Genomic DNA, 57,671 nt, shown 5'->3' on the forward strand with positions numbered 1-57,671 from the left:
GCCGTCCCGCTAACCCATGGTTTGCCATCGACACGCCCCACCTGTGCCCACCACGCAAGGCCCCACCATGATCGTCGTCGATCACGCCACCGCAGACTGGTTTTTGCTGCGCGAGGACAACCGCTACTGGCTGGACATCAACTGCACGATCTCGGCCACAGGCGTTTCGCTCCTGCTGCCGTTGAACGCAACCGAGCAGGCCGACGTGCTGGCAGACAGACATGCCGCCTGCGCACGACTTGCCGCGCAGGTGCAAAGGCAGCCGTACGCCTTTGTCGCGCGCGATGTAAGCGCCAGTCATGGTGCGCAGGTCAGCGCCGCCGTGCAAGCGTGGCGCGCGGCAGACACCCGCACCGCTGGTACATGAGCGCGCATCGCGCCGGGCAAACTGGTCGCGTTGTTCATTGAGTGTCGCTGCAATGCGCCGCACCCTGCAGCAGTGACTGTGCGCAATACGATGCACTAAGCTTGCAGGCGCATTCCCCGCATAAGGATGTTTCCGTTGAATATGCGCTACGCCCCGATCGATTTCAGCGACAAGCTCGCCTTGCTGTCGCAGCACTGGTCCCCGCGTGTCGTTGCGGAAATGAACGACTACCAGTTCAAGCTGGTCAAGCTGCAAGGTGCGTTCGTGTGGCATCGGCATGCGGACACGGACGAGGTGTTCATCGTGCTGGACGGCCACATGACCATCGAATTTCGCGATGGCGTGGTGGCGCTGTCGGCCGGGCAGATGCACGTGGTGCCCAAGGGGGTCGAACACCGGCCAGTGGCGGAGCACGAGTGCAGCGTGCTGCTGGTCGAGCCACGCGGCGTGGTCAATACCGGCGATGCGGGTGGCGCCTACACCGCAGACAACGACATCTGGATCTGATCGCTGCGCTCGGCACGACAGGTCCGACGGTCGGTGCCGTAGGAATCGACCATTGCGGCGCCGCCGCTCCGCGCTTCCCTCATACGACGGGCGAGCCGACTGCATCGTACGGGTGAGGCGAGTGCGGCGCATTGGGTGCAGCTCATCCATCGCACGCTGCAGTTGCTCGCACATGGCGCCTGGCCGTGGTCGCACGCGATGACGCGCTGCAGCGTAATTCTGCCGATTTCATACGCTGACGCTGCAGCGCTGCAATGACGCAGCGCAATAGCGCATCACACGACATTGCGCTAGCACTTGCGCGGGTATACACGTTCGCATCGGACCACGCTGCCAGGAGACCACGATGAACGCGCTTCCCTCTGCCAAGCCACTCAACACCGACCCGCAGTCCATCTTCAAGCCGCGCTACGACAACTTCATCGGCGGCAAGTGGGTGGCGCCGGCCGGCGGTCAGTATTTCGACAACACCACGCCGATCAGTGGCAAGGTGTTCACTTCGATTGCGCGCTCCAACGCACAGGACATTGAAGCCGCACTGGATGCCGCGCATGCGGCCAAGGACGCGTGGGGCAAGACCTCGACCACCGAGCGTTCCAACGTATTGCTCAAGATCGCCGACCGCATCGAACAGAACCTTGAGCTGCTCGCCTATGCCGAAACCTGGGACAACGGCAAACCGGTACGCGAAACGCTCAATGCCGATGTGCCGCTATGCGTGGATCACTTCCGCTATTTCGCCGGTGCCATTCGTGCACAGGAGGGCGGCATCTCCGAGATCGACAGCGACACCATTGCCTATCATTTCCACGAACCGCTCGGTGTGGTGGGGCAGATCATTCCGTGGAATTTCCCGCTGTTGATGGCGTGCTGGAAACTGGCGCCGGCACTGGCGGCCGGTAACTGCGTGGTGATGAAGCCGGCCGAGCAGACGCCGGCCTCGATCCTGGTGTTGATGGAGGTCATCGGCGACCTGCTGCCGCCCGGCGTGCTCAACGTGGTCAACGGCTTCGGCCTGGAAGCGGGCAAGCCGCTGGCCAGCAATCCGCGCATCGCCAAGATCGCCTTCACCGGCGAAACCACCACCGGCCGGCTGATCATGCAGTACGCCAGCCAGAACCTGATTCCGGTGACGCTGGAGCTGGGTGGCAAATCGCCCAACATCTTCTTTGCCGATGTCATGGCCGAAGACGACGACTTTCTCGACAAGGCGGTGGAGGGCTTTGTGCTGTTCGCCTTCAATCAGGGCGAAGTGTGTACCTGCCCCTCGCGCGCGCTGATCCAGGACTCGATCTACGACAGGTTCATGGAAAAGGCGCTCAAGCGCGTAGCGGCGATCAAGCAGGGCAATCCACTCGATCCCAACACCATGGTCGGTGCGCAGGCATCGAGCGAGCAGCTGGAAAAGATCCTGTCGTACATCGACATCGGCAGGCAGGAGGGCGCGCAAGTGTTGATCGGCGGCGAGCGCAACACGCTCGATGGCGAGCTGGCCGAAGGCTTCTACGTCAAGCCGACCATCTTCAAGGGCCACAACAAGATGCGCGTGTTCCAGGAAGAGATCTTTGGCCCGGTGGTGTCGGTGACCACCTTCAAGGACGAGGCCGAAGCGCTGGCGATCGCCAACGACACGCTCTACGGATTGGGTGCCGGCGTGTGGAGCCGCGATGCGTCGCGGTTGTACCGGATGGGCCGCGCGATCCAGGCTGGGCGGGTATGGACCAACTGCTATCACGCCTATCCCGCGCACGCCGCCTTCGGCGGTTACAAGCAGTCGGGTATCGGCCGCGAGAATCACAAGATGATGCTCGACCATTATCAGCAGACCAAGAACCTGCTGGTGAGCTATTCGCCGAAGGCGCTGGGGTTCTTCTGAGCCGATGGCGTGCCGCCTGTTCGGGCGGCACGCCAGCAGCAGCGCAGGCACCGCGCGTCCGCGTCGAGGCTGCCATCTGCACTCTATAGGCGACGGCACTGCCGGTGCACGCTGCGGCTCGGATCACCCGGACGCAGCCCCTGCACGCGGTCCGCCTTTAGGTCGCAGCTGCTAGTCGTGTGTCCCGGTGGGTCAATTGCGCAGACGGCAACGCGCCGCAGGCAGCAGACCCCGCCGCCTGCGGGGCGTTGCCAGCAGCGACGATCAGCTACATCGCCATCGCGCGGTTGGTTTCGCGCGCAGGCTCCTGCTCGATGCCGGCCGGCAGATCCTGCCGCAGTTTCTGCGTGGATTGCTCAAGGGTCTGTTGCACCGCCTGGTCGCGGTCGACGTAGGCGCGGCGGTGCGCCGGGTCGTCCAGCCTGCCTTCCACCGCAAACAGACCATTGCCCGCCTTGTTGGGGGTGACGTGGTCGATGCGGGTCAGCCCACTGATGCTGGCGTCGTGGGTGAGGGTGCCGGCGGCCTGCTCCAGTTCCTTGCGGTCCTTGAACCCGCCTGCGGGACCGAGCTTTTCCAGCGCGCCCACTGCCTGTTGGTACATCGCATGCTGCGGATGCGCCGGATCGGACACCAGCGGTTGGCGTGCTGGCGCCTCAGGCTGTTGCCGGGCCGCGGCAGGGTCGGACTGGCGCGGCTGGGCGCCGGCCAGCGCCTTGAAGGTGTCCCGGCCGGCGATGCCGTCATCGCTCAGCTGGTGATCGCGCTGGAATGCCTGCACGGCCTGCCGGGTACGATCGCCAAATTTGCCGTCGGTGCCCAATGCCTGGCCCTGGGCATCGGTATAGCCCAGCGCATTGAGGCGTTCCTGCAGGGCTTTGACCTCAGGTCCATGTTCGTCCTTGCGCAGCACACCGTCGGCCAGTGGAGCGGCGCTCACCGCCGCGGTGCCAACCGGCGCCGCGACTGTGCGGCCATTGCCCGAAATGTCGGTCACCTGGGCGGTGCCGGTGAGATTGGGCTGGGCATGTTGCGGACGCTGATCGGTGGTGATCGCGCCGCTGCTGATGTCGCGGATGTAGCGGTCGGCCTGCGGCAGATAGCCGGTGTTGATGTCCACATGCACATGCTTGCCGAACGCACTGGGATTGCCGTTGTTGAAGCCGCCCTGGATGCCCACCGACTGCCCGTACTCGATGCGTGCACCGGTTTCCAGCTGGGTATTGCGCAGGTCCAGATGCCGGTACTGGGCGATCATTTCACGGCTCGGGTCGGAAGCAGGCTTGTCGTAGATCTGCACGATGCCGTCGCTGGCATCCACGCGCCCGATATAACCGCTGGCGATGGCCGGTACCGGCACACTACTGACCCCACCGGCCTGCAGCACGAAATCCTTGGACACGTAATGGTCGCCATCGCGCGACACCGTTGCCGCACCCCTGTAATTGCCGAGCAATTCCTCGCGTTCGCCATTGACGGTGCCGTACACGCGCCCGCGCTCGTTGCCGCGCGTGGGGTGATGGCGCTCGATGTCCTCGTAGTCGTGGATATGCTGGACGCCGCGTCCGACCGATTCGACGATGGTGTATCTGGGCATGTGCAATTTCCTTATTGATAGCGAGACAACCGATGCTGACCTGGCCAGGCCGCGGGCAGCCTGGCGGACGGCCGATCAGCGCAGATGCTGGGTCAACTGCCAGCATTGCTGCGTGTAGTCGAACACATAGGCCTCCGGTGCCCCGACGGTCTTGATGACCTCTTCGTCGGGGGAGAACTCGGCCCTGATGAACTCTGCGCGCATGCGCTCGCCGTCGGGCTTGAGCTCCAGCTTGACCCGGGACAGTTGCTCGGGTTGCTTGGCCGGCTCGTCGTAGGACCAGCGCGAATCGATCAGGACCAGCCGGAACGGCGCGCTCGGGCGCTCCGCCGGCTTGGACGGGTCGCCCAGGTCGCGTTCTGCGACGTGCGGGGCGCTGTAGGCCGCGCGTAACGCCGGATCGGCGACGATCGCTTCCAAGAACGCAGAGAAGCCGTCTTCGGTCCTCTCGCAGGCCGCCTGGGGCAACGCGGGGCGCTCCGCTGCCGGGGCGGCCGAGGTGGTTGGTGCCGGGGTGGCGGTTGCCGGGGCGGCCGAAGTCGGCGCAGCGGGATCGGCGGCGGCAGCCGGCTCCGGCATCTGGCAGCCTTGCAGGAGCAGGGCCAGCAGGGCGGCGGTGAGCAGGCGTTGCTTCATGGTGTGGTTCCCTCCGTATGAGCGTTGAGGCGCGCAGCGACCAGCAACATGCGACGCGCAGGCGTCGGGTGGATGCGGGTGGCGCACACGCGCGCAGTGTACGAGTGGCATGTGAGGGCGGCGACGACTGGCCGTATCCGTGTGGCCGCTGCCGTTCTGCCAGTGCCGCTTTGTACGCGCTGCCGCAGGTAGCGGCCTCACGCGGACACTGCGTGTGAGCCCGGCACGGGCAGTCGCTGGTCGTGGGCGGGCCGGCCGCGTGAGCTGCCCGCGTGCCGGGTGACCCCAGGCGGTGCGCAGCGGCTGCAGGACACCCGGGAAGGTGGCTACGACTGCTGCGGCCGACGCACCCCACAGCCACATCAACGTCAGTCGCCTGCATGCGCGCCGGCATGGCCGAGAGGCGTATCGTGCGCGAGATGGCCGCCTGACGCGGCCGCTGGAGGCGGACGATGCACGGCACGATCACCCAGAACAGTTTGCCATTGCAGGTCTTGGCAACACCGGCGGCATTGCAGCTGATCGACACCCTGCGCGCGCGGCATGGCGATCTGCTGTTCCATCAATCCGGTGGTTGCTGCGATGGCTCGTCGCCGATGTGCTTTGCGGTCGGCGACTTCATCGTCGGCGATCGCGACGTGCTGCTGGGCGAGATCGGCGGTGCACCGTTCTATATCAGCGCGCCGCAATTCGACTACTGGAAGCACACCCAGCTGATCATCGATGTGGTGCCGGGCCGTGGTGGCATGTTTTCGCTGGAAAATGGCGAAGGCGTGCGTTTCCTGGTGCGGTCGCGGCTGTTCGAGGATGATGAGTTCGCACGGTTGCAGCAAGCCGGCCGTGCGTAAGCCAGGCGCATCGAGATCAGCAGCACTTGCCAGTCGGCAAGCTGACGCCCTTCGGTTCGCCCTTCAACAACACGCTTCCAACAAGACAGCGCGCGGCACACGCACTCACTCATCCGTCGCCGTGGATGGCGCGGTGCCCGGTGTCTTGGCAGGGGCGTCGTCATCGGCCGGGATCAGGCGGCCTGGTGTATCGCCGGCACCACGGTCTTCGTAGTGCTCGGCGTCGCGCTTGCCGTGCTGTTCGCCGGGCTGGGCAGGCTGTTCGCGTAAGGGGTCGCGGGACATGGCGCCGCTCCTGGTATCTGGGTAGGGCCATCAGTTCAGCGCGTGCGGGGTGAAGGGCACGCAAATCGCAAAACCTATGCGGATTTCTCACAGCTGGATCACGGCAGCGGCGCTACTGATGTGGGCCCTCACCGCCGTACCGTGGAGCAGACCATGCGCCCCCAGGACCGCCGTCCCGACCGTCGCCTGTTCAGTGCGCAGGCGGACCCTGCAGCGGCCAAGCGGACTCATCGCAAGTGGCCACCAATCGATGCAGTGGGCGTAGCGCAGGACTTCCAGTGCTATAGCCTGGCCGACTACCAGCGCCGCCGCCGACGGGGCGGGCCGACCTGGCGCGATCTCTCGCCGGCCTACGCGTTCGCCCGGCTGACCCACGCCGCAGACTGGCCGCGCGGTAACGATGCGCACTGCGAGCAGGCGCTGGCCGCGCAGTGGGAAAGCATGCGCGGTGACTCGCGTCTGGATTGGCCGCACGCCCGCACGATTGTCGAGGACGCGTGGCTGGCGCTGGACCATATCCCCGACGCGGCCATCCACGGAGCGGCGCACTGATGGCCCGACCGATCTGGACCGGTACGCTGTCGTTCGGCCTGCTCAACGTGCCGGTAGCGTTGATGTCCGGCGAACGCAAGGTGGACCTGCATTTCCGCATGCTCGATTCGCGCGACAAGAAGCCGATCCGTTTCGAGCGCGTCAACGCCGACACCGGCGATGAAGTGCCGTGGAAGGAAATCGTCAAGGCGTTCGAGTACGACAAGGGCAGCTACGTCATTGTCGAAGAGCAGGACATCCGCTCGGCCTCGCCGGAAAGCCACGAGACGGTGGAAGTGGAAACCTTTGTCGATGCGGCCGAGATCGACCCGCGCTATTTCGAGAAGCCCTACATCCTGGTGCCGGGCAAGAAGGCCGAAAAAGGCTATGTGCTGCTGCGCGAGACGCTGCGCGACACCGGCAAGGTGGGGATTGCCAAGGTGGTCATCCGCACCCGCGAGTACCTGGCTGCGGTGATGCCGCAAGGCGATGCCCTGATCCTGCTGCTGTTGCGCTACCAGCAGGAAGTGGTGGACCCGCAGGACTTCAAGTTGCCGGCCGGCGCAGTGGGCGAGTACCGCATCACGCCCAAGGAACAGGAGATGGCCAGGCAGCTGATCGAGTCGATGTCCGGCACCTGGCAGCCGGAGGACTACCACGACGAATTCCGCGGCAAACTCGAGCAGATCCTGCGCAAGCGCATCCAGGCCAAGGGCGGCACCACCAAGGTGGATATCGAGCCGCCGCAGCACGAAGACGCCAGCACCAACGTGGTCGATTTCATGTCGCTGCTGCAGAAGAGCCTGCAGGCCAAGACGCGCACCCCGGCCAAGAAGAGCAGCGCGCCGGCGGCGGGGTCGGCCAAAAAGACCGCCAAGACCGCTACCAAGAAAGCGGCAAAAAAGGCCACCAAGAAGACCATCAAGAAGACCGTAGCCAAGACCGCCAAGACGACGGCCAGCAAGGCGGCGCCACGCCGCAAGGCCGGATAGGCCCCGCCCATGTCATTGCGCGACTACAACGCCAAGCGCCGCTTCGACCAGACCCCGGAGCCGGCCGGCGACACGCCTGCGCGTGCCAGCAAGCAGCCGATCTTCGTCGTGCAATTGCACCACGCCAGCTCGCGCCATTACGACTTCCGTCTGGAGGTCGATGGTGTGCTCAAGAGTTGGGCCGTGCCGAAGGGCCCTTCGTTGCGCGTTGGCGAAAAGCGGCTGGCGGTTCAGGTGGAGGATCACCCGCTGTCGTATGCCAGCTTCGAGGGCGATATTCCGCAGGGCCACTACGGCGCCGGGCATGTCGATGTGTTCGACCACGGACAGTGGCACTGCGAAGGCGATGCGTTGGCGGCGCTGGACGCGGGCAAGCTGGAATTCGAACTGCAGGGCACGCTGCTGCGCGGCGGTTTTGCCTTGGTACGCACACAGATGCGCGGCGGCAAACCGCAATGGCTGCTGTTCAAGCGCACCGATGCGTACGCGGCCGATCTGGATGCCGATGCGCTGGTGGCCCAGCAGGCCGCAGGCGCACCGGCTGCGGCGCCTGCAACCCGTGCCAAGGCCAGCCGGGCACGGCGTGCGCCCGCGGCAAAGGCGAGCGCCAAGACGACGGCGGCAGGCAAACGCGCACGTCCAGCGCGTGCGGACTCCAGGCAATGGCGGACCCGCGCCCTGGCGCTTGACAGTGCGCGCGATGCGCCAAGCCCAACCGAGCTTCGCGCGCAACTGACCTTGCTGCGCGAGCAGGCACCGGATGGCGAGCGCTGGTTGCACGAGATCAAGTGGGACGGCTATCGCCTGCTGGCCGACATGGTCGATGGCCAGGTGCAACTGCGCTCGCGTAACGACCAGGCCTGGACACAGCGTTTTCCGGACGTGGTGCGCGCAGTGCAGGCCTTGCCGGTGCGTGATGTGCGCCTGGATGGCGAGCTGGTGGTGCTGGACGCCAAGGGACGCACCGATTTCTCGGCGCTGCAACGTGCGCTCGATGGCAGCGCCGTGCAGCCGCTGCGCTACATCGTGTTCGACCTGCTGGGCGTGGCCGGGGTGGATCTGCGCGATACCCCGTTGCTGCAACGCAAGCAATTGCTGCACGAGTTGCTGGGCGATGAGCCAGGTACGCTGGCGTTTAGCGACCATGTGATCGGCCACGGCCCGGAGGTGTTCGCGGCCAGCGCCGGCACCGGCTGGGAAGGCATCGTCAGCAAGCTCGCCGATGCGCCTTATCGCGCAGGACGCAGCGCCGATTGGGTCAAGACCAAGCACGCAGACAGCGACGAGTTCGTGGTGGTGGGCTACACCGACCCCAAGGGCGCACGCAGCGGCTTCGGCGCCTTGTTGATGGCGCAGCGCGAGGGCAACACGCTGCGCTATGTCGGGCGTGTAGGTACCGGCTTCGACGATGCCTTGCTCGGCAAGATCACCGCGCTGCTGCAGGCGCTGCACAGCGACACCGCCACGCTGGAATTGCCGACGCACCTCCCGGGGCGGCCACGCGATGTGCATTGGGTCCGGCCGGTGCTGATCGCCGAGGTCGCTTTCCGCGGCTGGGCGAAGGAAGGCCTGCTGCGGCAGGCCGCGTTCAAGCGTCTGCGCGAGGACAAGCCCATGAGCGAGTTGGGCGGCGACCGCGCCGCGCCGGGCAAGGCGCGTGCTACGGGCAAACGTGGTGCGGCAACGGCCGCTGCGCCAGCGCGCAAGACGGCGACCAGGAAAACATCCAGAACGACAGTCGACGCCTCCACCAGCACCACCAGCAAACGCGCGCGTTCGACGGCATCGAAGACGAGCGCGACCCCGACATCAAAAAAGGCGGCAGCGTCCAGGTCCAGCGTATCGAAATCCACGGTGTTCACGTCGACAGCGTCCAAATCCACGTCCACGTCCACAGACGGTATCACCATCACCCATCCCGAACGTGTGGTGTTTCCCGCCCTGGGCATCAGCAAGGGCGATGTGGCCGAGTACTACCGGGCAGTGGCGCCGCTGGTGCTGGCAGAGATCGCGCGCCGCCCCTTGTCGCTGCTGCGCTGCCCCGACGGCGCCGGTGGCGACTGCTTCTTCCAGAAGCACGAAGGCCGCCACCTCGGCACGCACATCAAGGCGATTCCGCTGCAGCAGAAGAGTGGCACCGAGGATTACATCTACGTCGAAGATGCCGCCGGCCTGCTCGAGCTGGTGCAGATGAACGCGTTGGAGCTGCATCCGTGGGGATCGCGCACCGACGATGCGGAGCATCCGGACCGCCTGGTGTTCGACCTGGATCCCGGCGACGGGGTGTCCTGGGCCGACGTGGTGGCTGCCGCGCGCGACATCCGCGCCAAGCTGCGCAGTGCAGGCCTGGAGAGCGCGGTGCGCTTGTCCGGTGGCAAAGGCCTGCATGTCGTCGTGCCGATCGTGCCCGATGCGGGCTGGGAGCAGGCGCGCGATTTCTGCGAGGCATTTGCGCAGGCGCTGGCCACGCAAGCGCCGGAGCGCTACGTGGCCACCATGAGCAAGGCCAAGCGCCACGGCGTGATCTTCGTCGACTGGCTACGCAACGGCCGCGGCAACACCAGCGTGTGTTCGTGGTCGCTGCGCGCGCGCGAAAAAGCCACCGTCGCGGTGCCCTTGCGCTGGGAAGAACTCGGCAAGATCAGCGGGCCGGATGCGTTCCCGATCGACAAGGCCATCCACCGTGCCAGGCGCCAGCGCGTTGACCCGTGGGCGGAGGTGTTGGCGGTGAAGCAACGGTTGCCCAGGGCGTGATCCACACCGCCTGGAAGCGGCAGCGCAGGCCGTGCTAGCCTGCGGACACGTGGATTGCGATGAAGGGATTCTGCAATGTCAGTGATGCGCGCTTGCGTCTTCGTGCTCACCTGGTTGTGCGTGCTGCCAGCCTTTGCAGCAGACAAGCTCGACCCTGTACTGGCCGGCATTCAAGGCAGCGATGACGAGGCGCAGCAGGTGCGGGCATCGGTCCGCGCCGCGCCCCTGCTACGTGGGCAGTTAGTGCAACTTGTCGATGCCGGGCAACTCAGGCGCATCCGTGTCGTGGCCGACACCGCGCAGCCAGTCATCAAGAACCGTCCTTTTGCCGCGGCGGTTCTGGACAAGGAGATGATCCTCACCAGCGGGCTGCTCCGGCAACTGCGTGAGACCCCGCGCCCACATGCGCTGCGCAGTGGCGACCTGGCCGCAGACAACCTGGTGTTCGTGCTTGCCCACCTGGCAGTGCACGCGGCGGTCGCCGAACGGCACGCACAGTTCGAGCGGACGCTGGCGGACAAGATGGCCGCCGGTATCGGCGATGCAAAGGCCAGGGGAACCGAATTCGACGCAACAGCGATGGCGCAGGAGGCGCTGAACCACAACATGGCGATCGAGGCCAATGCCTATATCGCCGGGTGGAACGCGGTGGTCGATGCGGCCCAGCACCAGGCATCGCCAGGCGGCGCCCCGCTGCCGGAAGCGCAGCGCGCCGTGCTGCTGGGTCCACTGCTGCTGAGTTTCCGCTACAACCAGGTCCTGGAACGGGCAATGGATGGCGCCCAGGATCAGCGCGTGGTGCTCGGCGCAGATGGAATCGTTGCCGATACGCGCAACGTCTTCGCCATTGCCCAGGCGCTGATGGCCGGCAAGATGCTGGAGATTGAATAGCGCAGGCGCACCTGGTGCGCCTCATCTCCGAGTGCGGTAACGCCGCAGGGTGGACCGCTGCGCGTTGTGCCACTGCAGACAGGACGTTCCAGCCAGTCCGGTCGGGCCAGCAGTGCAGCCTGCTGGCGGGCGCATTTGCCTGCCATGGCGACAGGCGCAAACCGGCTGCAGCGGTACCTGCAGGCCGCATGCAACCCGCGCACCCTGCCGATGCATGGCGATTGCGCCCATCGGCACGCAGGCGCGGCCAACGGCGTCCAGGCCTGCACGGCGTCTACGCCGAGACCGCGGCCTCGCGCGTCACCCGGCTCAACGCATCGCTGCCGATCTCGGCAATCGAGTGGGTGCCGGTCAGCGTCATCGCCACGCGCATTTCCTTTTCGATCAAGCCCAGCAGGTTTTCCACGCCAGCCTGCCCGCCTGCCGCCAGCGCGTAGACGAAGGCGCGGCCCAGCAACACCGCATCGGCACCGAGCGCCAGCATGCGCACCACGTCCAACCCGCTGCGGATGCCCGAGTCGGCCAGGATCTTCAGCTGCCCCTTCACCGCATCGGCAATGGCCGGCAACGCGCGTGCGCTGGACAGCACGCCATCGAGCTGGCGCCCGCCGTGGTTGGACACCACGATGCCGTCGGCGCCGAAGCGCACCGCATCGCGCGCGTCGTCCGGGTCGAGGATGCCCTTGATCACCATCGGCCCGGTCCAGAACTCGCGGATCCATTCCAGGTCCTTCCAGGCGATGGACGGGTCGAAGTTGGCGCCCAGCCAGCCGATGTAGTCCTGCAGGCCGGTGGGGCTGCCGCGATAGGCCGAGATGTTGCCCAGATCGTGCGGTTTGCCGAGCAGGCCCACGTCCCACGCCCAGCGCGGATGCGTCACCGCCTGCAGCATGCGCCGCAGCGATGCATTGGGCCCGCTCATGCCCGAGTGCGCATCGCGGTAACGCGCGCCCGGCGTGGGCATGTCCACGGTGAACACCAGCGTGGTGACGCCGGCCGCCTTGGCGCGCTCCAGCGCGTTGCGCATGAAACCGCGGTCCTTGAGCACGTACAGCTGGAACCACATCGGCCGGCCGATGGCCGGCGCCACTTCCTCGATCGGGCACACCGACACCGTGGACAACGTAAACGGGATTCCGCGCGCGGCCGCGGCGCGCGCCGCCTGCACTTCGCCACGGCGCGCATACATGCCGGTCAGCCCCACCGGCGCCAGGGCCACCGGCATCGCCAGGGTTTCGCCGAACAGCTCGGTGCTCAGGCTCAGGTCGGACATGTTGCGCAACACCCGCTGGCGCAGCGCGATATCGGCCAGATCCGAGACATTGCGCCGCAGCGTGTGCTCGGCGTAGGCGCCTCCGTCGATGTAATGGAACAGGAAGGGGGGCAGCCGCGCCTGGGCGGCGGCGCGGTAATCGGAAGCGGCAGAGATGATCATCGAAGACGGACGACAGCTGCGGGGTAGCCGCTGAGTGTAAGACCATCGGTGTGGCGCGGGGACGGCTGCGCGATCGGCACGGTGCACAAGCCGAGCGCGCGGCGTTTCGTCGGGCCTACGGGCGGTTTGGTCGCATCGCGCTGGCGTCCGAATCGATGGATTGCAAGACTGCGTGCGCTGCTGCGGCGGCGTTGCCGCTTGCCGCGCCCATGCCGGGCATCTGCAGCAAGCACATCACGGACGGAGGGCGCCATGCGTACAGGCACAGCAGCGGGATGGACGGTACGGGTCGGGCTGACGATCGGTCTGCTTTGCAGTGGTCAGGCGATGGCGAGCGGGCCAGGCCAGCCGCCTGCGCCGGATGCCATCACGCGCACACTCCAGCAACGCATGGACGCCGCCGGCATCGTCGGCCTGGGCGCGGCGATCATCCGCGACCGCAAGGTGGTCTGGACCGGCGGTGTCGGTTTTGCCGACCGCGCACGCGGCACGCCGTTCACGCCCGACACCGTCATGAACATCGGCTCGATCAGCAAGACCGTGACCGGCGTGGCGCTGATGCAGGCGGTGCAGGACGGCAAGCTGGCGCTGGATGCGGACATCAACACCTATCTACCGTTCGCGGTGCGTAACCCGCAGTTTCCGGACGTGCCGATCACCTTGCGGCAACTGGCCACGCATACGTCCAGCCTGACCGACCGCTGGGAGGTCTACCGCGACACCTATCGCTGGCAAGGCATGCCAGTCGCGCCGCTGGGCGAGTTCCTGCGCGGCTATCTGGCGCCCGGCGGGCGCGACTACCGGGCGCAAAACTATCTGCAGCTCAAACCCGGCACGCATCGCGAATACTCCAACATCGGCGCCGGCCTGGTGGGCTACATCGTTGCGCGTGCGGTGGGCCAGTCGCTGGAGCGCTACACGCACACGCGCATCTTCGCGCCGCTGGGCATGCAGCACACCGCCTGGCATGCCGCCGATCTGCCGGCCGCCGCACAGGCCACGCTGTATGTGAACCAGTTCGGCGTGAGCGTACCGATCCCGCCGTACGAGCTGATCACCTATCCCGATGGCGGCGTGCGCACCAGCGTCAACGACCTCTCCAGGCTGTTCATCGCCCTGCTCGATGGCGGCCAGTACCAGGGCGTGCGCATCCTGGACGCCACCACCACCGCGCAGATGCTGCGTTTCCAGTACACCGCCGCCAACAAGCCCGACAACATCGCCTTGAACGAGAAGAACTCCGGCATCTTCTGGTCCACCAAGTACAACGTCACCCGCATCGGCCACGGCGGCTCGGACCCGGGCGTGCACACCGAGATGCTGTCGGACCTGGCGCACGACAATGCGGTGGTGCTGATCAGCAACACCTCGCTCGATAGCAGCGATGCCAAGGTCAATGCGCAGCTGTTCGACGATCTATGGAGCTACGCGCTGCAGCTCAGGCAACAGGCCACGACTGGCACCGACCCCATGCCGGCCGTGCACTCGCCACCGGTCCGCTGACCCGGCGGCCAGCAAAACCTAGCGAGCAGTCGTCAGCTGGGCGCGCACGGCGCGCAAGAATCGGCGTGTGCGAGAGGCAGCTGCCGCACCGGGCACCGGCCGCGTCCGCCTGGCGTTGCGTACCGCCGTTTTGACGGCCGCTGTTATGCAGCCGCCACAAAATGCCCATGGAATCCCAGCGGAATCGCATAAGGCAGCCATGCCTGTGCAATCGGCCCGGCATCGATGTGCTGTGCGTCCAGCACCATCAACCCGGTGCGTGCGCGCTGGGTGTCGAGCACCGTGCCCACCAGCCAGCCCTGGTCCGGGCGCGTGCTGCCGGGCCTGGCGACGAACACATGTTCCTCGGCCAGCACATGCGGGCCGTAGCGATGCACCTGGCGGCTGTCGCGTTCCAGGTCGTAGCCGGCCACGGCATTGAGAAACGGCGACTGATTCGGGCCATCGATGCACGGCGCGTACAGGCGCGCGCCCTGCGTGCGCGGGCTGCGGTGGTCGAACAGCGGCAATTCCAGGTTGTCCACCGGATGCACCTGCCAGTGCGCGCGGCCATTGGCCAGGTCCAGATGCAGGCTGCGTAATTGCACAGGTGCCGGCGCGGCCTGCGGGTCGCCGCGCATGGCTGCACGCATCGGCGAGCGGGCTTCTTCCGGATCGGTGTGCACGATGGCGCGCATCACGATGCGGTCCTGCTGCGCATAGGCATCGGCAAAGTGATAGGCCACCGCAAAGTCGGCCTCGAACCAGCGCGGCTGGTCCAGCGCATCCTTGGGCACCACCGCAATCCGGCATGGGGCATCCGGGGTGAAGCGCAGTTGCTCGAAGAACGCACCGTCGCCGTCCAGACGCCGATACGGTGCCATCACCAGGATCAGATGGCGGTCGGTCATCGCAAAGCTGTGCAGGTAGGCAGGCGCGTCGGTGTGCAGCAACTGCACGTTGCGCAACGTGGCGTCGGCGCCCAGGTGCCAGAGCACCACGCCGGTGGAGCCGACCACGCTGATCGAGCCGACGTTCCACACGCTGCCGTCGTGGTCGGTCAACGGGTGCGCGGAAAACGGCATTGCGGCCAGATCCTCGCGCCAGGTGACCGGGCCGAGGGTGTCCAGCGCATCGGGGTCCAGTTCGATCGCAGAACCGGCCTCCCACAGCGCGAACAGGCGGCCATTGAGCATCGTCACCGAGGTGTTGGCGGTGTTGGTATCGTCGTTGTTGCGGCCGGGCTGCATGTCCGGCACGGAGGTGCCGGCAGCGCGATAGAGAAAGCGCCCGGCCTGCTGCTCCCGGGTGAACTTGTGGGTGGCCACCATGCGCCCAAGGTGCCGCACCTGGCCGCCGCCCAGCCGCCAGCGGTGCACCATGCCGTCGCCATCGAACCAGTGTTCGTAGCGGAACCCGGCACGCTCGGTCCAGGCCGGGCCATTGCGATACAGGCTGCCTACCAAGCCTTCGGGCAATGCGCCGTGCAGCGTTGCGGTGGCCGGCCCCAGGGTGGGGCTGACCACGCTACGCCAGCCCAGCAGCCACGGCGTGCGCTGCAACTGGGCCTGGAATGCGGCAGCTTCCGCGGCGCGTGCAGGCAGGCTGCGCATGCCAAAGCCGCCCAGCGCAGCACTGCCGGTGGCGGCCAGTAACGATTGCAGGAAGCGGCGGCGGTGCATGCATGGCTCCTTTCGCGCGTGGGCCTCAGCGCATCTGCACGCTGATGCGTTTGCCGGCAGCGGGTAGATCGAAAACGATCTCGTCGAAGTCGGGTTTGCGCATGCCGGTGGGGTTGTTGCTGAAGCCGTAGCCTTCCACCGGCATGCCGATCAGGTTGGTGTCCAGCTTGCCGTTGCTGTTCTCGTCGTGATTGATCATCACCGCGTAGCGTCCGGGGGCAAGATTCTTGAACTGGATGTGCGGCGTAGCGCTGGTGATCGGCACCGTTTGCGCCTGCACCGGCGGCTGTGCGCTGTTGAACTGCGCGGCCGAGGCGATCACCGCAACGCGCAGCTTGCCTTGCTGCGAGCGCAGGCCGCTGGCGCCCACGTCCAGATCGGCGGCGTTGGCGGCAGCGCTGCCAAGCAGTCCGGCGAGGGCGACAGCGGCATAAGTGCGGGCAAGCATGCAACTCTCCTTGCAACGATGGGGATGCGGTGCGTGGAGCTCGATGGTACGCAGCACACCAGCCTGGCTGCGGTGGCGGCCGTCGCACATCGACCGATGCACACCGACGACAGACAGTGCGGCACTGCTCGCACGTGCATGCAGCGCATGCCGAACCGGTGTGCGAGCGCGCGAAGCGCTGCTGCGTGCCATCCGCGACTGCCAACCTCACCACACCAGCGGCAGCAGGCGCCGGCTCTGCGCGGCATAGGCCGGGTAGGCCACCGGAAAGGCACGCTGCAGTGCGGCCTCTTCGATCCGAATGCGGTGCAGGAAGACCAACGTCACCGGCACCACGATCGCCGCCACCGACAACGCGTTACCCATGCCCAGCGCCAGCCCGTAGAAGGCCATCAGCGCACCGGTATAGGACGGGTGACGCAGCCAGCGGTATGGGCCGCTGCGCACCAGTTGCTGGTCTGGCTGGATGGTCACATCCACCGTGAACCAGCGTGCCAGCACCTGGATGGCCCACACGCGCAGCGCCAGCCCACTGACGATCAGGGCGCAGCCGGCCCACTGCAGCGGTGCGTACCAGCCCTGCGGCCAGCGCGCCAGCCCGCTATAGGCCAGCGCCACCGCAACGGCCAGCGCCACAGACAGCACCCGCCACAGCTGCTGCAGCGTGCCCTGATCGTGCGCGCCGCCATCGCTGGCGCGGCGACGGCGGCTGAGCAGCACTTCATGGCCACCCCAGATCAGATTGAGTGCGAGAAACAGACTGGAAGCAGACATGGCGTGACTCCGGGGCGATGGATGGCTGGGTGATGCCAGTGTGCGCAGGCGTTGCGCCCCGCACAGGGGCCGCAGGTCATCGACCCCACCTGCCGGAAGTCACTTTCTGCGTGCGCACCATTGCCGAGCGGCCACGCGGCGGTCAGCATCGCCATATGACATGCCTCCTGCGCGACATCACCAAACCGCTGAACCTGGCCGGCGTGCTCACCATCGCCGGGGTCATGTTGTCGTTCGGCCCGGAGCTCGCGCCGTACGGGCAATGGCGCTGGCCCACGGTGATCGCCTTCACCCTGCTGTTCCTGCTGCGCTACCTGCTGCCGCCACGGCCGCTGCCGCAGCATGGCGCCCTGTTGCTGCAGGCAGTGCTGGCGGTGGCCCTGGTCTGGCTGGAGCCGCGCACGGGCACTTCGCCGGTGCTGCTGGTGCTGGTGGTCGCGCAGGCGGCGATGCGCTGGCAACCGCCGCAGGTGCTGGCGCTGATGCTGGCGCTCAATGCGGCCATGTATGCGGTCTTCGTGCAGGCGCACGTCCCGCGCCCATTGCTGGTGGTGGTCATCTACACCAGCTTCCAGGCCTTTGCCGCGCTGACCGCCAACTACGCGCGCAGTGCCGAGCGCGCGCGCGATGCGCTGGCCTACGTCAACGCCGATCTGCTGGCCACCCGCGCGCTGCTCGCCGACAGCGCGCGCGACGCCGAACGCCTGCGCCTGGCGCGCGAGCTGCACGATGTGGCCGGGCACAAGCTCACCGCCATGCGCATCAATCTGCGCCTGCTCAGCGCCGACCCCGCGTTGGCGCAGCGCGACGACATTGCGGTGCTGGAGCAGCTGTCTGCCGAATTGCTGGCCGACATCCGCAACGTGGTGCAGTCCATGCGCGACGATCGGGGCCTGGACCTGCAGACCGCGTTGCGCGCGCTGGCCGCACCGTTCCCGCGTCCGGCCCTGCGCCTGCGCATCGACCCGGACGTGCGCATCACCGATGCCCGCGTGGCCGACATGTTGCTGCGGCTGGTACAGGAGGCGCTGACCAATGCCGTGCGGCATGCCGATGCCGACGAAGTGGCGGTGCATCTGCAATGCGAGAATGCGCAGCTGCGGGTGGACATCGAAGACGACGGCCGCCGCGCCGAGCGCATCCGCGAAGGCAACGGCATCACCGGCATGCGTGAGCGCCTGGCGGCCCTGCACGGCCAACTCGACCTTGGCCTCACCCCCACGGGCGGCATGCATCTGACTGCGAGAGTTCCGGTATGAGTCCACTCGCGCCGGGCGCATCCGCGAAGGCAATGGCATCGCCGGCATGCGTGAGCGTCTGGCGGCCTTGCACGGCCAACTCGACCTTGGCCTTACCCCCACGGGCGGCATGCATCTGACTGCGAGGGTTCCGGTATGAGTTCACTTCGAATCGCCCTGGCCGACGACCAGATCCTGGTCCGCGCCGGCTTGCGCGCCTTGCTGCAGCAACAAGGCGTGGAGGTGGTCTGCGAGGCCGACGACGGCCAGGCATTGCTGGATGCGCTGAGCACCACCTCGGTGGATGTGGTGCTCAGCGATATCCGCATGCCAGGCGTCGACGGCATCCAGGCGCTTGAACAACTGCGCGCCCGCGGCGACCGCACCCCGGTACTGCTGCTGACCACCTTCGACGACAGCGACCTGCTGCTGCGCGCCACCGAAGCCGGCGCACAGGGCTTCCTGCTCAAGGATGCCGCCCCCGAAGACCTGCGCGATGCCATCGCCCGCGTCGCCGCCGGCGACACCCTGCTGCAACCGGTCAGCACCGACCCGGTACGCGCGCGTTACCAGTTCCGCGACCAGCAGGCTCCGAGCGAGACCTTCAGCGAACGCGAGGTGGCGATCCTGCGCCTGCTGGCCGGCGGCTATTCCAACAAGGAAATCGCCCGCACCCTGTTCCTGGCCGACGGCACGGTGAAGAACTACGTCTCCACCATCCTGGAGAAGCTCGGCACCCGCGACCGCACCAGGGCGGTGTTGAAGGCGATCACGCTGCGGGTGATTTGAGGGCGGGGATTGGGGAGTCGGGATTGGTAAGAGCGCATCCCGGGGCCGGCGTGAGGGTGGGATTGGGATTGGGATTGGGATTGGTACAGGCGCTACCGCGCGGCGTTTGGTTGGGATTGGGAGATCAAGAGTTGGCAGTGGGGGGCAAGCGCTTTCGGCAGCGGCAGGCGACAGAGGACAAGCAGTAGCCGATGCAACCAGGAGCTCAAAGCCCCTCTCCCGCCTGCGGGGGCTGGGGTGAGGGTACGGGCGAAGCCAGACGCTGAACCCGACAACACGGGGCTTCGCCCATCCCTCCTGGGCAGCTTCGTGCGAATGGTCGACGAGATAAGGGGAACCCTAAAGCCCCTCTCCCGCCTGCGGGAGAGGGGTTGGGGTGAGGGTACGGTGCGAAGCCAGGCGCGCTGGCGGGTCAACCAGGCTTCGCTCAAGACGCCTGCTCCATCTTGCTGTTTCAAAAGCAATTTCCAGCATCCGTCAGCCTCCGGCAGCAACCGTAAGATTGCCGTCAGGTCCCGCAGCGGGCCACCCGCGAAGGTGTCCCGGCGGCCACTGGCGCCGCCCGGAAACGCGCCGCGCTCCGGTCTGCTGCGGAGCTCGTCATGCGCTTCTTCCAACATCTTGGCTTGCTGTTGATGGTGTCCGTTGCAGTCGCGTGGTCGTCCCCGACGCAGGCCGAGTTGCCAGGTCCATGGATCCAGGCAGCACTTCCGGCGTGAATTGCGAGTTGAGCCAACCGCGTTATGCGCCGTCGCTGCAGCACCCGCGAGCCTGTCGGGGCAGGCTGCATGCCGCCGGCAGCGCGGGAGCGAATGTCGCGCACGAGGAGTTGGCCGACGTCTGGTCGAGCAACCTGTCCTTGCGAGGGGCTCGGCTGTGCGAGGACCGCCACTGGCGGCCCTCGCGATGCGGCGGCTGTCGGTATCCGTGTGACGGTGGTGACCGCCGGCGGGGACGACCTGAGCTCTAGGGAGTGATCTGCGGATCGTTGCCCACCTCTGGGTCGCAGCTGAAGGTTTCCCCACGCTGCAGGTCCTCGACGACCACCATGAAGAAGATCAGTGTCGAGCGATCGTTGGCATTGCGAAACGAGACCCAGCGGCCGTCGGGGTCGTACTCGATGTTGCTGATCTGATTCTGCGAGTCGGAACTGATCAGCTTGCGAATCCTGAAATTGAAGCCTACCGCCTCGTCGAACCGGTAACGCATGGTGACGTTGCGATGGTGGCCCGGCACCAGCACCATCCCTGGCTGGTAGTGATAGTGGTACTTCCCGTGGCCGGTATTGCCGCCGATCTCCACATAGGCCACCGACATTGCGCAATCAATGTTCGTACCGGGATGGCACGCGATCTTGTTTTCCTGTTCCGTCATGACGAGGTCTGTTCCTTGAGGAGCGGGGCGTAAAAGGAAACGAACCCCGGGTGACGGTAGCCCGCCTGATACAACCACCCGAGTTGTTGCATGACTGCCGCCTGCCGGCCCAGGAGGATCTGCGCCCGGACCCATGGATCGAGCAGGGCCTTGTTGTGGCTGGCACCGGCGTCGGCACCGAGTACCGCCACCGCGCGCTCCCAGCATGCGCGCGCTGCCGCTGTCTTGCCGGCTGCGGCGTGTTGTTCGCCTTGCCATACCAGTGCGTGGGCAAGGGTGGTCGGTCCTAGAGGATCTTGCGGCCGGTCGCGCTGCAGGGCCTCCAGCCGGGCGACGCTGGCCTGTAATGCCGCCGCACGGGCAGCCGCTGCATTCGGCTGCAGATACGCCAGCCGCAGAGCGATCACCGCGTCCAGCCATTGCCATTCCGGCAACGGCTGACGCTGCTGCAGCAAGGGTGCCAGGCGTTGCCGGGCCTGTTGCAGTGCGCGTTGCCCCTGCGCGGGCCGTCCGTCCAGTGCGGTCGCCCAGCCGATCTGCGCGTAGGCATGGGCCAGGTCGCGCTGCCATTGCAGGTTATCCGGCTGCAGGGCCACCAACGGTTGCAGGATTGCCACGGTCGCCTGTGCATCGGTCTGCGCTTGCGCGTTTTGACCGCGTGCCAGCGCCAGGTTGGATGCCAGCAGCAACGAAGTGGCCAGCCGACGTCGCCATGTGTCTGCATCGGGCGTGGCCGCCACCAGCGTACGCAGCATGGCGATCTGTTCGCGGTACCCGGCTTCGGCCGGCGCCAGCAGACCTTGCGTCTCCTGTGCCGAGCTGCGCCAGGACAGGCCATTGATCAACTCATATCGCACATTGGTGTTCTCGGGCGCGGCGGCAAGCACGCGCTGTTTGAGCGCAATCGAGCGGGTGAACAAGGGGATGGCGCTGGCTGAATCGCCCACGTTTTGCGCGAGCGAACCGAGATTGGTGAGCGCGTAGGACAGTTCCAACTGCCAACGTGGGTCGTGCGGTGCGGTGCGTTGCAAGTCCTCGGCAATGGCCAGATAGCGCGACCAGTGCTCACGCGCCAACGCTGGTTGCTTGCGTTGATACTCCAGATACCCACGCCAATACGCGGCCTGCCCGGTCTCTGCCCGTGCCTCCAGCAAGGACGGCGCATGGTGCACCGCTTGCTCGGCGATAGTGGCGGCGCGCAGGAATGCCGCTTGTGCCTGATCGAGCTTGCCTTGGTTCATCAGTACCTCGCCGGTCGTGCGCAAGGCACGCGCATGGTTGACCAGCTCGTCCGGCTGCATGCCGGCGCTAGGCAAATCCTCCAGATACCGCAGTGAGCGGCTGCCCACGCTGTCGAGCAGCTTGAGGTTGCCAACGGTGCGCAACTGCTCGGCCAGATCGCCCAGCATGTAGCCCACCAGTTGCTGCGCCTGGTCGCGGCGTTCTTCTGCCACCTGCTGGGCCTGTCGCGCCTGCCAACCGAGCAGGAGCGATGCGCTGGCCAGCACCACCAGCAAGGTGGCGGCTGTCGCATACAGGCCGCGGCGGCGTCGCTGCGAGCGCTCGCAGGCGCGCAGGAATGCCACGTCCACCGCATCCAGGTCCTGCGGCATGCGCCGCGCGGCTTCGCGCGCTTCGCTCAACGGGCGCCCGCTGTTGAGCAGGTGATCGCTACGCCGGCCCTCGCTTGCCCAACGCTGCGCGGCCAGCTGCAGGCGCTTGCGTGCCTGCAGCAGCCGGCGATTTTCGTGGATCCACTCGGCCGCGCGGGGCCATTGCCGCAACAAGGCTTCGTGCGCCACCGCAAACCCCGGCTCGCCGGCCACCAGCTCGCTGACGAATAGCCGCGCATGCACGAAGGCAGCGACCAGCGCGTGCGCCGCACCGTCGGCCGGCAATGCCGACCAGGGCGCACGGCGTGCGGTCACCGCCGCGCTGTCGGGGTGGATCACGCTCAGCTGTGTCAGCACCTCGCCCAGTGCCGCTTGCGCAGCGGCCGGCAATGCACGAAAGGTCGCTTCGGCGTGATGCGCCAGCGCGCCCTCCAGCCCACCCAGTGCGCGATAGGCCGCAAAGGTCAGCAGGCCATCGTCGCTGCGCTGCGCGTGCAGCGCATGCAATAGATGCTGCAACAACGGCAACGCATCGGGCTGGCGCGCGGTGGCATCGCGCAGTACATCGTCCAGGCGGCTGGCGCTGTCGTGTTCTTCTTCGAAGCGCAGCCCGGCCATGGCCGCCGGCACGCGAATGATCTGGCCGATCTCGCCATCGCGCGGTGGCAGCAGATCCACGTGCCCGTCGCCGCGTTTGAGCTCGACGATGTCCGGCAACGCATCGATCAGGCGCGGATAAAAGTCGCTGCGGGTCAGCAGCAGCACCGCCACATGTGCGCTGCTGCACAGCGCCTGCAATGTGGCGGCCAGCGCGCTGCGGTCGGCATCGGTGATGCCGGGCGTGGCCACCATGGCTTCGGCATGGTCGATCACCAGCAGCAGATGCCGCTGGGCCTGTGCGCTATCGCGTGCGGGTGCGCCTTGCCGCATCGCCTCGCCGATGGCGGCATGCAGCGGGGCAGGGTGCTGCAACCACTCGGCAAGCCGGGCCAGTTGCGCGGGCGAGAACACCGCACGCCCGGCGACTGACCACTCGCCAAGTGCGCGCGCGAGCGTGTCGTGCACGTCGCCGCCGCGGCATTGCGCCAGGTTGCAGTACGTCACCGCCACCGCTTCCAGCCCATCCAGCCCGCCGGTGTGCGACAGCAACGGCACCACGCCGGCCCGCAGCAACGAGGTCTTGCCGCAGCCGCTGGCCCCGCTCACCAGCACCAGCCCGCGCTGGCTGTGCAGCTGCGCGCGCAACGCGGCCACCACCTGCGCAATCGCATGGCTGCGGCCGAAAAACACCTCTGCGTGCGCCGGATCGAAGGCCTGCAGACCCACATACGGGCTGCCCTGCGCCCACGATTGGGTGCCGATCACCGCGCCGCGATAGTCCTGCGGAAACACCACCTTGGGCAGCAGCCGATAGCCGCGTTTGCGGATGGTTTCGATGTAGCGCGGCTGGCGGCTGTCGTCGCCCAGCTTGCGGCGCAGCTGGGCGATGGTCTTGTGCACCGGGTTGTCGCCGTAAAAGCTGCCGTGCCACACCTCGATCAGCAATTGCTCGGCGCTGATCACTTCGCCGGCGCGCTCGGCCAGTGCGATCAGCACTTCCATCATGCGCGGTTCCAGCGCGATGGTCTGGCCGTCGTCGATCAGCGTCAGCCGCTCCGGTTCGACCAGCAACGGACCCAGGCGGAACCGCGGAACGGAGCTCAGCTGCGTGACGCGCTCGCTACGAAGGGACATCGGTCGAATACCGGTCGTACAACTGGAAGGGGCCTGGACAATCGTCAACAGACACGGCACGGCAGGCCCGGAAAATAGCACAGCCGTTGCGGTCGCAATCGCCCGATCTCGCGCTTTCGCCGCGGCGGCGCCTGTGCGCAGGCTGGCGTGTCGGGGCGTGGCGCAATGGCGGCAAGTGCGGCGATGCACGTGCTGGCCGGTTGTCGTGCCGGGCGCGCAGCCCTCCATACAGCAGCGTGTGTTGCGCATCAGGCTGTTTCGCATGCGGTGCACCGATTAAGATGCCGCCAGCATCTTGCTGACCAGGAGTTCACGTTGATCATCCATCCCAAAGTGCGCGGTTTCATCTGCACCACCACGCATCCGCTTGGCTGCGAGCGCAATGTGCTCGAGCAGATCGCCGCAACGCGCGCACGCGGCGTGCGCAACGACGGCCCGAAGAAGGTGCTGGTGATCGGCGCGTCCAGCGGCTACGGCCTGGCCTCGCGCATCACCGCCGCGTTCGGCTTCGGCGCCGACACGCTGGGCGTGTTCTTCGAAAAACCCGGCACCGCCAGCAAGGCCGGTACCGCCGGCTGGTACAACTCGGCCGCGTTCGACAAGCACGCCAAGGCCGCCGGTTTGTACAGCAAGTCGATCAATGGCGATGCGTTTTCCGATGCCGCGCGCGAAAAGGTGATCGAACTGATCAAGACCGAGATGGGCGGCCAGGTCGATCTGGTCGTGTACTCGCTGGCCTCGCCGGTGCGCAAGCTGCCGGGCAGCGGCGAAGTGAAGCGCTCGGCGCTCAAGCCGATCGGCCAGACTTATACCGCTACTGCCATCGACACCAACAAGGACACCATCATCCAGGCCTCGATCGAGCCGGCCAGCGAGCAGGAGATCGACGACACCGTCACCGTGATGGGCGGGCAGGACTGGGAGCTGTGGATCGACGCGCTGGAAGGCGCCGGTGTGCTCGCCGACGGCGCGCGCAGCGTGGCCTTCAGCTACATCGGCACCGAAATCACCTGGCCGATCTACTGGCATGGCGCGCTCGGCAAGGCCAAGGTCGATCTGGACCACACCGCGCAGCGCTTGAATGCGCGCCTGGGCAAGCACGGCGGCACTGCCAACGTGGCGGTGCTCAAGTCGGTGGTCACCCAGGCCAGCGCCGCGATACCGGTGATGCCGCTGTACATCTCCATGGTCTACAAGATCATGAAGGAAAAGGGCCTGCACGAAGGCACCATCGACCAGCTGGACCGCCTGTTCCGCGAGCGCTTGTATCGCCAGGACGGCCAGCCCGCCGAGCTGGACGACGAAAATCGCCTGCGCCTGGACGACTGGGAACTGCGCGACGACGTGCAGGACGCCTGCAAGGCGCTATGGCCGCAGGTCACCACCGAAAACCTGTTCCAGCTCACCGACTACGCCGGCTACAAGCACGAGTTCCTCAAGCTGTTCGGCTTCGAGCGCGACGACGTGGATTACGATGCCGATGTGGATCCAGACGTGAGCTTCGACTGCGTCGAGCTGAGCTGAGAGCAGGGATTCGGGAATCGGGATTTGCAAGAGCGGTGGGTGACTGCATCGCTGATCTTCGGCGAATCCAAATGCGTTGCGGCAAGGACAATCGGCAAGCGATGCCGGTTGCCCTTGCTGTTACGAATCCCAAATCCCAAATCCCAAATCCCCGCCCCCAATGGACAAACTGATCGCCTTTCTGGTGCTGGCCGTTCTGGTCAGCGTGGCCTGCGCCGTAGTGCTGCGCTTCGTCAGGTTGCACTGGTCATTGAAGGCGATCGCCAATCTGTTGATCACCACGGCGGTCGTCTGCGCCGTGGTGATGCAGGACGGCTCTGCACCGCCCTGGAACCACGCCTTGCTGATCACGCTGTTCTTCAGCGTCCCGGCGTCGCTGTGTGTGGTGCTGCTGAGCGCAGGATTCAAATGGATTACCAACAAACGCCGCACCCGTGCGCCCGCCTGAAACGCGTGAGCGCAGCGAACAACACCTGGCAAGCACCTGCACGCCGCCCTGCGGCCGCAACAACGCGTCAGTTCTGAGCGCACCGCGCTCCGTTAGCAACAAGCCTGGACAGAGCGCCGAAAGCCAGCGCTCCTAAGCTCTTACGATTCCCGATTCCCGATTCCCGGCGCGTCAGCGCCGCACATCGAACCGCGCATCGCCCACGCAGGCCTGCACATCGGCCACCGACAGCGGATTGAAATCGCCCGGAATCGAATGCTTCAAGCAACCGGCAGCCAGGCCGAAGCGCACCGTGTCGTCCAGCGACCAGCCTTCGATCAGGCCGTGCAGCACGCCGGCGGCAAACGCGTCGCCACCGCCGATGCGGTCGATGATGGGCGTGAGTTCCTCGCCGGGCGCGCGCGCCACCTCGCCACTGCGCGGCACCAGCATCGCGCCCAGGCTGTGGTGGTCCACGTTATGCGCCACGCGCTGCGTGCAGGCCATCAACTGCAGCTGCGGGAATGCCGCAAACGCCTGCTGCGCGGCCGCTTCCACGCGCGCCTCCAGCGTGTCCTGCGGGAACTCGCCACCGAGTACCACCCCGATGTCGCGGTAGTCGGCAAACACCACATCGGCGCAGTCGAACAGCTGATGCAGGATGCCGCGCGCATCGCCCTGCCAGCGTTGCCAGAGCTTGGGCCGGTAGTTGCCGTCGAACGACACCTTGACCCCGGCCGCACGCGCGGCGCGCGCCGCCGCCAGCGTGGCCTGCGCGACATCGGCGCCCAGCGCCGGGCTCACCCCGGACAGGTGCAGCCATTGCGCGCCCTCGAGCAGGGCCGGCCAGTCGTAGGCATCGGCAGGCGCCAGCGCAAACGCCGAATCGGCGCGGTCGTAAACCACTTCGCTGGGGCGGTGGATCGCGCCGGTGGTCAGGAAGTACAGGCCCATGCGGCCATCCACCCGCCGCACATGCCGCGTGTCCACGGCGTGCCGGCGCAGCTCGCCCAGCACTGCCGCGCCCAGCGGGTTGTCGGCGACGGTGCTGACCATGGCCACGTCGTGGCCGAAATGCGCCAGCGATACGCCGACATTGGCTTCGGCTCCACCGCAGTGCACGTCCAGCCGCGGCTGCTGCAGCAGCAGTTCGTGACCAGGCGCCCCCAGGCGCAACAACAACTCTCCAAAACACAGGATGCGGGCGTGACTCATGCGGCAATACCTCGGCTGTGTGGTGCGTCACGGTGTGGGGAACCCGCTGCGCGACAGGATGACCATCGGTGTCATTCTAGCCGCCGCAAAACCTGGCGGGCCAGGGGCATGATGCGACCTGGAGTGACCGCTTGCACCCCTTTGGGGCAGATTTGGTGACGTTTTCTGCTGCGCTGCAAGATGTTGAACGACGATTCAGCTGGTAACGTCGTTTTGACCAGCGGTGTCATTACCGCTCACAACCAGACATTCATGTTGTTCATGGACCCTTGGGAGGGGAGGACATGCAATTTCGGACCACCAACCGGAAGACACCGGTTACCTTGCTGGCATTGTCGATCGGCCTGGCGCTGAGCGGCCATGTCGCCGCACAAGAGGCCGCCCAATCACCTGCCGAGCCTGCCGTGGACCTGGACACCGTCACGGTGACCGGTTACCGCGCCTCGGTGGAAAAGGCCCTGGACATCAAGCGCGGCGAAGCCGGCGTGGTCGATGCCATTGTCGCCGAGGACATCGGCAAGTTCCCCGACCTCAACCTCGCCGAATCGCTGCAGCGCATCCCCGGCGTGGTGATCACCCGTGAGGCCGGCGAAGGCCGCGCCATCTCGGTGCGTGGCCTGGGCCCGGAGTTCACCCGTGTACGCATCAACGGCATGGAAGCGCTCACCACCGTCGGCGCCGGCGACCAGAGCGGCGGCACCAACCGCGGCCGCGGCTTCGACTTCAACGTGTTCGCCTCGGACCTGTTCTCGCAGCTGATCGCGCGCAAGACCGCCTCGGCCGATGTGGAAGAAGGCTCGCTCGGCGCCACCGTCGACCTGCGCACCGCACGTCCGTTCGACTACAACGGCTTCACCTTCGCCGCCAGCGGCCAGGCCGCCTACAACGCGATGGCCGAGAAGGCCAACCCGCGCGTGGCCGGCCTGATCGCCAACACCTGGGCCGACAACACCTTCGGCGCGTTGCTGTCGGTGGCCTACACCGAGCGCGAAGTGCTGGAAGAAGGTTCCAACACCGGCCGCTGGGCCAATGGCCCCAGCAACGGCGGCTTCAGTGCCGCCTCGCCGTTCGCCGCCGCGCGCTCGGCCGATGTCTATCACCCGCGTTTCCCGCGCTACACCCAGCAGATCCACGACCAGCAGCGCCTGGGCGTGACCGGCTCGCTGCAGTGGAAGCCGTCCGACCGCACCACGCTGTCGCTGGACATGCTGTATTCCAAGATCGATGCCAAGCGCGACGAGCACTACATCGAAGCGATCTCCTTCAGCCGCAACCGCGACGGGCTCACCCCGCGCCGTGCGGTGCGTGACGGCAAGCCCGCCACCATCGTGCGCAACGGCGAGATCCGCAACAACGCGCTGGTCTATGGCGAGTTCGACAATGTCGATATCCGTACCGAAAACCGCCACGACGAGTGGAACACCGAGTTCAAGCAGATCAGCTTCGACATGGAGCATCGCTTCAACGATGCCTTCAGCGTCAATGCCCGGGTCGGCACCTCGCGCTCTGCGCACGAGAACCCGATCCAGACCACCATCATCATGGACAAGTACGACGTCGACGGGTACAGCTACGACTACCGCGGCAACAACCGCGCGCCGGTGCTGAACTACGGCATCAACCCGACCGATCCCAACGGTTGGGAACTGGCCGAAATCCGCCTGCGTCCGCAGTCGGTGGACAACGACTTCGACACCGGCCAGATCGACTTCAACTGGAACGTCAGCCCCGGTTTCCGCCTCAAGGGCGGCGTGCTGGCCAAGAACTACACCTTCAGCACCGTCGAACTGCGCCGCGCCAACGAGCTGGCGGTTCCCAACTTCGCCAACGGCACGCCGATCGTGCCGGCGGACCTGACCCAGCAGGCCGGGCTCAAGGGCATCAACGGCAGCCCCAGCGCGTGGGTGGTGCCCAACCTGGATGCGGTGGCCGACCAGTTCGGCATCTACAGCAACAGCGGCACCTTCGCCGTGGCCCCGCGCGTCAACAACAGCCGCAGCGTCGAAGAAAAGGACCGCGGCGTGTGGTTGATGGGCGAGTTCTCCACCGACCTGGGTTCCATCCCGCTGTCGGGTAACTTCGGCGTGCGCTATGTGGAAACCGAGCAGGAGTCCACCGGGTATGCGTTGATCAACAACGCACCGGCGCTGACCACCGTCAGCCGCAAGTACGACAACACGCTGCCCTCGTTCAACCTGGTCGCCGAGCTGATGCCCGACCTGCTGCTGCGCCTGGGTGCGGCCAAGGTCATGAGCCGTCCCGGCCTGGGCAGCCTCACCCCCGGCGTCACCGTGGCCGTGGCCGGCGGGTCGCGCACCGTGGCCGGCGGCAACCCGGATCTGGACCCGATCGAAGCCACCAACGTCGACCTCGGCCTGGAGTGGTACTTCAACGAAGGCGCCATGCTCGGCGTCGGCGTGTTCTACAAGGACATCGAAAGCTTCATCCAGACCGCGCGCGAAGTGCGCCCGTACTCCAGCAGCGGCCTGCCGGCCGAACTGCTGGCAGGTACCGGTGCCACCGTCAATGACGACTTCGCCTTCAGCATCCCGCTCAATACCCCGGGCGGCGAATTGAAGGGCGTGGAAGCCAACTACACCCAGCCCTTCACCTTCCTGCCGGGCAAGTGGGCCAACCTGGGCGTGCAGCTCAACTACACCTGGGTCGACTCGCAGATCCAGTACCTGGCCAGCAGCGGCGCACCGGTGATGAAGAACGACCTGCTCGGGCTGTCGCGTTCGTCGTGGAATGCCACGCTGTTCTACGAGGGCGAATCTTTCGCAGGGCGCGTGTCGGCCACCAACCGCGACGACTACCTGACCCAGGCGCCGGGTTCGGAAGCCGGCTTCAACGTCGATGGCGTGCACGGCATGACCGGCACCACCATGATCGACGCCTCGCTGCGCTACAAGATCAGCAAGCAGCTGGAGCTGAGCCTGGAAGGCATCAACCTGACCAACGAAGCCTCCGACGAGTGGGTGTCCTCGCCGCGTACCGGCCAGTTGCCGCTGCAATACGGCGAAACCGGCCGCCAGTTCCTGCTGGGTGCCCGCTACAAGTTCTAAGTGTTGCCCGCCCGCTGCGCACCTGCGCAGCGGGCCCTATTCCAACGCCTGATCGCATTGCCGCCTGCGCCGGAGTTCCGTGCGCGCATGCAACGCGGTGGGCGTGATTCAAGCCGCAGACACCGCATCGCGCCAAACAAGGTCGCGCCGCATGGTGGCCGGTGATGTGACGAGTCGACGCCCGTGGCCCGTGGGGAGGCTGCACGCGTCTTTGCAGCCGCGCCATTGGAGTGAGTGCATCATGCAAGTCCGTTCGCGTCGTTCCGCCTCACGGGCGGCCGCTCGCTTGCCCACCGCGCGTCTGTCGGTGGCCATCGTCCTGGCGCTGCACGCGGCCACGGCCGTCGCGCAAACCGTCGGCCCGCCCGTCACGCCCACCGATGCGGTGGACCTGGACCGCGTGCAGGTCAAGGCCACCTACCGCGAAAGCCTGCAGCAATCGCTGGATGCCAAGCGCTACAGCGTGGAGCAGGTGGATGCCATCTACGCCGAAGACATCGGCAAGTTTCCCGATCTGAATCTTGCCGAATCGATGCAGCGCATCGCCGGCGTCTCCATCGACCGCGAAGGCGGCGAGGGTAAGCAGATCTCCGTGCGCGGCCTGGGCTCGGACTTCACCCGCGTGCGCATCAACGGGCTGGAAGCACTGGCCACCGCCGGCAGCGGCAGCGATGGCGTCAACCGCAGCCGCGGTTTCGACTTCAATACCTTTGCCTCTGAACTCTTCAGCCGCGTCACCATCAGCAAGACCCAGTCGGCGCAGATGGATGAAGGCTCATTGGGCGCCACGGTCGACCTGCGCGGCTCGCGCCCGTTCGACTTCGACGGCTTCGAAGCGGCCGCGTCCACGCAATACGGCTACAACGATCTCTCGCGCGAAAAGGACCCGCGCTTTTCCGGCCTGATCAGCAACATCTGGGCCGATGGCCGCGTCGGCGCGCTGATGTCGGTGTCCTACAGCGAGCGGCATCTGCGCGAGGAAGGCTACAACCCGGTGCGCTGGGAGCACGGCAACTACCGCAACTCCAACCAGAGCACCGCTACCAACAACGGCACCTACGGTTTCTGTTCGCCGGTGGGCTACAACCCGCAGACCCCGCGCAACCCGCTGGCCAACGAAACCCCTGCCGGGGTCGGCTCGCAGGCCAACCAGGACCGCAACAACGGCTGGGGCAGTTACGGCATCAGCGCCGCCAACTGCGGCACCGGCATCCCGCGCCCGGCCAACACGCCGGAGAACATCCAGGCCTACGAGACCGCTACCAACGCCTGGATTCCGCGCTACCCGCGCTACATCCGCACCGACCACGAGATCAAGCGCCTCGGCGTCACCGGCGCGCTGCAATTCAAGGTCAGCGACGACACCTTGCTGAACTTCGACATGCTGTATTCCAAGCTGGACAAGGACCAGCGCGAAGACTCGGTCGGCGCCAACCTGCACCGCACCGCCAACTTCGGCGGCAAGACCCAGATCGCCGTGCGCGAAGCGCAGGTGGACGACCAGAACCGCCTCACTTATGGCGTGTTCGACAACGTCGACTTCCGCACCGAGTCCAGCAACATCGAAGAATCCACCGAGTTCAAGCAGTTCAGCCTGGACCTGCAGCACCGCTTCAACGACCAGGTGCGCGTGAATGCATTGGTCGGCCACTCGACCTCGGACTACGAACGTCCCGAGTTCTCGATGGTGAGTTTCGACAACACCAATCTCGATGGCTTCGTGCTCGACCGCCGCGGTGGTGGCGATTACCCGAGCATGAGTTTCCCCTTCGATGCGGGTAACCCGAATAACTGGCAATGGCTGGGCTATGGCGCAGTGCCGGTCAACAGCAACGGCACCGCGCGCGGCACCAACATCAGCGAGGTGCGGCTCAACCCGCAGTCGGTGGGCAACACCTTCGACACCGCCAAGGTGGATCTGGAATTCAACATCAGCCCCACCTTCACCTTTCGCACCGGGCTGGCCTACAAGAACTACGACATGGACACGTCGGAGTCGCGCAACATCTCCTACGGGCGACTGGCGCAGGCACTGCCGGCCGGTGTGGGCGTGGGCGACCTGAGTACCAACCTGGACGGCTTCGGCCGCAGCTTGAACGGCAACTTCCCCACCACCTGGGTGATTCCGGATTTCCAGAAAGTCGCCGACCTGCTCAACATCAATTGCGACTGCGACACCGGCGTGCCCGGTGGCGACTACCGGCTGGCCGATGTCGGCCACTTCGGCTCGTCCAACAACAATTTCGCCGTCAACGAAAAGAGCCTGGGCACCTACCTGCAGCTCGATTTCAATACCGACCTGTGGGGCCGCGCGCTGCGCGGCAACCTGGGCGTGCGCTATGTGCAGACGCAGATCGCCGCCAGCGGCTATGCGCCGTGCACGGCCACTGCGGCCGGTGCGATTTCGCCCAACTGCCAGTCGTTCTTCGGCGTGGCCAGCGCCACTGCCGCGGCCGGTGAGCGCCTGCTGGTGCCCACCACCGTCAACCACAACTACCGCGACATCCTGCCCTCGTTGAACCTGTCCTGGGATGTCAGCGACGAGGTGGTGTTGCGCTTCGGCGCGGCCAAGACCATGGCGCGCCCCACGCTGGCGTATCTGTCGCCCAGCGTCAGCGGCGGCCCCACCCAGTATTTCGACGACGGGCGCTTTTTCTCGATCAACCTGGGCAACCCCAAGCTCGACCCGTTCCGCTCCACCAACTACGACCTCAGCGCCGAGTGGTATTTCCGCGAAGGCTCGCTGCTGTCGGCGGCGGTGTTCTACAAGGACATCGACAGCTACGTGCAGCGCACCCGCGTGCTCAGCACCTGGGAAGCGATGGGCTACTCGCTGGACCTGCTCCCCGCAGGCTTCACGCCGGACACCATCTTCAACGTGCAGAGCTACTTCAACACGCCTGGCGGCCCGCTCAAGGGCTTCGAGCTGACCTACCAGCAGGCGTTCGACTTTTTGCCCGGCTTCTGGCGCAACTTCGGCGTGCAGCTCAACTACACCCAGGTCGATTCCAAGATCAATTACCTGTTCAGTACCGCAGGCAGCAGCAATACCAGCATCACCACCACCGCCACCGAGCGCGACCTGCTCAACCTCTCGCCGCAGTCCTACAACGCCACCGTCTATTACGACGACGGCCGCTTCAGTGCGCGCGTGTCCACCAGTTATCGCGATGGCTACATCAACAACATCCTCGCCCAGGAAGACGTCTACGACCTGGATGGCAAGCGCCTGGTCACGGCCGACGTGACCGGCAAATACAGCGTGGAAAACGTGGATTTCAACATGTCCTACAAGCTCAACGACCAGCTGTCGCTGACCTTCGAGGCCATCAACCTGCTCGACACCCCCGACCGCCGCTACGTCGATTCCACGCTGGAACTGCCCGACAAGTACACCGTCACCGGGCGCCAGTACTACATCGGCGCGCGCTACAAGTTCTGACCAGGAGAGCGACATGCAACCGCATCGCAGAACCGTCTTACGTCAGTTGGCCGCCACCGCGTTGGTGGCCGTGGCAGGCCTGTGCAGCAACGCCGCCATCGCCGCCGACCCGGTCTACACCGTGGCCAAGCAGGGCAGCGCCGGCTACCGCACCGTGCAGGCCGCCATCGATGCGGCCGTGCAGGGCGGCAAGCGCGCGCAGATCAACATCGGCGCCGGCACGTACCAGGAGCTGATCGTGGTGCCGGCCAACGCCCCGGCACTCAGGCTCACCGGCGCCGGCCCCACCCAGACCATCATCACCTACGACAACTACGCCTCGCGCATCAATCCGGCCACCGGTACCGAATACGGTACCTCCGGCTCGTCCAGCGTCATCATCGCTGGCAACGACTTCACCGCGGAAAAACTCGCCTTCGGCAATCACGCCGGCCCGGTGGGGCAGGCGGTGGCGGTGCGCGTGGATGGCGACCGCGCCGCGTTCCGCAACGTGCGCTTTCTCGGTTACCAGGACACGCTGTACCTGCGCGGCGCCAAGCTCTCGTATTTCCTCGACTGCTACGTCGAAGGCACCGTCGACTTCGTGTTCGGCGCCGGCACCGCGCTGTTCGAAAACGTACAGCTGCACTCGCTGGGCGATGGCTATCTCACTGCTGCCTCCACCCCGCAGGAAAGTGCGCGCGGTTTCGTATTCCGCAATGCGCGCGTCACCGCTGCCAGCGGCGTGTCGCGCGTGTTCCTGGGCCGGCCATGGCGCCCGTACGCCAGCGTGAGCTTCATCAGCAGCCAGCTCGGCGCGCACGTGCCGCCGGAAGGCTGGAACAACTGGGGCAACACCGCCAACGAGGCCACCGCCCGCTACAGCGAGTACCAGAGCACTGGCGCCGGCGCCAACCCGTCGCGCCGCGTGAAGTGGTCGCGTCAGCTCAGCGCCGCGCAAGCCGCTGCATTGGATCGCAACACCATCCTCGGCACCTGGAGGCCGTTCTGATGATCAAGTTCTCTACCTTGGCATTCACCGGCGCCTTGCTGCTGGCCCCGCTCTCGGCCATGGCCGACAAGATCGCCGACAACATGCTGCTGCTGCAGACCGCCTCCGGCGGCTGGTCCAAGCAGTACAAGGGCGTGGCCGTCGACTACACCCGCACCTTCACCGCTGCGGAAATCGCCGAGCTGCAGCAACCCGGGCGCAAGGACGACGCCACCATCGACAACAAGGCCACCACGTACGAAATCACGTACCTGTCCACCGCCTTCAAGAACGAGAAGAACGCCAAGTACATCGCCGCCGCCCGCCGCGGCGTGGACTACCTGCTCAAGGCGCAGTACGCCAACGGCGGTTGGCCGCAGTTCTACCCGGACCTGTCGTCCTACCACCACCAGATCACCTACAACGACGACGCCATGGTGCGCGTGCTCAACCTGCTGCAGGACATCGGCGAGGGCAAGGGCGATGCCGGCGCGCAGCTGCGTGGCAGCCACGGCGCCAAGTCCACCCAGGCGGTGGCCAAGGGGCTGGAATGCGTGCTCGCCACCCAGGTCAAGATCGGCGGCACCCTCACCATCTGGGGCGCGCAATACGACGAGGTCACGCTCAAGCCGGCCAAGGCGCGCGCGTACGAGCTGGCGTCGCTGGCCTCCAGCGAGTCGGTCAGCATCGTGCGCTTTTTGATGCGCCAGCCCAACCCCTCGGCCAAGATCAAGACCGCAGTGCAGGCCGCCGCTGTCTGGTTCGACACCCACCGCATGCGCGACCTGGCTACCAAGAAGATCGACGACCCCACCCAGGAAACTGGCAAGGACGTGATCCTCGTCGCGCAGCCGGGCGCCTCGCTGTGGGCACGTTTCTACGACCTGCAGAATCAACGCCCCTTGTATGCCAACCGCGACGGCAAGGCCCTGACCGACTACATGCAGGTGCCCAACGAGCGCCGCGTCGGGTATGCCTGGCACGGCACCTGGCCGGACAAGCTGTTGAAGGACGACATTCCCAAGTGGAAGGCCGCAAACGGGCTGTAGTGGACGCAGCCATCGCACCACCGCACGCGGCGCATGCTGGCGCGCGCAGCACGCAGGCACGGCATGTACGCTCGTACGTGCCGGCCCGCGTGCCCGCCGCCAAGCGTGCGCCGCGTGCTGCGTTGCGGTGGCAGGTTGCAGTGGCTGTCGCCCGTGCGGGGCGGCAGTGGTTGTGAAGCAGTGGTTTTGAAAAGTGGTTTTGAACCAGACGAGGTGCGTGTGCTGAAGGTTTGGATGGGTTTGTTGTGTCTGATCGCGCTGCCGGCAAGTGCGGCCACCCCCACGGCCCCGGAGTTGCTGTTCCGGGTCTCGGCCGACCGCGACCTGCAGGCCGATGTCGCCCGCGGCGACGGCGTGCCCAACTTCCGCGACAAGATCACGCTGGTACCCACCGGCAAGCGCGGCAACGCCATCGAATGGGCCGACGACGGCGTGCTGTCGTGGAATGCGCCCGGCAACCTCTACACCCAGCGCGGCACGCTCGGCTTCTTCTGGCGCGCGCGCTACCCGGTTGGCGAAGCACCGTTCGTGATCTTCCGCGTCGGCTATGCCGACCACACCAGCTGGGACATGGCCTGGCTGCGCATCGACTGGAACGGCCACGGCTTCGATGCCTTCGTCACCGACGCCAACCTCGCGCGCACCCGCGTCTCCTTCAAGCTCGACAAGAACCCCGCCGCCAACGCGTGGACGCATATCGCCTTCGCCTGGGACGAAACCCGCGGCGTGCGCCTGTATGTCGATGGCAAGGAGGCCGCACGCGTGGACTGCGGCGCGCCCTGCGCCAACGGCGGCGCACTCGACTTCGACGCCGCGCTCGACCAGTTCGGCCTGGCCGGCCGCGTGATGTCGCCGCACCAGGTGCAGAGCCGCTACAACTTTTTGCGCGGCAGCGACTTCGACGAGATCCGCATCTACGACCGCATGCTCGATGCCAGCGGCGCCGCCGCACTCGCGCGCCTGCAGGAGCCCACCACCGCTGAAGCACCCACCGGCAACGCGCAACACGCCGCCTTCCTGCACCGCTACGGCTGGGACAACGGCCACGCACCGCCACTGCTGGACGCACCGGTCACCCGCATCCGCAAGGTGGAGTTCGCCGACGCACGCGACCTCAAGCAATGGATGTGGAAGGCCACCGACGGCATCGCCGAGACCACCTGGCCCGGCGTCTACAACCGCTCGCGCCTGCCGGGGCGTAACGACTACTTCCAGCTGCCGGACTGGAACACCTACGTCGAAGGCGGCAAGGCGCTGGACCTCACCCTGCCGGACGAGCCGGTCAACCGCATCGAGCTGCGTGGCGCCGCCTATGGCCAGGCCAGCTACAGCGCGCCCGCTGCCGCCGGTGCAAGCAGCGCGCAGGCGCAACCACTGTTCGCACGCGCACAAGGCGTGGTGCGCAGCGTGGACCAGTTCCCCGAGCGCCGCGGCGGCACCCTGCGCTTTGCCAACACCGCGCAGGAAACCCCCATCCAGGAAATCTGGGCCTACAACGTGCAGCCGGGCGCCGTGCCCAAAGGCAGCGCGCAACTCAGCTATACCGTGCGCAGCGACATCCAGCCCGACTACGACAACCTCGCACCGCTGCGCGATGTCATCGCCGGCCGCTACCCGCCGGGCGAGCGCCAGACCGTGGTCGCGCTGCCCACCAAGGCGCCGGCGCGCAAGCGCCCCAGCGACAAGGCCGCAGCAAGCGCGCAGCAGCCCATCGTGCATATCCTGGTGCCGTCCAGCCTGGGCAACCCGCCGCCGGACCAGGCGCTGATGCGCAGCTGGTCCTACGGCTGGGAGAACATGCACGACGGTCTGGACGGCATCGCCATCACCCTGCCTGCGCTCAACCTGCCGGCCACCCACAACGGCAGCATCCCGCTCAACATCCGCATCAAGGACCCCATCTGGCCCGCACGCGACATGATCGATGTCTCGGTCGCCGTCGCCCCCGGCCAGCAGCGCACGCTGTGGCTGGACCTGCGCGACAGAATCCTCAGCAACGACAGCCTGATGCTCAGCATCGCCGCCGCCGCGCCCGGCTTCGATGCCAATGCGCTCGACGGCACCCAGCTGCAGCTGGTGTTCAAGCCGCGCAATGAGGCCATCAAAGAGCACGTCGCCGACCGCTTCAACCAGGTCAAGGACAACTGGGGCTTTCTGGTGGAAGAGCACACCACCTCCAAGCGCCAGCTGCTCTACAAGCGGCTGGATGCCGACATCACCGACCTGCTGCGCGTCGACCCGGACCACGCGCTTGGGCGCGAATACTGGAACGACATCAGCTACGCCAACCAGGGCGCGTTGCCTGTCGATCTGCCCACCGTGCCCAAGGGCGTGCCCGCCTGGGCGTTCTGGCAGTTGCAAGACCTCAGCGCCACCCGCCGCTACATCCGCTGGTGGATCGAGCAGCGCCAGGTGGCCTACGGCGATTTCGGCGGCGGTATCTCCGACGACTCGGACCTGGTGCAGCAATGGCCCGGCGTCGCCCTGATGGGTGTGGACCCGGACATGCTCAACGCCTCCATGCTGGCGTTGTCCGATGCCAACTACCGCAACGGCATGTTCACCAACGGCCTGTCCACCATCGAAACCGACGAGCTGCATGCCTACGAGGAGGGCATCAACCTCAACAGCGCCCTGCTGTACCTCAACTGGGGCGACCCGCGCACCGTCGAGCGCCTGATGGAAACGGTGAAAGCCTTCGACACCATCATCCAGGTCAACCCGCAAGGCCACCTGCTGTTCGCCAGCAACTGGTTCGGCGGCCGCAAGGTCTACCGCGAGCCCAACTGGCAATGGCAAAAACCGTACTCCTTCCCCATCGTGCACCCGGCCATCCTGCTGGGCGGCTATAACGCCGACCCCAACAGCCGCCGCATCGTCACCGGCCTGGCAGACGGCTATCTCGCCCACGCCCATACCAACGCCAAGGGCAACTGGGCGCTACCCAACGAGATCAACTGGCAAACCGGCAAAACCCGCGGCGGCGAACTGTTCGAAGGCAGCGGCGGCGCCGACACCTTGCACACCTTCTGGGCCGCCTACCGCTTCACCGGCGAGCAGCGCTATCTCAAGCCCATCGACTACCGCGTGGCCAACAGCGGCCCCAACGGCCTCTCCCTGCTCAACGAGAACTTCCTCGACGTCATGGGCAAGCGCAACGACTGGAGCGGCAAGCTCATCGATGCCGCCAACAAGGACGACGGCAGCGCCCCGGACTTCCCGCACCATGTGGCCTGGGAGCACACCGGCAACCTGGAGTATCTCGCCGCCATTTACCGCAGCGAGGCAAGAGAGAAACTGCAGAACTTCTACATGAACACCGAAGGCCACTGGTGGAGCGACCGCGTGGAATCCCCCACCGTCAACCTGCAACGCGCCCGCCTAGGCGGCGTGGCCCTCAAGCGCAACCAGACCTACCCCGGCCACACCGTGAGCTGGCGCTTCGCCGATCCAGAGGCCGCCACCCAAGTGGCCATCGCCATCCCCGCACCCCAGCAAGACCGCTTCACCGTCATCGCCTACAACACCTCCAGCAAGGCGCAGCGCGCCAGCATGACCGGCTGGAACGTCGCCCCGGGCCAATGGCGCATCACCCAAGGCGTGAGCAAAGGCAATGACGGCAAGCTCGACAGCAACGCCAAGACGCAAGAGCGCGCTTTCGAAAAAAGCGCATCCATCGACATCGACTTCCCCGCAGGCCGCACCACCGTCCTGCAGCTCGAACGCATTGCAGCCACCACTCCGGTTGAACTGCGCCCGGACCTGGGTATCGGCCACGGCGACGTGCGCGTGACTGCCGATGCCATCGAGGTCACCGTGCACAGCCTCGGCCATGCGGATGCACCGGCAGGGTTTGTGGTGCTGGAGGATGCGCGTGGCAAGGAGCTGGCGCGGGGCGCGTTTCCGGCGCTTGCCGCACCGCGTGATCTGCAGCCAATCACCACCCAGGTACGCCTGCCACTAACCAACGCGGCAAATCTAAAAACCGCGCAATTGCGTGTGGTGACCGAAAGCAACGCCCCAGAGATTACCGACCTCAACAATAATCTCGCTCTACCCACTCCAGCCAAGCCGGCAACCGCAAAAAACAGCCAATAACCCAACACACCAATCCCTTCTCCCGCACGCGGGAGAAGGTGCCCGAAGGGCGGATGAGGGCAAACCCGATAAACCCAGCAATCAATCGCGCAAGCGCATTGACGCAATCCAAAAACTCGGCGAGGATCGAGACACGCAGTACTTAATGCAGCCGCAAAGCCACACATTTCGTCAGGGGGAAGAAACAATGTTGAGCAAGGCATGGAGCATCGTGGCGCTGAGTGTGGCCGCGCTAGGGATGGGGCATAGCACCTGCGTCAGAGGGAGATAGCTGAAAAGCGGTGACTTCAAGCACCCGTGGCGATATACCATTCCCAGAGAGTCGGCGAGTATCACGTTATGCCGCGCTGAGGCCGTCCAATACTAGTTAGATTACTTCATTAGAGCTATATGGCTACTGCCGAGAAAAAAGCTACAACCACTGAGCTACCCGTTTGCTTCTTGATCATGCCAATCGCGGATCCAGATGGGTACGAAAAGGCCACTTCACGCGTGTCTACGAGGACGTATTCAAGCCTGCATGCCAAAAATCGGGATATCAATCCGTGAGGGCAGATGAGGTTAAGCAGACGAATCTCATTCATCTCGATATTCTGCAAAAGCTAATTGAGTCACCCATGGCTGTTTGTGACCTGAGCTCGCGTAATCCAAATGTCCTCTTCGAACTAGGTTTGCGCCAAGCATTCGACATGCCGACAGTCTTGGTGCAGGAAATCGGCACGCCGAAGATTTTCGATATTGCGCCGCTGCGATATACGGAGTATCGCAGTCAGCTAGGCTACCGGGATGTGCTGGAAGACCAAGAGCAGATCGCCGAAGCGATCCGTTCGACCGCGACTGCGGCTAAATCTGGAAAGAGCGTTAACTCGATCGTGAAGATTCTTTCGCTGTCCCGTCCTGCCGCGCTTCAGGACGCATCAGAAAACGACATCGGTGAAGTACTGCAAATTGTTCGCGCCGAGATAAATGAACTTCGGTCGGAGTTTCGTCGGACAACTTCGCGGATGACGGGAGTGGCGGAATCTGCCATCACTGGAATTCCAACTCCTAGAATCCGCAATTTCGAACCGGATATCGAGCAGGTCATGCATAGTCTCAAGCACGGCATGCCACCAGAGATGGCGCTGGAAGAAATCACTAAGATCAAGAAGAACATCTTGCGTCGAATGGAGCCTGATGTAACAAGTAGTGTGCGGGAGAAGGCCTATGACTACTTGATGAAATGCGAAGCAGCCGAAGCCGAGATCTATTCAAAGTTCGGCAGATCATCGGAATGATTTAACAATTCCTCCAAGCCGACGCCGCTTCGCGGCACGGCTTAACTCGGATGTTAGATTTGTCCCAATCAACACAGGAAGTGTGAGATGGCGCTTTATAAGCTTGGGCCGCGAAGAACGAAATTAGATTCACGTAAATGGGTCAAAGTGACCTCGTTCCCCGTTAGATTTTTTTTCGACTCATCAACGGATGACTGCGCTCTGGCGGCAAATCCCTCACCAGAAATTCAGGTGAATGAGATCGAATTTATTTTTTAAAAAAGTCGTGGGTGGTCCACAATACTTAAAATGTGAACCTTATGCGGCTGCACTACAACTTGCTAGCTTCAGGTCTAATGGGAAAATGGATGGTACTCGGCGATCTTTATCAGCACGCTATGTTCACTACGGTGACGAAAGACAATGTCGAGTTGCAGAGAGCGCTTGGCATAGGGCTTATGGACGACCTTGACGACTCAAGCCCCGTCGATGAACTGCAGTTCTATGTGATGCGCGTCGGGTTCACTCTTGCGCACGCGATAGGCTGGGTCGAGCAGCTCTATCAGGCCGTGCACTTTATGACGGATTTTGGATACGGCAAGAAAGCAAGAGATCTTGGAATCAAACGCCCCGCCCATCTGCTTTACAACATCGAGAATTATCTCATTAGGTTGCAATCAGTATACGATCGTTGCCTGCAACTGACAAATACTGTCTTCCATCTTTGCATCTCAGATGAAATGGTTACGCATGGTTTGATCGTCAGCAATCTCCACGTCTCCCGCACGTCAATACCGAAGCTGTTGAAAGCTGTCAAAAAAACAATCGAGAACAAAGCGCAAGATCGACACCAGCTGATTCACAGGCACTCTCACATGGATCCTCAGCTTCGAAAGATCGAACTGCTATACATGCATTCTAAAGAAACGTGGAAGGATGATGCGAAATTGACCTATGAGCGCCTGACGCTACATCGTGCCGAGCGAGTGAGAACATTCACCACCGAGCGTAAGGCCGAGTTTGTGAAGATCAATTCAGCACTTATGTCTGCGCTCTGCACACTCTTTGACGAGCTGTTGCTTCAGTACAAACGGCAAAAAGTTCGGCTGGAAAAAATCATCTAACGAGTGTGGTTTGAATGGCGGGGTCAGGTGCAATTAATAAGTAAACTTGGCTAAATTTTACTCACTTAAAATTCAACCTTGCGCGTCCTGCAGTCCGGGCCAATTAAAGATTTAGGTTTCGGGAGAATCCCAGTTGAGAAATCCATGGCTGGCTCTTCCAAAAAGTGCGCCTTACATCCTGCCTGACGACCGCCCGCTGGTCGAAGCATTTAATAGCCGAGCCGTGCCGGAGAAGCGGTATGATCTATCGCTTTTTCCCGAGCCATACTTTGGTCGCTTCGACGCTCCAGTAGTGTTTCTTGCTCTCAACCCTGGCTGGAATCCTCTTGACGCGGCCATGCATAGTCGCCCAGATTTTGCCACCCAATGCGAACTGTCGTTGGCGCACTCGCTTGCACCATATCCCTTTCTTCACTTGCAACCGGTTTGCGACACGCCAGGTAGCTTGTGGTGGCGTCGCATCACTAAGCCTTTGATCTCTGATGCTGGCTTCGATGCAGTCGCAAAGAACATCTCCTGCCTTCAATTTTTTCCATACCATTCCCGTAAGTTTGGTTCTCATACCACCTCTATTCCGTCCCAGTTGTACGGCATTGAACTGGTCAGGGGAGCCATGGCCCGGGGCGCCGAAATCGTGGTAATGCGTTCCTGGAAGTTATGGTCCAAGGCTGTTCCAGATCTCGTCAGCTACTCCCACTTGCACCTCGTCCGCAATCCGCGTAATCCCACTGTATCAGCGAACAATCTCCCCAGCGGCTACGAAGTTGTGTTAGACCGAATCAAGGCCGGAAGCTGAAAATGGCTTAGTCAAGAAGAACGGGGCCAGATTCACTTAAAAAAGTCAACCTGCCCCAGTTTCGTGGATCCCGTTTCGTGACAGGCTGGCGGTTCCGTGGAGTAGGTAACGAGCTCCAGTGGCCGATTGCTAGATCTCGGCGTTAGGCTGCAAACACTCGGCTTAAGAGGGATCAGCCGTTAGGGAGGCAACCTAGTATCTGGCGCCAGAGGCGGAAACGCGGCTGGAGAACGATCAGCTTCAGATGCTTGTAATGATTGACCACGGTCAGGGAGTCAGCGAGGATGATGTTATGCCGCGCTGGGCGGTCCAATAGACGTTGGGGCGCAATGGACAGTTTACTTGGCAATCGGCAATTCAATCGAGCCTATATTTCGATGCAAGACATGGAACGATGCATCGAAAGCCTCGAATGTGCGTCTTCTGCGCTTGACCGTGGGGATTACAAAGCAGCGCGAGCCCTCATCACATCAGCAATCGTATGCTACGGCCGCCCCTTCTCCGGTAACACCGATCATCCTAAGGCCACAGCAAATACCTCATTCAAGTTGAGAGCCCTTAGCCAAGAGCAGCGCACCCTGCATAACCATATCCTGGAACTGCGAAACAAAGTAATTGCGCATTCAGATGCGGAGCGAAACCCCGTGCAGCTTGATAGTTCTAGTGCCACAGGCTGGGTAGCAGGCAGCAGGCTTTATGACCCACTGGCGGAAACTGAGATAATCCCGCAGTTGCAAGCTCTCGCTACATACGCGCGTGGCACATTCGCTACAGAGACCCATCGGGCAGCAGCATCTGTTACGCCCTAAAAATTCATTTAATCTAAAGCTGCTTCGAGGCTCGGCTTGACTCAGATATTATGCCCTACAAGAGAGAGTTCAGTGCGATCTGAAAATGGAGAAACGGGGTCGGAGAAACGGGGTCAGGTTCACTTCCGAGAAAGGGGCTCAGGTTCACTTCTGCAGATAAGTCGGCCAGATTAAGACTAAGAGATATCTTCCGCGAGCCGCATCGGCAGGGCAGCACGCTCATATGCTTATCAGCGCTCAACTACACGAAGTAGTTGACATCCCCAAAAACCCGCAGCAATCTCTACCACGAGGAGCGTAGAAACTCCTCTAAGAGCGGTACCCACCTCCGTCAAACTGGTGGGTTTTTTGTGCCTGCAGCGTCTTGCGGGTGCAACCGACGCGATTCCTGCGTCGGGAGGGCGGCTAATACAACACCCTTCGGGGAAATACGCCCGCCGACTCTTAGCGGTTTCTAACCTCCCGACATCCCGTCGCCACCCGGCGGCGGGGCCTGTTCGTCAAGGAGGGCTTTGCCATGCGTCGACCCACGTCCCGTCCCACATCCGCACGCAAGCGCGCCACGGTGCCGCCGCCCACCGAGGTCGTCTGGCGCTCGCTCGACCCCTCGATCAAGCCGCGGCCCTACGTCGAGCGCACCCCCATCCCCCAACCCCGCACCGAGGCCCGCCCCCCACGCCCCGGCCACCCGCGTGCCCCGCACCACTGCACCGTGGGCTACGGCTACTACCCCGCCAGCGACCAACGCATCCCCACGCTACGCCTACGCGGCCGCTGGCTGGAACAACTGGGCTTCACCATCGGCAGCAAACGCCACATCCGCCTGCGCGATGGCGAGTTGATCGTCAGCGTCGCACCTACGGACTAACCAGGTGCACCGCGTACGCGCAGCACGCACCCGCACGCCCCGCGCCGAGCGCAACGCGCCAATCGCCGCACCGTGCGCGCTCCCCGCTCACCGCGCAGAGGAGGACACAGATGGAGCACCCCGCCGTCGTCTTGCATCTCACGCTGGACCAACGCGACCAGCTCGACCGCCTGCTACGCACCCTCATCGCTCATGGCGACGTGATCGCCATGAGCAAACCGGAGTGCCTGGAGGCGCAGACACTGCCCACGCTCGGGCAAGCCATCTTTGATACGGCCAACGCCGTGCGCAAAATCTTTGACCGCTGCATGGAGCATAGCTGCGGCGACCCATAGAAGTACCTGGCAATAATCGGCGAGCCCGAATCGGATCTCGATAAGGCCGTGGCCGTGCTGCGGGTCGGGTATTGGCTACAGAGGCGCGGAGCGATTGACGGCCGTCAATCAGTCGGTGAGGATCATGCATGCCGCACTGCTGCGGTCCACTCGTAGTCAGGGCGATGAAAAGGTCAGTTAGCCGATTGGATAAGGCGTCAAAGGTCATTGCATGGTGCTGCGTGCTTCTCACTGCCGCATTCACGGCTACGGCCATTGAATGGCGCGTATTTGCTGGTACAGACAACTGGTGGGCTGCACTTGCTGCATTTGTGACTACAGCGTTGATTGGAGCAGCTCCATACGCCATCTATTTGGTATTTGTACCGGCATCGAAGGCGAGTCCGACGCTGAGGATGATCGTGTTGTGTTTTCTTGTCGCTCTTTCAGTCGTACCAAACGTGTGGTGGGCTGTAACAGGTGTCCGCACCGGCGGTTGGAATTTTTTCATCGTTCCGACAATTCAGGTGTTCTATCTTCTCGTGATAGTGCCTTTTGTTATTGTGCTGATGCACGCTCTTCGTCGGATATGGCAGCGTGCGCATGACGCCTAATTCTTCACTCGAGCCGACGCTGCCGAGCAAAACCATCTTCAATGCCCATGCGGTGCACGATACCGCGGAGCAGCGAGCGGTGTAGGGCGGCAAACCGCAGCCTCGCAGTTGATGTCGCGTCGCGATTCCGTTTAATTCAGGCATCAGGGCTAAAGATATGAATCCACACATCTTTGTTAATGCGCTAAAGACCGAATGTGCGGATGTCGCCGTTCATGATTGCTTGGAACTTCTCAAAGCCCCGCCGGGTCGCAGGCCCGCTCAATCTCTCGTTGGTTTGTCAGTTTGGTATCGTGGTCTTGATTCTGCCAACCAAGCCAACGTTGCCGCTGCATTACGAATGGCGGCTGACGCAACACTGTTCGGGGTCTTATGCGTTATCGACGGTGTTCGCACTATCGAAGACCAGCCAACCAAGTCTGAGTTCAGGCTGACAGCCACATGCAATGGTTCAACATCAATTATCTCGCCTGGACCGGAAGACCTTCATGATCTTCTCCAGAAATAACGGGGTCAGGCTCACTTAATGAGTCAACCTGACTCCGTTCCCTACCGAGATTTCCGACAGTGCTTCGTCTGCGCGGGTGGAATCCAGGTAAACACGCGTAGGTCCAGTCAGGTCGACCTGATTCTCCCGATTGTCGTAAGCCTCCTGCATCCGGTTGCCCATGCTCTTGCCGAACTCGGCAAGAGCGTCGGCACGATGCTTGGCTAACACGCCGTGCATTGTTTCATGGCCCATGACCTCGGTCAGATAGTCGATGCGCTCTGATCCTGCGAAATCTTTGAATGCTGCTTCACTGATATTGAGTGTGCCCGCTTTGCCGTCCTTACCGTCCTGGAAGTGACCCCCGTTGTTCTGTCCATGCGAGACAGCAATCGCGCCAATTCTGCCTTTCTCAATTGCATCACCTAGCAGATTTGAAAGATAGGGTGATTCAACAATTGTCTGCCGGATGCTCGCTTCCGCGCCGGCAGGAAGCGCCGGATCTTTTGCCATCTGGGCAAGTAGGGGTTCAATACGTGGATCAACCGGGATCATGGCTTACCTCCGTCGATTTTCACGCTGTAAACGCACTCTTGTGGACTGCTTTGGTCACTGGTTCGATAGATGAGCAATGAGACCGAGAACATCTGGCTACCGCGATTCATTGCACGCCAATGCTGGCGTAGCCATCCACCCTGGAAGGGTCGCTGGCCGCCGCGTGTGTATCCCATGCCCTCAAGCGTTTTGGACAATGCTTCGGCTTGCCAGATGCAGGTCGGCGTAGGCACGCGCGTGGGATCGCCGTGGTTAGGCAAAGACACCGCAACTTCGATCCGCGAGAAGCCATCCTTCGTTGGGCGATGTGTCGCGTATAGCGCATAGCCATCGGCCAGAGCGACGTCTTTTGCTTCACGCCACGGGTATACCGGATCAGACGGTGGGCCAAGCTTGATGCCAAGTGCAGATTCCATTCGCTGGTAGTCTAGATCCGCTGGTACTGTCAGGCCATCGATGAAGCGCAGCAGCCGGCGCTCCAGCTCCTGCGGAGTGGTGTTGGCAGAGACGGAATCGGCACGGCTATCAGTGCTCTTGCCTTCCTCTGGAGAGGTTGGTGTCGCTGTGGCAGCAGATTGCGTGGCTGCATCCCGTCCTGCTTCACCAGGCGCGCAAGCGCATGCACTTGGCAGCGCTAGTGAAAGCAGCAGCAAAGGGAGCAGGTTTCGGAAGCTAATTTTTATCATTGGAATCCTACTCACGCGACATCGCGATGCTGGTCAATTGTCATTCGCACCGTTGGTGTCCTGCAGTACCGAGCCCGAACCCGAGTGGCGCGATAGTGATGGATAGCGAGGGACGGAAAGCTGTTTGCGAGAGGGTAGGGATGCGCTTGGAGTAGCAATCTCTCTAGGTTCAATCCAACTCTGACCCTGCTGCTTCAAACGTTGACGCAAGGATCTTCCATCAACGCTTTCCAGATTGCCAGCATCAGCCAGTTGACATGTCACGCAGCGCGTAGCAGTCTTTTCGGCAAGGAGCGTAGAAACTCCTCTAAGAGCGGTACCCACCTCCGTCAAACTGGTGGGTTTTTTGTGCCTGCAGCGTCTTGCGGGTGCAACCGACGCGATGCCTGCGTCGGGAGGGCGGCTAATACAACACCCCTCGGGGAAATACGCCCGCCGACTCTTAGCGGTTTCTAACCTCCCGACATCCCGTCGCCACCCGGCGGCGGGGCCTGTTCGTCAAGGAGGGCCTTGCCATGCGTCGACCCACGTCCAGTCCCTAGCCAGCGCGCAAGGGCGCCACGGTGCCACCGCCTACCGAGATCGGCTGGCACTCGCTCGATCCCACGCTCAAGCCACCACTGTACGTCGAGCGCACCCCCATCCCCGACCCCCGCCCCGATCCCGACAAGCCGCGCCGCCCAGGCCACCCGCGTGCCCCGCACCACTGCACCGTCGGCTACGGCTACTACCCCGCCAGCGACCAACGCATCCCCACGCTGCGCCTACGCGGCCGCTGGCTGGAACAACTCGGCTTCACCATCGGCAGCAAGCTCAACATCCGCATGCGCAACGGCGAGCTGGTCGTCAGCGTGGCCGATCAAAGCAGCAAGTGAGTCAGCACAAGAAGCGACGGCAATTGACTGCGGCCAACGAGTCGCCGCGGACCACGTGGCTGGGCGCCCAGACGTCTCAACCCATGGCCGGGCTCAAAGCAAGAATACCCACGGCTCGTATCGCTGCAGCGCTATCGGTCGGACAAGCACGTCGTGGATAGCGATGATGCTGGAAGCATCCTTGGCTAGATTTGGTTGTTAAACCAAGGCAGTATGGCTGCCATGTTCAACCGCGTTTCGGCACTCAATTTAGGTCAGGCCTCCATGTCCGAAGTTAACGCGATACGTGCTGCCATTACGTCGCAAGATATTGATGCCTTGCTGTTCGCTTTGGCGAAGCGCAACAAACGCGAGGGCGCTCCGTTCCTTGCAGAGGTATTGCTAGCGGAATGGCACAATTCACACGAAGATATCGTTTTTGAATTGGGTCTTATCGGTTAGCAAAGTACAGTCGAAAACATCGCGAAGGCTGCCGTAACCACCTTTGAATACATGGTCGAGTGGGGTAGTCTCCACGCATTTCAGCGTAAGTGTGCTTACGCGTTAGCCCGAATTGGTAGCCTGGAATCTCGCTTATCCCTTGAGATGCTTGCGAAACATGCAGACCCACACTTGAGCGAGTACGGGAAAGAGGGATTGGAGCACTGGCCGCTGCCATATCTGGAAGGGTAGGATGGCGCCTAAAGAACGTGATCACGTTCACTTTAAACTTTAGTTTGAGACTGTTGCTTATAGAGATTGCCGCCAACCCTGCTGATTAAAGCGACGGGCTGTTGTCGCTCCTGCCTGCGCTGCTGTTCAAGAACGGGGGAGGCTCACTCTAACGCCACCCCACCCCACGTGTCCTGACGCCCAACGCATCTATCGAGAGCATAGTGCCGGCAATCCGGGGCCGGCCTTTCCGTGTCAAAATTTAGGCCCCTTCGGAAGCAAGCAGGAAATGGTCCAGCAAAGAGCACAGCTTTGTCATGAGCTTGCGGCGGTCGTAGCGCAGGAGATCGCTCGCGGAAACATGGTTGAGCGTGAGCCGGTGCTATGCGATTGGCCAGAGCCCGGCTCGGTAGTTGCACATCTCCGCTCCAGTCTTAGCATCCCGAACGATGAGTTGCCGCCGGGTCTAGCAACTGCCATATGCAACGATCCGCACTATGGGTGGTACAACGAGGTCTTCTGTTCAGTACACAAGCACCTGCTCACTGCGGGTCTGCCGCGACCTGGTGAGCCAATGTACGTGAAGGCCTAGCAAATCGTTCGAGGCATACGCTCTTCGACGCTGGTTGCCTACACATTAGAGCGCAATGGGTTCGACGCTAGCCAACCGCCAGTTCAATCGTGCCCAAATCTTGAGGCATGATATCCAGCGATGCATCAAGTTTTTGGAATGCGCTCGAGTCACCGTTGGTTGGGAAGATTGGGTGGTGGGATCTGGTATGTTGGGTTCGGTTGTCGTTAACTATGCAGGCCCATTCGCTCGGAATCGCGAGCACCTCAATACACTCTCGAAGTTTGGGCTTTTGCCGCCATGCTGAAAAATCACCTAGACCCACTAAAAAAGCAATTGCGTGCTTTGCAACAAGTAGCACCGCCATCCCCTTGGCGCCAAGTGGCTACCATAGCCGTCGGTGGCCTGCGCTCGGTCGGATTTGACCGCAACTCGGAACTCCTGCTCGTCATCTCCAGTGCAGGGCGCGGGGTCATTGACTGCCGCACTGGCACCAAAGTAGCACGGGACTATAATGACTATTACGAGCATGAACATTTTCTGGAGGCGGAAGGCATCGGCCCGTTGCAAGGGCAAACTGTTCGCATATCCGGGCTCCTTGGTGGCGGGCTACCTGTCTCTACTCTCGACGGTTGGTCTGTGGAGCTGGTATCGCTCGATTGGCCGGACACAGACATTCTGTTAGTTGAGCCATCTTCTTTTCTTTACGGATCGCTGTACGGCAAGCCCGCCATCTTCCACAAGATCGGCACAGAGTCAGAGTTGCGTGCTTGTGGCTTCTCCTATGTCGGCAACAGTCTCGTTATCGCATTGTCCAGTGACGTCGCTGTCTTTTCCCGTGATTGCAGTTAACAACCCATTCGAGCCCAAGCCGCTTGGCGGCTAGGCTTAATTCGGAGGGCGGGTTCAGGTATGCCGCGGCCTGGGTCGGCTCAATGCAGGAGTAAGTGATTGATATGGGTGTAGACCTTAAAAACAAAGCTGGCACTGAATTCTATTTCTCAACAATAGGATGGTCTTTTTATTTGAACTTGGCAGCGATTTACGGATGGAAGCCAGAAGGGACATCACCTCCCCCTGACTGGACCGATAGAGAACCCTGGGGCTCACATTACGATTGGAATGCGGGGCAATCTGTCGCTGACTCAGACGCAAGGGAGTTGGCTGCTGCGCTGGGACGCTACTTAGTGGATACACATCGTAATGAGCGAGTATTGGTCATTGCGAAAAAGTTTGCCGAGATTGGTGTCTCTGTAACTGCTCCTAATTCTGAGGATGGATTCATTGAGAAATTTATAGTTTTTGCCAGAAGTGGAGCTTTTGAGATATGGTAGATTAAATAGAGCGCATAAAGAGTGGCGCGATCAGGGGCGCATCTTTAGATAATCCGGATACATAACGCTTATGGATATCTTCAGCACTCGGCATCTGCGGGGAAGTGCTCCCAGATAATTATCAGCGTTTTACCAACTCAAGTAGCTGAAATCCCAAAAAAATCGCAGTAATTTCTCCCTCAAGGATCATAGAAACTCCTCACAGAGCGGTACCCGCCTCCGTCAAACCGGTGGATTTTTTGTGCCTACAGCGTTTTGCCGGCGCAACCGACGCGATGTCTGCGTCGGGAGGGCGGCTGCAACACCCTTCGTGGAATACGCCCGCCGGCTCTCTGCGGTTTCTAACCTCTCGACATCCCGTTGCCAGCCGGCGGCGGGGCCTGTTCGTCAAGGAGGGCTTTGCCATGCGTCGACCCACGTCCAGTCCCTAGCCAGCGCGCAAGGGCGCCACGGTGCCGCCGCCCACCGAGATCGGCTGGCACACCCTTGACCCCTCGATCAAGCCAACGCTCTATCTCGAATGTACTCCCATCCCCGAGCCCCGCCCCGATCCCAACAAACCGCGCCGCCCAGGCCACCCGCGTGCCCCGCACCACTGCACCGTCGGCTACGGCTACTACCCCGCCAGCGACCAACGCATCCCCACGCTGCGCCTACGCGGCCGCTGGCTGGAACAACTCGGCTTCACCATCGGCAGCAAACTCCACATCCGCCTACGCAACGGCGAGCTCGTCGTCAGCGTGGTGGATGAGGGAGGAGCAAGGCTCTGATGCAGGTAATGCCCGAAAATTGACTATCTCGAGCACCTATCCGAGGATTGCATGACGCCGCGCCTGGACGGCCTTCATGGTCAAGTGCAATGGATCACTATGCTGGCAGGCCCAACCGGCTCTATGTATCGTTCGCACTCGCGGCCATTCTCGCAGCGGTCGGCCTGAGCGCACTGGGAAGAGCTGAGCAGTATGCGGACGTGCTATTTGTTGTCTTCTGCCTGGTGTTCCTAGCCCTGCAGCTTGTCACCGGGCACACCATGACGCGAATAGGGCTGCCTGGTCCACATCGGCGTGACGATCCGGCCGGCTATTGGGTTGGCATCGGGTTGACTTCACTGGCAACGCTGACGTCCCTGATCCTCATGCTGGCTCGCCGCGGCGTGCTACCGATTGGTTCCTGAAAAGATATGGGTGTATTCGTCCTGTACTGTCATTGACATGTCGATAGGTAGTACTAGCTGAGACTGTTGGTAAAAAATCTCATGAATCGAACCGTATGAAGTTAATTCAAAATTTGCCCCTGGCTTTAGTGCCAGCGCTACTTATCGCTGCTTGCGTAAAAGATGCAGCGCTTCCCTCATGTGATCCGAACTTGAGACAAGTGGGAGAATTAGTGCCACCTGAGTTGCCGCGCTTATCGAAGAAACCCCTTGGGCGAGTGGATCTAGTTTTCGAGATCGACAGGGATGGAAGGGTTACAGATCCCCGTATATCGTTTTCCGACGTCCATCTTCAGGGCGAGGGCCCTTTGTCTAGAGCTGAGTACGATGAGGTCTTACTGGGCTCAATACGCGCCTGGCGATTTCAGCCGCCTCAACGTGCCTGTGTAATGCAAAGCGGAGTATGGTTTGACTGATTGCGATGGGGAGGGCCGTTTTTTTATAAGTGAAGTTGGCTGCACTTTTCAAAGACAAACGGGGGGAGAAACGGGATCAGGTTAGGTCGGGTTGAGTAGCAGGGTCGGGTTCATTAGCTGATGTAAGCGGTCAGGTTCACGTAATAAGTGAACCTGAATCCGCTCCCTGGCGAACCTCTGTTCGCTGGCAGGGTGCCGTGATAATTCATTCAACTAAGCTGTCGGTCAATGATTGGCACGACAGGGAAAGTGTACGGCTCCAATTGATTCACCTGGAGGCGGTCTATGTACCGCCTATCCGGCCTCATCCATTGCTATGATCCGGTCACAGGGGAGGGGACCATGGACAACTCGAATCACCCGGGCGAGCCCGGACAGGATCGTCACGGCACGGCACCAGGCTTACGCGGCATTCCGCCAGGCATGAGTGTCGACGACTACATGCGCATGTTGCACGGTAAAAACACGAGGGCTGCCCCGCGCATGGAGCGGTCCACACTGCATTTCATTGGCGTGATCGTCCTCGCCGTGTTCGGTTGGATGGCTATGCGCTATATGAGCCACATGCATGATCTGGACCCTGCAGCCCGCGCGAAGATGCCGGTCGTTGATGTCGAATATGAAGGCTTGCTGGAAGCCAGGCTCACCGACGGGAACTTCAAGCAGCGATTCGGCGGGAAGCTGTTCCGGCTCACAGGTGTTGCCACCAGCGTCATGGAACAGCAACAGACCCATGCAGACGGATCGAAGGAGATTGTCGGCCCGGCCATTCTCATGACGCCGGACCCGAAGCACGAGTCTTATCTGGCGACGTTCTACAAGGAAGAGCAGGCGAAGCTGGATCCGGTCATGCCGGACGCGCAGGTCACGATCGTCTGCGATCACCTGGAGGTGTTGAAAGGCCAACGCATGGAAGGCTGCACGCTCGAGACGTATAAAAACGTGGCTGGGGAGGCTTCGGAATAACAAGGTGAGGTTCACTTAAAAATTCGACCCGATCCCGTTTTCGCGTTCACTACCTGAGTGTTCCTGAGCAAGCCCGTGACTTCGGTTTTGTCGAACTGCGCCGCGCACTGCGGCCTCCCGAATCGTTGCATGCGTTTTAGACGGAGGTGACTGGCAGGCATCTGGTTTTGCGGAGTAGCTGCTAAATTTGACCAGATGTTGGGTTGGACACCATAAGCGCGCGCAAGCAATGCGGATCTGGAGATCGGAGATCTGCAGATTGACTACAGTGACGGAGTCGGGTGAGCATCCTGCCACGCAGCTACGCAGCTGAAGGACACCTAGGATGACCAAGTTCCAACGCATTGCCGCAAACGTTCCCGCAGGAACCGTCTTGCCCATGGAGTTACGCATGGTTTGCGACTATCTGGACAAGACCGGCTATCCCATCAGCGGCTGTATGAAGATAAGGCCAGACGATTTTGGCGGGGTACGAGCCTGGTTCGACGACGATGATGCAATGGCATCGCAGTTTGCCTACTTCGGCGCAGGCCCAGACGGATCGATCCTCGCCTTCTGGTTATGCGACGGCCTGGATGCGACCTCTGCCCCGATCGTTCATCTGGGATCGGAAGGCAGCGACAATTGTGTGCTGGCAAAGAACTTTCGTGAGTTTCTTCGTGTGTTTGGAATCGGCTACAACGAGCTTGGCTTCGATGACCTGAGCCAGCCGCCAGTCGAACCGGCATCAGCGGCTAACTTCCGCGCCTGGCTTGAAGCCGAGCTTGGCATCACCTGTCCACAAACGGGCGAGGACCTCGTGACTGCGGCCAAATTAAGCTGTCCCAATGTCGAAGCTGCCATCGACGCTTGGTTCAAGCGGCGCTACGAGCCGCAGGCCTAAGGATTCTCAATGTCAGCTGCCTTCGATAAAGTATGGCCCATGGTCAAACGAAGAGCGGGGTCGGGCTCACTTAAGAAGTCAACCTGACATCATTTCCGGATGTCCCAAAGCGAAACCTAGAACAGAGGTAAGGCTGCGCAATATGCATCGCTTCGACATCCTCGCAAACTCCGTGCTGATCGGGCACACCGCCTTTGAGTCGGGAGACCCGCCCATGGGGGCTGCGTTCGGCAGATTCATACCAATCGCTACTTATAGCGCTGTGCAACCGGCCATCACCCAGTACGCAGGGCGTGAGGTGGCGGGTATCGATCTTGCGGTCAGAGTCGCCAGCACCAAGCAACTGATCCAGTGCCTGGCCGTTGCCATTACCGACTGCTCTTCTGAGTTTGGAGCAGAAGGTCTGGAAGTCGCCGTGCTCGGAATTGGATATCCGCTGTACGCCGAGCTATTCCCGCACCACGTTGACGCTTACGAAAATCAGTTCAACTGATGGTGTGAAGCAGAAACAACCGATGACGTTGACCCATAGGAACGGAAATGAGCGAAGCAATCCTGTACGCGATCGATAGCCAGCAGCTCAGCGATGCAGTGGCCGCAGCGGGTTTTGTCGAGAGCACACATGACAGTAGTGAAGCACCGACCGAACGCATTGCCGCTTTCTTTGCATACCTGCTACAGGTCTGGCCGGAAGATGGCTCGAAGGGCGACATATGGTATGAAGACTTCACGCACAATCGCCCGGCCGGAGCCATTCTTGAGATGGTGTTCGAACTCGATGCGTTCGATGAAGAGCGATTTCAGCAGCTGCGCGACATGGCCAAGCAGTACGGTGTACATGTCTTCGATCCGGAGGGCGAGATTCTGTATCTCGCTGATGGAAGCGAAGCCTGAGCAGTGAGTACGAGACGGATCCACGCGCGCACGCATGTTGGATCGCTCCCTTCTGGAACCGGTCTAACTGGCTTTCCCTCCGACTGTTCTGGTCATCTCACGTTGGAACGTAACTCGGGCTGGCGCGGCTATCCGAACCAGCTCCACCCGGAAGATGGCCTCGAATCTTTCGCACTGACTCTGGCTCAATGGCGCGAGCGCAATTCTGACCCTGTTCCCTACGACGCTATTGAGCACCAGATAATCGTGCCTGACATGCTGGCGCAACTCTCCAAACTGACGGCTCGCAAGGTCCATCGTAACGATAGTTCTTCATCATCATGCATCGTTGAATGTTGTAAAAGAGATTTCTATCTCTCATTGAGAGATCGGCCATACTCTCTCCTGGTCTTCGCTGGTTATTCACATAGCTCCCAGATCCGTCTCCTCCGCACTCTATCCACGCTCTGTTTAAGCTGCCGGACTGAGTCTCCGTGTTTCTCCAATAATCCCTGAGGGGAGTAGGGTGATATAAGGCCTTCTCCGCCTCCTTATCGCACAGCACAAGTGGTGTCTGTGGTCCGCATATGCGTCCGTTTCCAATCACGCAACCAGAGACCTGGAGGATGATCAAAATAAAGATTGAGCGAAGTATGATCACAGAGACCCCGATACAAGTTTTGCAACTGCGTTCCAGACATAAGGTGGAAGCGTTTCGGCCATGGCAAATGGTGCTGCCACCGGAATAGCCACAACCGTCCATGCCTCGTGAAATGTTTCTAGTGTCACAGATCTGTCGCGAAATGCGTTTCCCTGGGGATCGTATGAGCCATGGAGATGTTGTACTGGTGGAAGCCGGCTTGCAACCTTTCCAAGGTGGAGGCCATCGTGACATCGCCGACCGCCGACCGCCGACCGCCGACCGCAAGCACGCTCAGCGCATCCAAGGCAGTGACGCTGGCCGTCGATGCGGCTGTCGCTGGCCGAGTGCAACCCGAAATAACTGCGTCAGGTTCACTTAATAAGTCAACTTGACCCCATATCCTACATTCCCTCATTCCCTAGTCGTCAGCGTGGCGGACTAACCAGATGTGTCGCACGCGCAGCACGAACCCGCACGCGCTGTATCAAGCGCCATGCGCCGGTCGCCACGCTATACGCGCTCACCGTTCCTTGAGCGGAGGAGGGCAGACATGGAGCATCCTGCCATCGCTTTGCATCTCATGCTGGAACACCTCGACCACTTGCCACGCACCCTCGTCGCTCATGTAAGAATGGAGGCAGGCACACGAGCCTGATCTCGTTGCCCACTCGGCCTGCTCTTCATGAAAATCGTCTACATTCTTTGCATGCTGATCGCTGGTTTATCGCTTGGCGCCGGTGGATTGATACGCTGGGGCGCGTTTCTTGTCGCACCCAAGAAGCGGCCATTTCGTTCCACTTGGGACCGGCGGGGATTCTTCATGGCGGCCGCCGGCATCGCCGGGATGATCGTGAGTACAGCAATCTACGAATCTTCTCGCTGACCGAGGCAACGGCATCAGCTTCACCCGAAAGGCCCGCCTGCTCCGGCTTCAGTAGCAGATTAAACCCGAAAACACCTCCGCTGGGATGTTCAGGCACTATGCAAGAATTAGTCGATTTGCCGCCAATTCCGGAGTTGCGTCGCGTGACACAATCACTCGCCATGCTTGATGCCATCCTTAGCCCAGAGTGGGACTACCGCTACTACAGCTTCAATAGCGCATGGGGGCCGGAACAGGAAATGGCATCAATGCGCAACGGGTCTGGCGATGAATGGTTCCTGCTCCTGGACCAGGCTGGCGCAGCCATCAAGGGCTTTGCCCATGAAATTGCAGATGGCTCCATCATTCCACAGGAAATTCGAGCCCAAGTTCCGGCCGAGTTTTCGTCTTTTCTCAATGAGCCGGCGTTTTCGATGCAGCACGCCACGTTCTGCTATTGGCGTAGGACAGAGGACAGTGCCTGGAGCAAAGTTATCGGCGGTCTTGACGATGACGGAGCCGATTGGCTGCTGTGGTTGCTCGTGTCCGGGCCCTCCGGCTACAAAGAGTGGGCTGAAGACTACTTTGAGGTTCCGGTAGCGCTTGATGCGGTGAAGGCGTTATTTGATCGTCAGCCTCTCAGTGAGTCCATCATCTTGACGCTCAACCCAGAAGCAGGCATCGATTTTACGTATGGGCAAGCACAGGAGATAGGATATCCTTGCAGCATGCCCGGAGAATTAACTTAATAAAATTCTCTTTGCGACTCGGCTTAGGTCAGATTTTATTTAGTATGTGGCATGAAAGATATTTAAGATTGCCCGCCTCTTCTGTTATCTCTCCAGCGTGCTTTGCTTGGTTGGATCCATCCGCAGCTCAGACAAGCATCGATTTAGGCTGATCCGGGTCAAGCATTTTTCAGTTGCGATCTGAGTACGACGGAGAGCCTTCCAAGGCTGCGCTTGAGAGCATTTCATGCATTGCAACGGAAGTGATTTCTGACTTCCCGGTGCCCTAGGATTTAGATGATTAATATGGGATCGGGTTCACTTAAGAAGTCAACGTGACCTCATCTCCTAGACCCCATTCCCCAGATGGCACACCCCCGCCAGCACGGATGTGTGGGCGTATGCGGTCAATGACCGGAAGGGCAGGTCAGGGCAAGCGTGCGGCTCCCATTGACGGTCTCAAGACCGTCTAGGCACCACCTCCCCGACCTCGTCCATTGCTAT

Annotated in this window: 48 protein-coding genes, 1 other RNA gene and 2 pseudogenes; 38 read left to right on the forward strand and 13 right to left on the reverse strand. The window is 62.8% G+C overall.

The genetic code is table 11. The features are described 5' to 3' along the window. Positions 1-67: 67 nt before the first annotated feature. The 3 genes from FHY19_RS13790 (at position 68) to adh (ending at position 2,750) form a co-directional block, all read left to right on the forward strand. Positions 68-367, forward strand: coding sequence for a hypothetical protein (locus FHY19_RS13790; RefSeq protein WP_259166689.1), 300 nt, complete (start codon positions 68-70; stop codon positions 365-367). A 126-nt stretch (positions 368-493) separates the two neighbouring features. Beyond that, positions 494-874 carry a cupin domain-containing protein gene (locus FHY19_RS13795; protein WP_259166691.1) on the forward strand — a complete coding sequence of 127 codons (381 nt, stop codon included), beginning with the start codon at positions 494-496 and terminating at the stop codon, positions 872-874. 346 nt (positions 875-1,220) lie between these two features. Then, positions 1,221-2,750 carry an aldehyde dehydrogenase gene (gene adh / locus FHY19_RS13800; protein WP_259166693.1) on the forward strand — a complete coding sequence of 510 codons (1,530 nt, stop codon included), beginning with the start codon at positions 1,221-1,223 and terminating at the stop codon, positions 2,748-2,750. Positions 2,751-3,018: 268 nt separating this feature from the next. Here adh and FHY19_RS13805 read toward each other — a convergent pair whose 3' ends face one another. Together FHY19_RS13805 and FHY19_RS13810 are read right to left on the reverse strand one after the other, a co-directional pair. Continuing rightward, the gene (locus FHY19_RS13805; protein WP_259166696.1) at positions 3,019-4,347 is read right to left on the reverse strand and encodes a peptidoglycan-binding protein; all 1,329 of its coding nucleotides are present in this window, start codon (positions 4,345-4,347) and stop codon (positions 3,019-3,021) included. Between the two features lie 75 nt (positions 4,348-4,422). Continuing rightward, positions 4,423-4,983, reverse strand: a complete 561-nt coding sequence (locus tag FHY19_RS13810; protein ID WP_259166699.1) for a hypothetical protein — start codon at positions 4,981-4,983, stop codon at positions 4,423-4,425. A gap of 452 nt (positions 4,984-5,435) precedes the next feature. On the opposite strand from FHY19_RS13810, the gene FHY19_RS13815 reads away from it, so the two are divergent. Further along, positions 5,436-5,831 carry a DUF779 domain-containing protein gene (locus tag FHY19_RS13815; protein WP_259166700.1) on the forward strand — a complete coding sequence of 132 codons (396 nt, stop codon included), beginning with the start codon at positions 5,436-5,438 and terminating at the stop codon, positions 5,829-5,831. 105 nt (positions 5,832-5,936) lie between these two features. Here the strand turns inward: FHY19_RS13815 and FHY19_RS13820 are convergent, their stop codons facing one another. After that, on the reverse strand, positions 5,937-6,116 hold the full coding sequence (locus tag FHY19_RS13820; RefSeq protein WP_259166701.1) for a hypothetical protein: 180 nt from the start codon (positions 6,114-6,116) through the stop codon (positions 5,937-5,939). A 153-nt stretch (positions 6,117-6,269) separates the two neighbouring features. Here FHY19_RS13820 and FHY19_RS13825 point away from each other — a divergent pair, with 153 nt between their 5' ends. The 4 genes from FHY19_RS13825 (at position 6,270) to FHY19_RS13840 (ending at position 11,284) form a co-directional block, all read left to right on the forward strand. Beyond that, a complete protein-coding gene (locus FHY19_RS13825) occupies positions 6,270-6,668 on the forward strand; it encodes a hypothetical protein (protein ID WP_326521131.1) in 399 nt (132 codons plus the stop codon). Next, positions 6,668-7,639 (forward strand): Ku protein, encoded by a 972-nt coding sequence (locus FHY19_RS13830; RefSeq protein WP_259159270.1) that lies wholly within the window; start codon positions 6,668-6,670, stop codon positions 7,637-7,639. Before FHY19_RS13825 ends, FHY19_RS13830 begins: the two co-directional genes overlap by 1 nt. A 9-nt stretch (positions 7,640-7,648) precedes the next feature. Next, positions 7,649-10,393, forward strand: a complete 2,745-nt coding sequence (gene ligD, locus FHY19_RS13835) for a DNA ligase D (protein ID WP_259166703.1) — start codon at positions 7,649-7,651, stop codon at positions 10,391-10,393. A gap of 75 nt (positions 10,394-10,468) precedes the next feature. Further along, positions 10,469-11,284, forward strand: a complete 816-nt coding sequence (locus FHY19_RS13840; protein ID WP_259166704.1) for a hypothetical protein — start codon at positions 10,469-10,471, stop codon at positions 11,282-11,284. A 274-nt stretch (positions 11,285-11,558) separates the two neighbouring features. On the opposite strand, the gene lldD is transcribed toward FHY19_RS13840, so the two are convergent. Beyond that, entirely contained in the window at positions 11,559-12,719 is a 1,161-nt protein-coding gene (gene lldD, locus FHY19_RS13845; RefSeq protein WP_259166705.1) for an FMN-dependent L-lactate dehydrogenase LldD, read from the reverse strand. Positions 12,720-12,971: 252 nt separating this feature from the next. Here lldD and FHY19_RS13850 point away from each other — a divergent pair, with 252 nt between their 5' ends. Continuing rightward, positions 12,972-14,222, forward strand: coding sequence for a serine hydrolase domain-containing protein (locus FHY19_RS13850; protein ID WP_259166706.1), 1,251 nt, complete (start codon positions 12,972-12,974; stop codon positions 14,220-14,222). Positions 14,223-14,228: 6 nt separating this feature from the next. Here the strand turns inward: FHY19_RS13850 and FHY19_RS13855 are convergent. The 4 genes from FHY19_RS13855 to FHY19_RS13870 form a co-directional block, all read right to left on the reverse strand. Then, positions 14,229-14,304: non-coding RNA, sX9 sRNA (locus FHY19_RS13855), on the reverse strand. A 61-nt stretch (positions 14,305-14,365) separates the two neighbouring features. Next, complete coding sequence (locus FHY19_RS13860) at positions 14,366-15,883, reverse strand: carotenoid oxygenase family protein (protein WP_259166707.1); 1,518 nt, start codon at positions 15,881-15,883, stop codon at positions 14,366-14,368. A 25-nt stretch (positions 15,884-15,908) separates the two neighbouring features. Next, positions 15,909-16,331 carry a DUF2141 domain-containing protein gene (locus FHY19_RS13865; protein ID WP_259166708.1) on the reverse strand — a complete coding sequence of 141 codons (423 nt, stop codon included), beginning with the start codon at positions 16,329-16,331 and terminating at the stop codon, positions 15,909-15,911. Positions 16,332-16,538: 207 nt separating this feature from the next. Continuing rightward, positions 16,539-17,105: a PEMT/PEM2 methyltransferase family protein gene (locus FHY19_RS13870; RefSeq protein ID WP_259166709.1), complete on the reverse strand. Its 567-nt coding sequence runs from the start codon at positions 17,103-17,105 to the stop codon at positions 16,539-16,541. Positions 17,106-17,137: 32 nt separating this feature from the next. Here FHY19_RS13870 and FHY19_RS13875 point away from each other — a divergent pair, with 32 nt between their 5' ends. From FHY19_RS13875 to FHY19_RS13885, 3 genes and pseudogenes are all read left to right on the forward strand, one after another. Then, entirely contained in the window at positions 17,138-18,364 is a 1,227-nt protein-coding gene (locus FHY19_RS13875; RefSeq protein ID WP_259166711.1) for a sensor histidine kinase, read from the forward strand. Between the two features lie 7 nt (positions 18,365-18,371). After that, positions 18,372-18,503, forward strand: a pseudogene (locus FHY19_RS13880) (sensor histidine kinase); the annotation flags it as partial. Next, a complete protein-coding gene (locus tag FHY19_RS13885) occupies positions 18,500-19,132 on the forward strand; it encodes a response regulator transcription factor (RefSeq protein ID WP_259166712.1) in 633 nt (210 codons plus the stop codon). The pseudogene FHY19_RS13880 and the gene FHY19_RS13885, both read left to right, overlap by 4 nt. A 966-nt stretch (positions 19,133-20,098) precedes the next feature. Here FHY19_RS13885 and FHY19_RS13890 read toward each other — a convergent pair. Together FHY19_RS13890 and FHY19_RS13895 are read right to left on the reverse strand one after the other, a co-directional pair. Further along, on the reverse strand, positions 20,099-20,506 hold the full coding sequence (locus FHY19_RS13890) for a hypothetical protein (RefSeq protein WP_259159280.1): 408 nt from the start codon (positions 20,504-20,506) through the stop codon (positions 20,099-20,101). Next, positions 20,503-23,853, reverse strand: a complete 3,351-nt coding sequence (locus FHY19_RS13895; RefSeq protein WP_259166713.1) for a winged helix-turn-helix domain-containing protein — start codon at positions 23,851-23,853, stop codon at positions 20,503-20,505. Before FHY19_RS13895 ends, FHY19_RS13890 begins: the two co-directional genes overlap by 4 nt. A 315-nt stretch (positions 23,854-24,168) precedes the next feature. Here FHY19_RS13895 and fabV point away from each other — a divergent pair, with 315 nt between their 5' ends. Both fabV and FHY19_RS13905 read left to right on the forward strand, forming a co-directional pair. Beyond that, positions 24,169-25,377 carry an enoyl-ACP reductase FabV gene (gene fabV, locus FHY19_RS13900; RefSeq protein WP_259166714.1) on the forward strand — a complete coding sequence of 403 codons (1,209 nt, stop codon included), beginning with the start codon at positions 24,169-24,171 and terminating at the stop codon, positions 25,375-25,377. 160 nt (positions 25,378-25,537) lie between these two features. Then, positions 25,538-25,825, forward strand: a complete 288-nt coding sequence (locus FHY19_RS13905; protein WP_259166717.1) for a hypothetical protein — start codon at positions 25,538-25,540, stop codon at positions 25,823-25,825. A gap of 171 nt (positions 25,826-25,996) precedes the next feature. Here the strand turns inward: FHY19_RS13905 and FHY19_RS13910 are convergent, their stop codons facing one another. After that, a complete protein-coding gene (locus FHY19_RS13910) occupies positions 25,997-27,019 on the reverse strand; it encodes a sugar kinase (RefSeq protein WP_259166719.1) in 1,023 nt (340 codons plus the stop codon). 284 nt (positions 27,020-27,303) lie between these two features. Here FHY19_RS13910 and FHY19_RS13915 point away from each other — a divergent pair, with 284 nt between their 5' ends. The 12 genes from FHY19_RS13915 to FHY19_RS13970 all read left to right on the forward strand — a co-directional run bounded on the left by FHY19_RS13915 (position 27,304) and on the right by FHY19_RS13970 (position 45,932). Then, positions 27,304-30,084 carry a TonB-dependent receptor gene (locus FHY19_RS13915; protein ID WP_259166720.1) on the forward strand — a complete coding sequence of 927 codons (2,781 nt, stop codon included), beginning with the start codon at positions 27,304-27,306 and terminating at the stop codon, positions 30,082-30,084. A gap of 241 nt (positions 30,085-30,325) precedes the next feature. Then, positions 30,326-33,526 carry a TonB-dependent receptor gene (locus tag FHY19_RS13920; RefSeq protein ID WP_259166723.1) on the forward strand — a complete coding sequence of 1,067 codons (3,201 nt, stop codon included), beginning with the start codon at positions 30,326-30,328 and terminating at the stop codon, positions 33,524-33,526. A gap of 13 nt (positions 33,527-33,539) precedes the next feature. Further along, a complete protein-coding gene (locus FHY19_RS13925; protein WP_259166725.1) occupies positions 33,540-34,517 on the forward strand; it encodes a pectinesterase family protein in 978 nt (325 codons plus the stop codon). Further along, positions 34,517-35,545: a pectate lyase gene (gene pelA / locus FHY19_RS13930; protein ID WP_259166726.1), complete on the forward strand. Its 1,029-nt coding sequence runs from the start codon at positions 34,517-34,519 to the stop codon at positions 35,543-35,545. Before FHY19_RS13925 ends, pelA begins: the two co-directional genes overlap by 1 nt. A gap of 234 nt (positions 35,546-35,779) precedes the next feature. Beyond that, positions 35,780-39,643 (forward strand): LamG domain-containing protein, encoded by a 3,864-nt coding sequence (locus FHY19_RS13935; RefSeq protein ID WP_259166731.1) that lies wholly within the window; start codon positions 35,780-35,782, stop codon positions 39,641-39,643. 545 nt (positions 39,644-40,188) lie between these two features. Next, complete coding sequence (locus FHY19_RS13940) at positions 40,189-40,920, forward strand: hypothetical protein (RefSeq protein ID WP_259166733.1); 732 nt, start codon at positions 40,189-40,191, stop codon at positions 40,918-40,920. 299 nt (positions 40,921-41,219) lie between these two features. Further along, positions 41,220-42,023 carry a Cthe_2314 family HEPN domain-containing protein gene (locus tag FHY19_RS13945; RefSeq protein WP_259166734.1) on the forward strand — a complete coding sequence of 268 codons (804 nt, stop codon included), beginning with the start codon at positions 41,220-41,222 and terminating at the stop codon, positions 42,021-42,023. 133 nt (positions 42,024-42,156) lie between these two features. Beyond that, a complete protein-coding gene (locus FHY19_RS13950) occupies positions 42,157-42,819 on the forward strand; it encodes a hypothetical protein (protein WP_184368600.1) in 663 nt (220 codons plus the stop codon). A 1,326-nt stretch (positions 42,820-44,145) separates the two neighbouring features. After that, complete coding sequence (locus FHY19_RS13955; protein ID WP_259166739.1) at positions 44,146-44,496, forward strand: type I toxin-antitoxin system SymE family toxin; 351 nt, start codon at positions 44,146-44,148, stop codon at positions 44,494-44,496. Between the two features lie 110 nt (positions 44,497-44,606). Next, entirely contained in the window at positions 44,607-44,831 is a 225-nt protein-coding gene (locus FHY19_RS13960) for a hypothetical protein (protein WP_259166741.1), read from the forward strand. A gap of 221 nt (positions 44,832-45,052) precedes the next feature. Further along, on the forward strand, positions 45,053-45,424 hold the full coding sequence (locus FHY19_RS13965) for a hypothetical protein (protein ID WP_259166742.1): 372 nt from the start codon (positions 45,053-45,055) through the stop codon (positions 45,422-45,424). 157 nt (positions 45,425-45,581) lie between these two features. Further along, complete coding sequence (locus FHY19_RS13970) at positions 45,582-45,932, forward strand: hypothetical protein (RefSeq protein WP_259166745.1); 351 nt, start codon at positions 45,582-45,584, stop codon at positions 45,930-45,932. A gap of 45 nt (positions 45,933-45,977) precedes the next feature. Here the strand turns inward: FHY19_RS13970 and FHY19_RS13975 are convergent. Both FHY19_RS13975 and FHY19_RS13980 read right to left on the reverse strand, forming a co-directional pair. Beyond that, positions 45,978-46,466 (reverse strand): annotated as a pseudogene (locus tag FHY19_RS13975) (hypothetical protein); the annotation flags it as partial. After that, positions 46,463-47,152 carry a hypothetical protein gene (locus FHY19_RS13980; protein WP_259166746.1) on the reverse strand — a complete coding sequence of 230 codons (690 nt, stop codon included), beginning with the start codon at positions 47,150-47,152 and terminating at the stop codon, positions 46,463-46,465. The pseudogene FHY19_RS13975 and the gene FHY19_RS13980, both read right to left, overlap by 4 nt. A 563-nt stretch (positions 47,153-47,715) precedes the next feature. On the opposite strand from FHY19_RS13980, the gene FHY19_RS13985 reads away from it, so the two are divergent. From FHY19_RS13985 to FHY19_RS14040, 12 genes are all read left to right on the forward strand, one after another. Continuing rightward, on the forward strand, positions 47,716-48,027 hold the full coding sequence (locus FHY19_RS13985; protein WP_259166747.1) for a type I toxin-antitoxin system SymE family toxin: 312 nt from the start codon (positions 47,716-47,718) through the stop codon (positions 48,025-48,027). Positions 48,028-48,240: 213 nt separating this feature from the next. Continuing rightward, positions 48,241-48,468, forward strand: a complete 228-nt coding sequence (locus tag FHY19_RS13990; RefSeq protein ID WP_259166748.1) for a hypothetical protein — start codon at positions 48,241-48,243, stop codon at positions 48,466-48,468. A 1,081-nt stretch (positions 48,469-49,549) separates the two neighbouring features. Beyond that, on the forward strand, positions 49,550-50,101 hold the full coding sequence (locus FHY19_RS13995; protein WP_259166752.1) for a hypothetical protein: 552 nt from the start codon (positions 49,550-49,552) through the stop codon (positions 50,099-50,101). Between the two features lie 104 nt (positions 50,102-50,205). Beyond that, complete coding sequence (locus FHY19_RS14000) at positions 50,206-50,583, forward strand: hypothetical protein (protein WP_259166754.1); 378 nt, start codon at positions 50,206-50,208, stop codon at positions 50,581-50,583. A gap of 452 nt (positions 50,584-51,035) precedes the next feature. Then, the gene (locus tag FHY19_RS14005; protein WP_259166758.1) at positions 51,036-51,353 is read left to right on the forward strand and encodes a type I toxin-antitoxin system SymE family toxin; all 318 of its coding nucleotides are present in this window, start codon (positions 51,036-51,038) and stop codon (positions 51,351-51,353) included. A gap of 89 nt (positions 51,354-51,442) precedes the next feature. Then, on the forward strand, positions 51,443-51,757 hold the full coding sequence (locus FHY19_RS14010) for a hypothetical protein (protein WP_259166759.1): 315 nt from the start codon (positions 51,443-51,445) through the stop codon (positions 51,755-51,757). Between the two features lie 797 nt (positions 51,758-52,554). Next, positions 52,555-53,178, forward strand: a complete 624-nt coding sequence (locus FHY19_RS14015; protein WP_259166763.1) for a hypothetical protein — start codon at positions 52,555-52,557, stop codon at positions 53,176-53,178. 325 nt (positions 53,179-53,503) lie between these two features. After that, positions 53,504-54,061, forward strand: coding sequence for a hypothetical protein (locus FHY19_RS14020; RefSeq protein ID WP_259166765.1), 558 nt, complete (start codon positions 53,504-53,506; stop codon positions 54,059-54,061). Positions 54,062-54,203: 142 nt separating this feature from the next. After that, the gene (locus FHY19_RS14025) at positions 54,204-54,554 is read left to right on the forward strand and encodes a hypothetical protein (RefSeq protein WP_259166767.1); all 351 of its coding nucleotides are present in this window, start codon (positions 54,204-54,206) and stop codon (positions 54,552-54,554) included. Between the two features lie 47 nt (positions 54,555-54,601). Continuing rightward, positions 54,602-54,955 carry a hypothetical protein gene (locus FHY19_RS14030; RefSeq protein WP_259166768.1) on the forward strand — a complete coding sequence of 118 codons (354 nt, stop codon included), beginning with the start codon at positions 54,602-54,604 and terminating at the stop codon, positions 54,953-54,955. Positions 54,956-56,259: 1,304 nt separating this feature from the next. Beyond that, on the forward strand, positions 56,260-56,460 hold the full coding sequence (locus tag FHY19_RS14035; protein WP_259166769.1) for a hypothetical protein: 201 nt from the start codon (positions 56,260-56,262) through the stop codon (positions 56,458-56,460). Between the two features lie 143 nt (positions 56,461-56,603). Next, positions 56,604-57,188, forward strand: coding sequence for a hypothetical protein (locus tag FHY19_RS14040; RefSeq protein WP_259166772.1), 585 nt, complete (start codon positions 56,604-56,606; stop codon positions 57,186-57,188). The last annotated feature ends 483 nt before the right edge of the window (positions 57,189-57,671 follow it).

The organism is Xanthomonas sp. 4461, assembly GCF_024806475.1.
Classification (GTDB): domain Bacteria; phylum Pseudomonadota; class Gammaproteobacteria; order Xanthomonadales; family Xanthomonadaceae; genus Xanthomonas; species Xanthomonas arboricola_F.

Bases quoted from the DNA above. Each gene is read 5' to 3' on its own strand.
- FHY19_RS13920 (WP_259166723.1), top strand. From the start codon at position 30,326: ATGCAAGTCCGTTCGCGTCGTTCCGCCTCACGGGCGGCCGCTCGCTTG.
- FHY19_RS13850 (WP_259166706.1), top strand. From the start codon at position 12,972: ATGCGTACAGGCACAGCAGCGGGATGGACGGTACGGGTCGGGCTGACG.
- FHY19_RS13955 (WP_259166739.1), top strand. From the start codon at position 44,146: ATGCGTCGACCCACGTCCCGTCCCACATCCGCACGCAAGCGCGCCACG.
- FHY19_RS13925 (WP_259166725.1), top strand. From the start codon at position 33,540: ATGCAACCGCATCGCAGAACCGTCTTACGTCAGTTGGCCGCCACCGCG.
- FHY19_RS14000 (WP_259166754.1), top strand. From the start codon at position 50,206: ATGGGTGTAGACCTTAAAAACAAAGCTGGCACTGAATTCTATTTCTCA.
- FHY19_RS14015 (WP_259166763.1), top strand. From the start codon at position 52,555: ATGGACAACTCGAATCACCCGGGCGAGCCCGGACAGGATCGTCACGGC.
- FHY19_RS13860 (WP_259166707.1), bottom strand. From the start codon at position 15,883: ATGCACCGCCGCCGCTTCCTGCAATCGTTACTGGCCGCCACCGGCAGT.
- FHY19_RS13970 (WP_259166745.1), top strand. From the start codon at position 45,582: ATGAATCCACACATCTTTGTTAATGCGCTAAAGACCGAATGTGCGGAT.
- FHY19_RS13870 (WP_259166709.1), bottom strand. From the start codon at position 17,105: ATGTCTGCTTCCAGTCTGTTTCTCGCACTCAATCTGATCTGGGGTGGC.
- FHY19_RS13895 (WP_259166713.1), bottom strand. From the start codon at position 23,853: ATGTCCCTTCGTAGCGAGCGCGTCACGCAGCTGAGCTCCGTTCCGCGG.
- FHY19_RS14035 (WP_259166769.1), top strand. From the start codon at position 56,260: ATGAAAATCGTCTACATTCTTTGCATGCTGATCGCTGGTTTATCGCTT.
- FHY19_RS13915 (WP_259166720.1), top strand. From the start codon at position 27,304: ATGCAATTTCGGACCACCAACCGGAAGACACCGGTTACCTTGCTGGCA.
- adh (WP_259166693.1), top strand. From the start codon at position 1,221: ATGAACGCGCTTCCCTCTGCCAAGCCACTCAACACCGACCCGCAGTCC.
- pelA (WP_259166726.1), top strand. From the start codon at position 34,517: ATGATCAAGTTCTCTACCTTGGCATTCACCGGCGCCTTGCTGCTGGCC.
- FHY19_RS13825 (WP_326521131.1), top strand. From the start codon at position 6,270: ATGCGCCCCCAGGACCGCCGTCCCGACCGTCGCCTGTTCAGTGCGCAG.
- FHY19_RS14030 (WP_259166768.1), top strand. From the start codon at position 54,602: ATGAGCGAAGCAATCCTGTACGCGATCGATAGCCAGCAGCTCAGCGAT.
- FHY19_RS13960 (WP_259166741.1), top strand. From the start codon at position 44,607: ATGGAGCACCCCGCCGTCGTCTTGCATCTCACGCTGGACCAACGCGAC.
- FHY19_RS13830 (WP_259159270.1), top strand. From the start codon at position 6,668: ATGGCCCGACCGATCTGGACCGGTACGCTGTCGTTCGGCCTGCTCAAC.
- FHY19_RS13935 (WP_259166731.1), top strand. From the start codon at position 35,780: ATGGGTTTGTTGTGTCTGATCGCGCTGCCGGCAAGTGCGGCCACCCCC.
- FHY19_RS13820 (WP_259166701.1), bottom strand. From the start codon at position 6,116: ATGTCCCGCGACCCCTTACGCGAACAGCCTGCCCAGCCCGGCGAACAG.
- ligD (WP_259166703.1), top strand. From the start codon at position 7,649: ATGTCATTGCGCGACTACAACGCCAAGCGCCGCTTCGACCAGACCCCG.
- FHY19_RS13945 (WP_259166734.1), top strand. From the start codon at position 41,220: ATGCGGCTGCACTACAACTTGCTAGCTTCAGGTCTAATGGGAAAATGG.
- FHY19_RS13805 (WP_259166696.1), bottom strand. From the start codon at position 4,347: ATGCCCAGATACACCATCGTCGAATCGGTCGGACGCGGCGTCCAGCAT.
- FHY19_RS13890 (WP_259159280.1), bottom strand. From the start codon at position 20,506: ATGACGGAACAGGAAAACAAGATCGCGTGCCATCCCGGTACGAACATT.
- FHY19_RS13905 (WP_259166717.1), top strand. From the start codon at position 25,538: ATGGACAAACTGATCGCCTTTCTGGTGCTGGCCGTTCTGGTCAGCGTG.
- FHY19_RS13995 (WP_259166752.1), top strand. From the start codon at position 49,550: ATGCTGAAAAATCACCTAGACCCACTAAAAAAGCAATTGCGTGCTTTG.
- FHY19_RS13840 (WP_259166704.1), top strand. From the start codon at position 10,469: ATGTCAGTGATGCGCGCTTGCGTCTTCGTGCTCACCTGGTTGTGCGTG.
- FHY19_RS13990 (WP_259166748.1), top strand. From the start codon at position 48,241: ATGGCTGCCATGTTCAACCGCGTTTCGGCACTCAATTTAGGTCAGGCC.
- FHY19_RS13875 (WP_259166711.1), top strand. From the start codon at position 17,138: ATGCCAGTGTGCGCAGGCGTTGCGCCCCGCACAGGGGCCGCAGGTCAT.
- FHY19_RS14010 (WP_259166759.1), top strand. From the start codon at position 51,443: ATGGATCACTATGCTGGCAGGCCCAACCGGCTCTATGTATCGTTCGCA.
- FHY19_RS13815 (WP_259166700.1), top strand. From the start codon at position 5,436: ATGCACGGCACGATCACCCAGAACAGTTTGCCATTGCAGGTCTTGGCA.
- FHY19_RS13790 (WP_259166689.1), top strand. From the start codon at position 68: ATGATCGTCGTCGATCACGCCACCGCAGACTGGTTTTTGCTGCGCGAG.
- FHY19_RS14020 (WP_259166765.1), top strand. From the start codon at position 53,504: ATGACCAAGTTCCAACGCATTGCCGCAAACGTTCCCGCAGGAACCGTC.
- FHY19_RS14025 (WP_259166767.1), top strand. From the start codon at position 54,204: ATGCATCGCTTCGACATCCTCGCAAACTCCGTGCTGATCGGGCACACC.
- lldD (WP_259166705.1), bottom strand. From the start codon at position 12,719: ATGATCATCTCTGCCGCTTCCGATTACCGCGCCGCCGCCCAGGCGCGG.
- FHY19_RS13910 (WP_259166719.1), bottom strand. From the start codon at position 27,019: ATGAGTCACGCCCGCATCCTGTGTTTTGGAGAGTTGTTGTTGCGCCTG.
- FHY19_RS13865 (WP_259166708.1), bottom strand. From the start codon at position 16,331: ATGCTTGCCCGCACTTATGCCGCTGTCGCCCTCGCCGGACTGCTTGGC.
- FHY19_RS13980 (WP_259166746.1), bottom strand. From the start codon at position 47,152: ATGATAAAAATTAGCTTCCGAAACCTGCTCCCTTTGCTGCTGCTTTCA.
- FHY19_RS13885 (WP_259166712.1), top strand. From the start codon at position 18,500: ATGAGTTCACTTCGAATCGCCCTGGCCGACGACCAGATCCTGGTCCGC.
- FHY19_RS13795 (WP_259166691.1), top strand. From the start codon at position 494: ATGTTTCCGTTGAATATGCGCTACGCCCCGATCGATTTCAGCGACAAG.
- FHY19_RS13810 (WP_259166699.1), bottom strand. From the start codon at position 4,983: ATGAAGCAACGCCTGCTCACCGCCGCCCTGCTGGCCCTGCTCCTGCAA.